Genomic DNA, 57,671 nt, shown 5'->3' with positions numbered 1-57,671 from the left:
AGGTAATGCTTACTGGGATTGCAAATTCCCCATTTCAGAAATAAGATGCCGGGCATATCGCAGGTCAAAAGTAAGCGCTCTATCAGCTTTAACTAAATAATTTATTTACAATAATCAAAATACAAAAATGAAAAATCAGTAATCTAATCCGACGACCGATTCCCAAAACGGAAAGCAGTCAAAACCAAAATCAACAAGCGCCCCTTTACAGTCATCACAATTAATGAAATTATTTGAGGATGAATTAAAAGACATCTACTGGGCCGAAAAAGCCTTGACAAAAGCAATACCTAAAATGATCAAAAATGCGACTGATCCCAGTTTAATTGACGCACTTACAAATCATCTTGCAGAAACAGAAAAACAAGTAATAAGATTAGTGGATATTTTTGAATCAATAGATAAGAAAGCTGTTGCTAAAAAATGTGAGGCCATGGAAGGGCTCATTAAAGAATCCGCAGAAATAATGGATTCATGTGAAGCAGGGGCCATGCGTGATGCTGGTATCATTTCGGCAGGGCAAAAAGTGGAGCACTATGAAATTGCGTCGTACGGAACACTCCGTCAATTTGCAGAAACGCTCGGACTAACCAAAGCCGTAACGCTTTTAGCCGCAACGCTTGAGGAAGAAAAAGCCGCTAATCAACAACTTTTCGATGTGATAATAACAGTTGTGAATATTGAAGACGCAATAATAGAAAAATAAAGCAAATTGTAGTTGCCGACAAATACAAGCAGACCTCCCTGATTGGCAATCATTCTATTTAATTGCACATAATCCAATGGCAAGATTATTTAGGAGTACTTTAAAATGACCAACACTTCTAAAATATACTACCGGTTGATTTGGTATTTTGGGTGACGCATATCACAATAATCATCACATGCATCCTGTAAGACCCGACAATGCATCAAAATGGTTTGAATGGGATATGAGGCTTCAAACAATGAAGCACCTTCAATTGATCGAGATCATTAAACATACTAAATACGACAAAACCCGCTCTTAGAGCGGGTTTTGTGTTACTTGTAGGGAAGACAGGGTTCGAACCTGCGACCCCCTGGTCCCAAACCAGGTGCGCTACCGGACTGCGCTACTTCCCTATCCGGTCTTTAAGTAGAAACAATAATGAAGCACATCAATGTTTATTTACTTGTAGCGGAGACGGGAGTTGAACCCGTGACCTCAGGGTTATGAATCCTGCGCTCTAACCATCTGAGCTACCCCGCCAATTGGGTGGCAAAGGTAATATGCTTTTTTTATTCCACCAAAATTCTTGGCAATATTTTTTTACGACAACATAGCTACAGCCTTATGCAGTCCCGCTACCAGGGCATCTACCTCTGCTTTGGTATTATAGAAAGAGAAGGATGCTCTTACCGTACCGGGTATACCGAATTTATCCATAATCGGCTGACAACAGTGGTGACCGGTACGTACCGCAATGCCCTGCTTATCCAGCAGCTCTCCTACATCAAAAGGATGCAGGTTGCCTATCAGGAAAGAGTGTGTGGCTGACTTTTCAGGGGCAGTGCCGATAAAACGCAGACCGGGAACCGTAAGCAATTGCGCTTCTGCATACTGCAGCAACTCATGCTCATACGCTGCAATCTTATCCAGCCCTATAGCCTGTACATACTGTAAGGCGGCATGCAGTCCTATAGCACCGGATACATTTGGGGTACCGGCCTCGAAACGGAAGGGAAGATCGGCATAAGTTGTTCCATCGAAACTTACGGTTTTGATCATGGAACCACCACCCTGGTAAGGAGGCATATCGCTCAGCCAGGCTGATTTACCATACAGGATACCGATACCGGTTGGTCCATATATTTTATGTCCGGAGAACACCAGGAAATCAATATCCAGCGCTTGCACATCAACTGGTACGTGTTGTATTGCCTGTGCGGCATCTACCATTACCGGAACATTTGCCGCATGGGCCTTTGCTACGATCTCGGCTATAGGATTGACGGTACCCAGGGTATTGCTCACCCAGGTTACGGCCAGTATCTTTGTTTTTTCTGTAAGTAAATGATCCAGCTCCGCCAGGGGCAGTGTACCGTTCTCATCCATACGCCATACTTTCAATACAGCACCTCTTTCTTCACAGGCCATTTGCCAGGGTACTATATTGGAGTGATGCTCCATTTCGGAAATGATGATCTCATCACCGGGCTGTATATATCGCTTCGCAAAAGAAAAAGCAACCAGGTTAATGCTGTCGGTAGTGCCTTTTGTGAAAATAATTTCTTCTTCTCTAGCTGCATTGATAAATTGCTGCACGCCTCTGCGCGCCGCCTCTTCTGCATCGGTAGCCTTCTGACTCAGGAAGTGCACCCCACGGTGTACATTACTGTTATAGCTGCTGTAGTAGGTGACCAGTGCATCGATCACTGCCTGCGGCTTCTGCGTGGTGGCTCCGTTATCAAGGTATACCAAAGGTTTTCCGTATACTGTTTCTGCCAGTATCGGGAAGTCTTTTCTTACTTTATCTATATCGAAATGTTGCATTATTGATTTGAAAATATATCCTGCAAAGGTATGTATATCTTGCGGACTTCACCGGCGATATACGTTAAGCATATTAAAATTAAACTGACTATCCGCATTTAGGTAACTATTTTATTCGTCCTTTTGTCCGGCAACAAAAGGACGAAAAATACCTTTGTTTTCATCAAGGCGATTGCAAAGCACCGCCATTTTATACCGTTGCGTGCATTGATCGTCTGAGCTTAACGTGTGATGCTTTCGGTGCTCAACGATCGCATCTCCACTCCAAAATGGCTATCGCTGTGATGAAAACAATAAGCGATCCGTACTGTACAGATTGCTCGAAAGGCCTTATAAATCCGGCGTTAAGAAAATCATTGGCTCGGTCGATAAAGTCGGAAACCACTGTCTGAGCGCAGCGAGTCTGGTTTGCGACCGGCCGACACATTGATTTTTAGCCAGGGATTTATACAGCCTTGATTTTTTGGCGCTACCTTTTGCATCAAGGCAAAAGGTAGCAAAAGATATAAATAGACTATTTAAATCATAATACTAGTTCTTGTTTCCTTTAAGCGGATACTCAGTAAAATCAAAACGGGCAACTGAATCAGCCGCCCGTATATTTATGAAGTTTGTATTTCCTGTTGCGGCGCATCTGCCGGAGGTATGTGCTGGTCATCGTTTTTATCGTAAGAACCATATTTTACAAACATACTCAGGTACACTACACGCGAGTATCGCATAATCCAGGGTTGTAGTAATAATACGATAACCACATCTACTCCTATAAACCAGAACAGGCTGTTGTCTCTGAAATCGATACCAATAAAGATCAGGAACCATACCAGGTTGAAAACGGTAAGGGCGATAGACAAGCCATAACTCACATAACCCGTTCCATAATAAAAACCAGGCTCGATCTCCATCTTTTGCCCGCATTCAGCGCAGCGCTCCGGCATATCCAACATCTTTTTAAAAGGAAAAACAGATTTATTGGAAAACATTTTTCCTTTTCTGCAATTAGGGCATTTCATGCCCGCAACTGCAGCCAGAAGAGAAGGTTCTTTAGCCATTGCACTGAAATTGTTTAGATTTGCAAAGTTAGACAATTTTAAAAGAACACATTGGCAGAAGATTTTATACCCTTTGAGGGCACGAAGACAGAACAATATGAATATGTGCTGGCACAGATTGAGGCCTTATGTATGGCGGAAAGCAATGCAATCGCCAATATGGCGAATATCTGTGCGGTATTGCGCGAACAGTTTCCCTGGTTCTGGATCGGGTTTTACCTGGTCGATACCGCAGCGAACAACCTGGTGCTGGGACCCTTCCAGGGACCACTGGCCTGTACCCGTATCCCTTTCGGCAAGGGCGTTTGCGGTACTGCCTGGAAGCGGAACGAAACCGTTGTGGTACCGGATGTAACCCAGTTTGAAGGACATATAGCTTGCAGCAGCCTGTCTCAGTCAGAGATTGTAGTGCCTTTGCGCCGCAATGGAGCGGTGTGGGCGATACTGGATATCGACAGTGAGCATCTCAATACTTTTGATGAGACCGACACTCAGTACCTGGGCCGTATCGCTGATATGATTATCTGATTTTTACAGTGCTTTTAATGTTGTGCCTTTCAGTGTATATTGTAAGGATACTGAAAGGTGCAGCAATACAATTTTTGCATTGGCATTGCGCTCTATATGATAGATGGCTTTGCTGATCGACTCATCCATGCTGCTGATCGTATCTGCACTGAAATTGCGGGTAGAGAGTCTTCTCACAAACTGTAGCTCGTCTTCTGGTAAAGGTGGCTGATAGCCGGGAATGAGTTGTATACGGAAAGCATGTGCCAGCAATTGCTGTGCAAACAAGAGAAAGTTTTTCTGTTGTACCTTACTGGTCTTATCCATCAGCTCTACCCATTTACCAATCAGCAGTCCGTTAAAGGTAAACACTCCATTGAACCATTGCTTTAATAATTCAAGCAGATCCTTTTCACTTTGTTGCAATACACCCAATCCCTGTGCGACATTACCCTCAGCAATCTGTGCTGCCTGGGCTGCATCCCGCTCCGAGATCCTGTAATGCTGCATAAGTATGGATTGTACCGCTTCTGCCCCTAAGGGCTGTAACCGCACCAGTTGCGTACGGGACAAAATCGTATCCAGTACACCGTCTGTACTTTCGGCCACCAGCAGGAATACTGTATTTGGAGGCGGCTCTTCGATCAGTTTCAATAATATATTACCTTCCTTACCCAGATACTCCGGACGCCAGATTACCTGTATCTTATAGGCACCCTCAGATGCTTTCAGGCTAAGGGTTTCGATCATCTGACGACATTCCTCTGCTGATATATTGCCCTTCTGGTTACTTGTAGCGCCCACAAACTGTAACCAGTCAAATACACTACCGTAGGGGTTTTCATGAACGAACTTCCGGAACTCGGAAATGTTATTTTTACTCATTGCTTTCTCTCCGGCCTTCATGGGAACGGAGGGGAATGTAAGGTGCAGATCAGGATGAACCAGGTTCTCTGTCTTCAGACAAGCCGGGCAAACGCCGCATGCGGTACCGTCTGCAGCTTTCTCTTCACACAAAAGATAACGGGCAAAAGCCAGGGCCAGGGCCAGACCGCCGGTACCTTCTTTTCCAAGAATCATGATCGCATGGGGCAGGTGCTCAGATTGGTAGTAATTGAGCAGTCCTTGCTTAGCTTTATCTTGTCCGTATATGGCATTCCATTGCATAATGCAAATATATAGGGACTATTTTAAAAGGAGATCAATTCCTTTTCTTTTACAATCGGCCGAAATGTGCTATTTTTGCTGCTTTCCGATAAAATACCGGAAAGGGCATAAAATTTATTTTGATATTATAAAAAATGCCTTTACCTTTGCAGTCCCTTAAAAGGCACCTGCCTAAGGCTGTAACTATTTGTAAAAAATTAAAGTAAAAATTATAATATGAAACGTACTTTCCAACCGTCTCGTCGTCGCCGTAAGAATGTGCATGGTTTCCGTAAACGCATGGAGACTGCAAATGGCCGTAAAGTATTAGCATCACGTCGTAAAAAAGGACGTAAAAAATTAACTGTTTCTGACGAAAGACGTTTAAAATAAGATCAGTTCTCATTTTGTTGATGGAAAGCTCTAATATTCAGCGCTTTACATTACCTTCAACGGAACGGTTAAAATTACGTAAACAGATTGAAACGCTTTTCCAGACCGGAGAAGCGTTTTCCGTTTATCCATTAAGGGTAATTTATTGCATCACTCCCCGGGAAACGGCTTCCGCTCCGTCTCTCGCGGGCTTTAGTGTGCCAAAAAAGAAGATGAAACTGGCTGTGCAGCGCAACCGGATCAAGCGATTGATACGGGAATCCTGGAGGGTGCAGAAACATGAGCTGACTCCGGCATTACTGCCCGATCAACAGATCCATCTTTTCTTTATCTTTACAGGTAAGGATATGCCTGTGCACGCAGATATTTATAAAAGTGTACAAAAGGCAATTGCCACACTTCGTAAAAAATGCGTTCAAACAAATGAGCATACCAGCTAAAATTGTACTGGGCATTATAAAAATGTACCAGAAACTACTCTCTCCCTGGCTTGGAGCTAATTGCCGCTATACCCCCACCTGTTCTCAATACGGGCTGGAGGCCGTTAAAAAATATGGCGCACTTAAAGGTGGCTGGATGGCTCTGAAACGAATAGGCCGCTGCCATCCCTGGGGCGGACATGGCTATGATCCTGTGCCATAACCTTATACCAATTTCCTGCCTTAATTTATTATTCCTTAAACAATTGGGTTATAGAAAACACCCTACATTTGCAGGGATGAATGAAATTTCCTTTTCCCTGATCCTGTTGTTCGGTGCGATCTTCGCCGGCTTCATCGGGGCACTGACCGGCCTTGGTGGCGGTATTGTGATTGTTCCCTTACTTACTTTAGGACTTGGTGTTCCCATGAAATATGCGGTAGCTGCTTCGCTGATCTCTGTGATCGGCACCTCCAGCGGCGCTGCCTCTGCTTATGTAAAAGAGGGCATTACCAACATGCGTATCGGTATGTTTCTGGAGATTGCAACCACACTGGGTGCGATCCTGGGTGCGGTACTGGTGATCCTGGTAGACCTGCCGGTGGATATTATCGGTATTATATTCGGTGCGGTGCTGATTGTTACTGCGGTTTTAAGTGCACAGAAAAAACCAGATCATCGGGAACCTTTCGTTCCGGGCTCTTATGCTGACAAACTGCAGCTATATGGTACCTTCCCTCATAACGGCAAGGAAGAATCGTATAGTTCCAGGAATGTTTTCGGAGGATTCTCTATCATGGCCCTGGCCGGATTTTTATCGGGTCTGCTGGGTGTAGGCGGTGGTGTATTTAAAGTGCTGGCTATGGATAATATCATGCGCCTGCCCTTTAAGGTATCTACTACTACCAGCAATTTTATGATCGGGGTGACTGCCGCAGCGAGCAGCATTATTTATTTTGCAGGAGGATATGTGGTACCCAGTATTGCGGCACCGGTTGTGATAGGGGTGATCCTGGGATCACTGATCGGCTCCAAAGTACTGATTCATATTAATGTGCAGCTGCTCAAACGCATATTTGCTATTGTCGTAGGTATACTGGCTGTATATATGATATACAATGGCTATGCAGGCAATTTCAGTCACCGTTCTCATTAAAGAAATCTTATGTCTCAGAATACAAAAAAAGATATTCAACAACTGGTTGGCAACACCTTACGTATTGGCGTATGGCTGTCATTCGGTATTACTGCAGTAGGATTGCTGATCTTCCTGGCAGGCAATAGTGGTGCACAATTTGAACCGGGAACGTTACCTGCAGCACCGGAAAACTTTTCGTTTTCTGCTTTGAAAAAAGGACTGTTCAGTGGAGATGCCCTGAGTATAATCGCATTGGGAGTGCTCATTCTACTGATCACCCCCGTATTGCGTGTAATATTTGCCTTGTACGGCTATTGGCTGGAGCGCAACAAACTGTACATGCTTATTTCTATAATTGTATTAGGCATTATCGCCAGCAGTTTATTTATTGGTGCTACGCATTAAACACGCCCTCAATATGTGTTTTTCTTAAGAAGTATTTTCCCAGAATATCAAATTCCAGGTTCACACGATCGCCGGGCTGCAGGTATTGAAAGCCTGTATGCTCATAGGTGTATGGGATAATAGCTACCTGAAACCCTGAATCCGTAACACTAAATGAGGTGAGGCTTACTCCATTGATACAGATTGACCCTTTTTCAATCATCAGGGCCGCAAAAGCTGCAGGAAACTCAAAGGTGAAGATATGACTACCCTCTCCATCTTCTTTGGCAGTACACACACCTGTAGCATCTACATGCCCCTGTACGAAATGGCCATCCAGTCTGTCGCCCAGGCGAAGGGCCAGTTCCAGGTTTACTTTACGTCCTGCTACCCAGTCTTTAAGATTTGTCTTCTGTAAGGTTTCATCAATTGCAGTAACCACATAACGGTCGCCATCAATCGACACTACCGTCAGGCATACTCCGTCATGCGCTACGGACTGATCTATAGCCAGCTGGCTGGTTAATGCTGATTGTACGGTAATATGTATATTGGTTCCTTCGGGCTGAATGGAAATGATTTCGCCCTGGTCTTTAATAATGCCGGTAAACATATGATCTGATAAAATTATTGTTTGACAGCCTTGCCTTTGTGGTAAAATACGCCGGCAGGCTTGTTTTCTGTAAGCAAAATATTCATTGAGGCGATCAGGGTATCGCTGGTACGTCTAAAGTATCCGCTTACGGTATCGGTACTGTTGCAGGAAATCTGACCTCCGTACACATTCGGAATCAGCGTATCGGTCACAGCCAGTGCATATTTATTGGCAGTTACCTTCAGCAAAGTACTGTTATCGCAGAAGCCTGATACTGTAAGCCGCATACGAAAAGTATCTGTAGTAAGGCTCGCAGGGGAGAACACCAGGTTGCGTACCTGTCGCTGCTGGAAGGCCATGTCCTTGTCAAATATAGAGTCTACCCACTCCCATGTTCCTTCAAAATACTCTGTTGCGTACTCGCAGACCGTACTGTCGGGTATACCCGGAAAGCCGCGGTTATAATTGGCCGCTATTGGATCATTACAGTAATGATTGGGAAGATCCACGTCCGGTTTCACCGGATCGGTATATTTCTCGCAGGCCATAAGCCATATGGCCGAAGCCCCGGCTATACCAAGCAATACTGTCTGTAATTTTATTATCCCTGCTTTCATGGTTTATATGCGGTTAAAGGTACATATTATCTGGGAAATGCCGCTCTCTCCTATTGGAAAACGCAATAGACCCATGCTTTATTTTTATAAAGGGTCTGTAAATCAAAAAAGACCGAACCGCCTGGTCCAGTCTTTTTTACATCAATAAAAACAATTTTTATCTCTTTTCGTCAGTTGCTACTAAATCCTGTACAAACTTTGCAACTGCTGCAATACGGTTAGGATTCAATACATAGTGAATGAATTTTCCATCACGCTCTGTCATTACAACATTTGCTCTGCGCAAAATCGCTAAATGTTGAGAAGCTACAGACTGCTCCAAACGCAGCTTAACATATATGTCTGTAACATTCATACGCTTATGCTCCTCCAATAACTTGATGATCTGTTGACGCAGTTTGTGATTGATTGCTCTCAAAGTCATTGCGGCGCTCTTCACGGCAATATAGTCCAACTTTGTCTGTTCTTCAGCGATTTCTTCTTTACGATTTACCGTTGGGGCAAGTAATTGTTCCATGTTGTATATTTAATTTAATTGAAGTCAATGTGCACTAATAGGTAGTGTTTTCTCTTTCACTTGCTGAAGTGTAGTTTTTTAAAATTGCTTGCAAATATATATCAATTAAATTAAAAATTAATATAAAATATTTGCTAAAATTTATGTAAAGAAAAACACAAAAACATAGTATTACAATATCTAAAATTACTAAAAGACTGAAACAAAATAAGTTAAGTATTTACAAATATTACTCTTTGAACCAAACCAGCTCCCAAAGTGGTCAAAAATTAGTCGAAAATTTCTTTTAATATGACTTCAAGTTCCGACAAAATCATTGCGGTTGCTCCCCAGACAATTGTCTCTTCCGGCAACATATATACCGGTGCTTTCCAGAAAAGCTGAGGATTGGTGTTGGAATACACCTTTGCCTCCGATTGCGCGTCAAAAATTTCGGAAAGTGCCGGTTCGAGTATCCTGGCGACTTCAAATGCAGAGCCTTCCAGTTCCGGCCGGCCTGTTGCAATAGCTACGACAGGATGTACTTCAAAATTGCTGACTCTTATATATAACGGAGACAGGCGCCCGATTATTTCAACCCTTGCACTGTCCAGGCTTACCTCCTCATAGGCCTCGCGCAGTGCGGTATCGTATATACTATTGTCAAATGTTTCCTTTTTGCCTCCCGGTAGCGCAATCTGCCCGCTATGGGCCCCTCCGTCATTGGTACGCTCGATCAGTACCAGGTGTACCTGTCCGCCCTCCGGGTACAACAGGATCAGCACCCCGCTCTGGCGGGCATCTGCTGCGGCCTCAACAGGATCTCCCTTACGGGATTCGGGCAGCATTCTTTGTTGTGCGGTAAAGCCGGGAAGGCTTACAGAAAGGCGTTCTCTGAGTCGGTGAACAAAATCGTTCCAGGATGAAAAAGTCATTGCTGCAAATATAAAAATTAGTCAAAATATATACCGGTAATTCCGGCAATTTAACGTTGCCCTTACTAAATAATGGATTACTTTTGCCTGATTAACAATTCACGTTTTTGACATGAAAAAAATAGCCATTACCTTAACCGCCATAAGCAGCTTCTGGCTTGCATCCTGTGGCGGAAATCAGGACGCACAAAATCATGATGACCATGGTACCCAAAGCCAGGAACAGGCTGGAAGTATGGTTGCCGACGACAAGCCGGTTACCAGCATTGACCTTGCGGCCGGAGATGATATGCGTTTCAGCCAAAAGGACTTTACTGTTCCGGTCGGACAACAGATCACGCTGACCCTGAAACATACTGGACAGTCAGACAAGAATATTATGGGCCATAATGTGGTGATCCTGAAACCGGGCTCTTCTACTTCTGATTTTGGTAATGCAGCGGTAAATGCAAAAGCAGAAGATTATGTTCCTAAAGAACTGGCGGACAAGGTAATTGCACACACGCAACTCATTGGTGGCGGCGAACAGACCGAAATTAAATTTACTATTACCGAACCGGGCGACTATCCTTTCTTATGTAGCTTTCCGGGACATTTCGGAATGATGAAAGGAACCATTACTGCAAAATAATCGCTGAACAATAACATAATTTATGATCAACAATTACCAGCATACTGTTGCTGAGCGCCTGATGCGCTATGTACAAGTGGAAACGCAAAGCAATCCGTTTTCTGAAACACAACCTTCCAGCGAAAATCAAAAAGACCTGAGCCGCATGCTGGTTACTGAACTGCATGAGCTGGGTATTACTGATGCGGAACTGGATGAGCACGGATATGTGTATGCAACCATCCCATCCAATATTGAACAGGACGTGCCAGTACTGTGCTTTTGCGCGCACGTCGATACTGCCCCTGACTGTAGCGGCACTAACGTAAAGCCTATCCTGCACCAGAAATGGGACGGATCGGATATCGTACTGCCGGATGATAACAGTATTGTAATCTCTACTAAAAAACACCCTTACCTGAGCGAAAGAATCGGGGACGATATTATTACCGCTTCTGGCCTTACCTTATTAGGTGCAGATGATAAAGCCGGTGTGGCCGTAATTATGGACCTGGCCGAATACCTGATGAAGCATCCTGAAGTAAAGCATGGCAAAATCCGTATACTGTTTACACCTGACGAGGAAATCGGTCGTGGTGTAAATGCTGTGGATATGAACAAACTGGGTGCAGACTTCGGTTACACATTGGATGGTGGCGAGCGCGGACACCTGGAGGGCGAAAGCTTCTCTGCTGACGGGGTTACGATTCGCATCCACGGTGTAAGTGCACACCCTGGTTATGCCAAAGGCAAGCTGGTTAATGCTCTGAAAGTTGCGGGTCAGTTTTTGGATGCCTTACCTAAAGATAGCTGGAGTCCTGAAATGACTGAAGGCAGTGAAGGCTTTGTGCACCCGATCCATATTTCCGGTGCCGCAGAGATCACTACCCTGCAATTCATCATCCGTGATCATAAAACGGAATTACTGCATGTATACGAAGAACGCCTGGAAAATATCCTGAAAGATGTTGTGGCTCAATGGCCTGGTGCCCGTTATGAGTTTACGGTTAAAGAGCAGTACCGCAATATGAAAGAAATCCTGGATACCAGACCGGAAGTAATGGATATTGCTGAGAAGGCATACCTGCAGGCTGGACTGAACCCTCAGCGCATCAGCATTCGCGGTGGTACCGATGGTTCCCGTCTGTCCTTCATGGGCTTACCTTGTCCGAATATCTTTACCGGAGAAATGGGCATTCACTCTAAAGAAGAGTACTGCAGTGTACAGGATATGGCTAAAGCGGTAGAAGTTTGTGTACACATCTCTACTATAGTAGCCGGTTAATTTTTTTATTTTTATTATTTAAAACATCATATCATGGGTATCTCGGATATCTTATTTCAAAGAAATAAAGACAAAGCGGAAGCTAACCTGAAAGAAGGAATGGACTTCCTGGAACAGAACAAAACGAAGGAAAATATTGTAGCACTGGAGAGTGGTCTGCAATATGAGATCCTGAAAGAGGGCGATGGTGCACAGCCAACTGCAGCTCAAAGCGTGACTTGTCACTACCACGGTACATTGCTGAATGGCAATATCTTTGACAGTTCGGTACAACGTGGCCAACCGGCTACATTCCCGCTGAACCGCGTAATCACCGGCTGGACAGAAGGTGTGCAACTGATGAAAGTGGGCAGCAAATTCCGCTTCTTCATTCCACCACATCTTGCATATGGTGACCGTCAGGTAGGTAGCGATATCGGTCCTAACTCTACCCTGATCTTCGAAGTGGAATTATTAGGTATTCAATAAGAGAATACATTTATTCACGGCTAAACATTCTGAATGATGAAAAGCCTGTTCTTATCTTCAATATTATTGCCTGTGGCTGCTGTCGCCCAACAAGACAGCAGCCTTCACCAGGCCGAGATCATCTCTGTACATGGGCAAACGACCGTTGTATCGCAGTTCAAACCTGCCTTTAAAGCTCCTTACTCCGGCACCAATAGCCTTAAAACGGATAAGGAAAGCGGCACCTCCCTTACTTCAACATTATACCTCGGCGCAAAGCTATGGCCACATGCCAGCCTGTATGTCAATCCTGAAATAGCAGGAGGGGCGGGGCTGAGTTCTGTACTGGGTCTGGGGGATGCCACTAATGGAGAGACCTTCCGGGTAGGAGACCCTTCTCCTAAAGTATACCTGGCACGCCTGTTTTTTCAGCAGCAGATTCCACTATCCGACAAAAGGGTATGGCAGGAAGCAGACCAGAATCAGCTTGCCGGATATGTACCGGAGCGGTACCTGTCTTTTACGGTCGGTAAGATCGGTGTGGCCGATTTCTTTGATGCCAATCCGTATAGCCACGACCCGCGCACGCAATTCCTGTGCTGGGGCCTGATGGATAATGCCGCCTGGGATTATGCAGCCAACACAAGAGGATATACACCGAGTGTGGTACTGGAATATGTAAGCCCGAAGAATGAGCTCCGCTATGGGTTCTCTTTATTGCCACAAACGGCCAACGGTAATGTGATGAACTGGAATGTGCGTAACTCCCACAGCCAGACACTGGAGTATACCCGTCATTATACCCTGGCTCATCATGAAGGTTCCGTCAGTGTGCTGGGATTCTATAATAATGCTGCTATGGGTAATTACCGGGAGAGCATTGATATGAATCCGGTAAACCCGGATATTATTGCCAGCCGTGGCCCTGTCCGCAATAAATTCGGCTTTGGCATTAATGCTGCCCAGGAGCTGAGTCCTTCATTAGGGTGCTTCGTCCGCGCAAGCTGGAATGACGGACATAATGAGACCTGGGCCTTTACCGAAGTCGATCATTCTATCAGCGGAGGGCTCTCTTTAGAGGGTAATTGCTGGCATCGGGATGATGATCATGCGGGTCTGGCATTTGTAACTTCAGGACTATCCAGAGACCATATTGATTACCTGAATGCCGGTGGCCTCGGTTTTATGCTGGGTGATGGTAAGTTACATTATGGCTGGGAGAAACTTACAGAAGTATACTACTCTGCCTCCCTGCTCAAGCATCATGTATATCTTTCCGGTGCATACCAGTTTATCATCAATCCGGGATACAATAAAGACCGTAACGGCCCAGTAAATGTGTTTTCTTTAAGAGTTCATACCTTAATTTAGCAGTAGCGTTACAAAGCAATTACTCACCTTTAAATTTATATGTTATGAAAAGCACAAGCAAAGCCATCAGGAATGCCATTGGACTGGACAGTAAGCACGCAGAGCAATTAGCCTCTGACCTGAATATCTTGCTGGCCAATTATTCTATTTTTTATCAGAATGTAAGAGGATTTCACTGGAATGTAAAAGGAGAAAAATTTTTCGAACTGCATATTAAGTTTGAGGAACTGTATAATGATCTGATCCTGAAAATCGATGAAATTGCAGAAAGAATCCTTACCCTGGGTTATGCCCCTGAGCATAATTACAGCAAATACATGAAGGTATCTGAGATCAAAGAAACCAGTGATGTGACAGATGGCATGAAATGTGTCTCTTTTATCCTGGATTCTTTCAAAACAACTATATCTCTGCAAAGAGACCTGTTAGATGCTTCTGCAGAAGCTAATGACGAAGGTACTAATGCCCTGATGAGCGACTATATCCGCGCGCAGGAAAAACTGGTATGGATGTATACTGCCTACCTGAACAGACCATAGATAAGTTTTTCTATACAATGAATAAGGGGCTGTATCTGTGATACAGCCCCTTATTCATTGTATAGAAACCCAATGCTTTAGGATATATATAAATGGAAGCCTATTTTTGCCCTAAATTATTTGCTTATCCATGCCGCTAACTACCCCTGATGCATTGAAGCAGCGTAAACAGCTGTTACTGGTCATGCTTGTGTTCTTTATTATATACGGGCTTATATCATTTGTCAATCATTATAATTTCAGAACGGCAGCATTAGACCTTGGCATGTTTAATCAGGCACTGTATGCATACAGTCATGGACATAGCGCACTCTATACTTTAGATCCGGGTGGAGAGACCTTTCCTTTTTTGTCTACTCACTTCTCTCCCATTACCCTGTTATATATACCGGTATATTACCTGGCAGGCTCCTATTCCTTCCTGCTGATACAGATCATCAGTGTATTATCCGGGGCGTATGGCATCTATAAGGTTGCACTGCACTTATCGGGCAGCCGCCATAAAGTGGCCATGCTCATACTGCTGCAGTTTCTTATCACATGGGGTATTTTCTCTGCACTAGCTTTCGATTTTCATAATAATGTAGTGGGTGCCATGTTTGTGCCCTGGATTATCTATTATTTTCTGCAAGGCAAAACGGCACGCTTACTGCTGGTAAGTATACTCTTCCTGATGACCCAGGAAACAATGGCCTTATGGTATCCTTTTATTACAACCGGCCTGCTCCTGAATTTCCGATCTTCCTGGACCAGGAGCCAACTAATACGTATATACATTCCCATGATCCTGGGTAGCATTATATATGCGCTGTTTATCATCCTGTATGTGATGCCTTCATTACAAGGCCATGAACATAATCTGCAATTTTCCCGCTATACGCATTTAGGCAGTACCGCTGCTGAGATCCTGCGTAATCTGCTTACACATCCTGTACAGAGCATAAAACTATTATTTACCAATCCTCTTGGCGATCCACTCTACGACAATATCAAAACGGAATTCTATATTGCGCTGCTGTTATCCGGAGGGGTATTTATCCTGCTCCGCCCTGCTTTCCTGATTATGCTGATCCCTGTTATTGCACAGAAGATGCTGTCCAATAATTTTGCATTCTGGGGCACCAATTTACAGTATTCAATAGAATATATCCCGGTGCTTTGTGCGGCAACCATTAGCTTTTTCAGTAGTAAAAAGGACCGTAAACCTACCATTCTCTACCTTTCGCTTGTATTGACGGCCGGCACAACGGTAAAACTGCTGGACAGCAGGATCTCCAAATGGTATTTTCCGGACCTGGTACGTATATACCAGCCTGCACATTATCGCCCTTATGTCAATAATCAAGAGGTATACCAGGCACTATCGCTGATTCCGGCAGATGTACCCGCCTCCAGCTCTACAAGCTTAGCCCCGCATATTGCCAACCGGTTGAAACTGTATCATTTCCCGGTGGTGAATGATGCTGCTTACATGGCCCTGCTCAAGCATGAGCATGATGCCTGGCCCATGAAAGATGCCTCTGCATACCTGGAGCTGATTGAGACCTTTAAGAAAGATCACGGCTGGATAATAGTCCGGGAAACTAAGGATATTGTTATCCTTAAAAGATCCACTTCTCAATAGTATATAAATAGTAAAGCGGCCCCTATACAGGAGCCGCTTTACTATTTATATATGCATTTAATTATCTATTTCTTTTCACTCTGGAAATCGTTACCAGTTCATATACTTTAGGACCGTAATCGCAGGTAGTCTTTGTACCTGTAAAGCTATATTTGATTTTCACCTGGAGTCCGTTGTGATGATAAGCAGATGGCAGATCTATCGGCTTCAATAAAGCACTGTCATTCAGTCTCAGCAAGTATCCGCAACCGGTAGAGGTGATATCGCCTGTGTCTACTACTACAGCTTCTACCATATCTTTATCCGGATTACAAGAAGCCAGTGCTAAACCTGAAATACCAAATGCTACAAGAATTCTTTTCATGTTACGATTACGTTTGAATGCCTAAAAGTAATACAATTCAACCCGAATACCAATACTTACTCTAAAAAAATTACTCTGTAAATTTATATCCTACACCACGCACAGAATGGAAGTGTTTAGGGTTACGGCTATCTTTCTCAAAATATTTCCGGAAATTGAGGATGAAGTTGTCAATAGTACGGGTAGTCGGGTACACATTATAGCCCCATACTGCCTGAAGAATATGCTCACGGCTCACTACCTCATTTTTGTGCTCAATAAGTAATTTCAGCAGTGCCACCTCTTTCTTGCTCAGCTCAATGTTCTTGCCGTCTTTATCTTTACCAACCTGGGCCGTAAAATCAATTTTGCATTTCCCGAAACTATAGGTATCCGGTATGTAGCTGCGCTCTTTCAGTTTTTTATTTTTACTGATCAGCTTTTCTACCCGGATCAATAGCTCTTCCAGGTCAAAAGGTTTGGTCATGTAATCATCACCGCCTTTCTTCAGCCCTTCGATACGGTCATTACTGGTATTACGTGCAGATAAAAATAAGATTGGTACATCATTATTCTGAATCCTGATGTTTTCACATACGGTAATCCCGTCCATTTCCGGCAGCATTATATCCAGTATAATCAGGTCAAAATATTCTTGCTTTACCGCTTTTATAGCAGCTGTTCCCGATACGGCTGTAGTCACTTCGTACTCTTCCAGTTCCAGGTTCAGTTTTAACGCTTCCCTTAAGCTCTCTTCATCTTCTACAATCAGTAATGATGCCTTCTTTTCTGCTTTCATACTATATATTATAATTTTACAAAAGTACAATTCGAAATGTAAGGGAATTGTAAAATATATATCGCGTTAAGCTGTACGCAAAGCCAGTGCTCTTTTGTATATAAACATGTAGCTGTACAACAGGCTGATCAGGAATGGCAGTATTTCAATAAGCGGCATCACCTGCAGGCCAATTGCATGAACCAACAAGGCGATCAATAACAAACCCACTACCAGTAAACCATAGGGCACGTGCCACTTGCGCGGACGAAATACGGTGAATGCTGCAATAAGATTAAGTGGAAAAGCCCACAGAAGATTGTAGTTATTACCACAGGAGTTATGATCTGTTCCAAACCACATAAACAGCAGGAAGCAACCCAATAGTCCGGAAATGAGTAACAGACCAAATGTCCACACAGCTTTCAGCACCCGTAAAGGTTTTACAAAAAATATGAGGAGTGTTACCAGCAGTACACCCATCATCACCCATAAAGGCTGGTTGGGGCCAACCTTCTGCTTATCTGCACCCTTATTCAAAGTCCTGATATCGGAGACAATAACCCGCTGATGGTAAGTAGATCTTTTCATACCGGCAAACAGCATATCCGGCAGGAACATCGCTTCCTCATCTGTCATCTCTTTATCGATACGGCTGGCCAGCAATATATTGATACCCAGGCGGGACCAGTGTGCTGTTTTAAGATAGTCATTCAGTATGGCACGAAAGGTTACTTTTTTCGCATTCAGTACAGGGCCAAAGTGGAAGCTGGTATCGAGGTTGCGCGGAAAAATATCCCTTATACGGGTCGCGCAATTGTCGTACAGGAAATCGTATTTATAGGAGCGCTTTTCCGGCTTCAGATTCTCTGTCAGGTACTGCAGTATCCTGTATTTATCTTCCATCGGAAGGTCCAGCAATTCCTCCATCACATTCCGGTTCTCTTCCTGGTAGATACTCATAAAACTATTGAAGTCTTCTTTTCCTACAAAGTATAGAAGCTTACCCCGGGTAAACTTGGTATAGAAATCAGGATCACTGAAATTGAACAGTCCATAATTATATACTTCATCCGTATGATGTACACTATCAATTACCCGTACACCCGAATGCCCGAACATACTGTAGAGTTCTGTACCCGTACCGGCAGTCAGCAGGCTGATCCGGATATGACTGGTATCCTGTTGCTGGCCCCAGCAACATACCGAACACAATGCAAGTAAAAATGTAGCTATAATACGCATATGATCTGTTTGAAATCTGTTTGCTGCAAACCTATAATAAAATAGTCAAAACACCGCTCATTTATATGATACCAAAACAGCATACTGTAAATCAATGACTTTCCATATTAACTATTTTTTATCATTATTGATACAACAAAACAAACCCAATTCGAGTTTATACTAATATCAATAGTTCTTGATAACTATCTCGATAGTTTGTTAAGAGTATTGTTTTTTTGTTTTTAGGTGAAATGCAACGCCCGTCTGTTTATACAGATGGGCGTTTGTTTTTATACAGAAACAAAAAGGGCTGCGTTGATGCAGCCCCTGGATATAGTATATTTTATATGGAAGTTAAGCCGTTAACTTCTCCTTGTGTTTTTTTATCTGACTTACTACAGAATCGAATGCAGATTCAAAAGACTCTTCGAATATCTTCGACTCATGTTTGGCGAACAACGAGGTTTTAGGAATATTGACTTTAATATGTACCACCTTATCGTTAATCTTTTCATTTACATGTTCGAGGATTAGCGTGACCTCTACATCAACGATACGATCGTGAAACGTTTTAAACTTTTCCACTTTCTTCTCAATGTGATCAATGAGTTTTGTGTCTGCGTCGAAATGGACAGTTTGAATTTGAACGTTCATAAGTAAAAAATTTAATTAGGTTAAAATAATTCAATTTAAAGAGTACCCAAACGGGCTCTTAGTCGTCTTTACTTGCTTTGGGATGTGCCTTTTGATAGATTTTCTTTAAATGTTCGATATTACTATGGGTATAGACTTGGGTGGCAGCCAAACTACTATGCCCTAAAAGTTCTTTAATTGCGCTGATTCCGGCTCCATTATTCATCAGCTGGGTAGCAAATGTGTGCCTCATCACGTGCGGACTACGTTTCGAAAGTGTAGTGATATCACTACCGATATACTCTTTTACCCTCCGGTAAACATAGTTATCGTATAGTGGCTTTCCTGAGTCTAAAGTTAATAAAAATTTGTTTTCAACAGAAGCTCTTTCTTTTTTTTCCTGCATATATTTTCGGATCAGATCTGCCAGCTGAGCACCTATAGGAATAGCACGCTCCTTACTTCTTTTTCCCATCACCACAATCTGTTTCCGATACAGATCTATATCCGCTTCCTGCAGGCCAATCAGCTCTGCACGGCGTATACCCGTCTGGTACAGCAACTCCATAATCAGCTGGTCCGTACGGCCCTTAAAGCTATCTTCAAACTCCGTTTCGGCAAACAATTTTTCACTTTGCTCCTGTTCCAGGAAAACCGGGATGCGCTTAGGTGCCTTGGGTGCCTTGATTTGCAACAGGGGATCCACGGCAACATGCTGCCGTTTCAGCAAAAACTTATACCAGGATTTAAGAGCAGAAATCTTACGCTGCATAGAGCGTTCTTTATGCGCATCTTTTTCTCTCAGTGATACCAGCCAGGAACGAATATGTATGGGTTTAACATCAGCAATATCGCCGATCTCGTATAGCTCCGTTAAATAAGTAGAAAATTGATCCAGATCACCCTTATACGCAATAAGCGTACGGTCAGAGACGCGTTTTTCAAAGCGCAGATATCGTTCAAATTGATCAATGAGTTGGGATAACATATCAGCCATCAGGGTTAGTTCTGCGATATAAAAATACACATTAAGCCATAATGTTTTCAGGCTTTGACTAATTTATAACAAAAAAACGGGCTAACTGAATCAGTTAGCCCGTTTAAGTGCCTTTTTCGAGAAAAGGGGAAATTATAATTCCACTTTTCCAGCAAGAATTTGCTGACGATATGCGGCTTTCAGTACTTCCTCTCTCTTTTGGATAGATGGTTTCGTGAAAGACTGGCGTCTGCGCAGTTGGTTCAACGTACGAGACTTCTCAAATTTCTTCTTATACTTTTTGAGCGCTTTGTCAATATTCTCGCAATCCTTAGAATCGATAATTAGCATGCTTTAATACCTCCTTTTGGTGAAAAATAGACGGCAAATATAGAACATTTTTCGGACAACAACACATTAAAACCATGTTTTATATAAAAAAAGTCCTCAATAAGACTATTGAGGACTTCTATAATAATGGTATAATGTCTTTACTACAGGATCAGCATTGCATCTCCGTAGCTGAAGAAATTGTATTTTTCTTTGATTGCAGTATGATAGGCTTCCATTGCCAGGTCATAACCACCAAATGCACAGGCCATAATCAGCAAACTGGTTTTAGGCAGGTGAAAGTTTGTGATCAGTGAATTTGCAATAGAGAACTCATGCGGCGGATGAATGAACAGGTTTGTCCAGCCTTCTTCCGGCTTCAGAAAACCCTGTGCGGTAACAGAGCTTTCCAGGGCGCGCATAGTAGTTGTACCTACAGCACAGATGCGTTTTTTCTGCTCCAGTGCTTTGTTTACAATACTACAGGCATACTCATCTACACGGAAATATTCTGCATCCATTTTATGTTTGCTCAGGTCTTCAACCTCAATTGGTCTGAAAGTACCTAAACCGGTATGCAGTGTAATTTCTGCAAATTTCACCCCTTCAATCTCCAGGCGTTTGATCAGCTCACGGCTGAAGTGCAGACCAGCAGTCGGCGCTGCTACAGCACCTTCATACTTGGCATATACCGTCTGGTAGCGCTCTTTATCTTCTTCCTCTGGCTTGCGCTTAAACAGTTTAGGCAGCGGGGTTTCGCCCATACTGTCCAGGACTTGTTTAAAAGCAGCATCATCACCGTCAAAAAGGAAACGGATTGTACGACCACGGGAAGTAGTATTATCAATTACTTCTGCTACCAATTCATCATTATCTCCGAAGTACAGTTTATTACCTACTCGGATTTTACGGGCCGGGTCAACGATTACATCCCATAAGCGGTTTGCTTTATGCAACTCTCTCAGCAGGAATACTTCAATCTTTGCGCCGGTTTTTTCTTTTTTTCCGTACAGACGTGCAGGGAACACTTTAGTGTTGTTCACCACCATCACATCTTTGTCCTCGAAATAATTTAAAACGTCTTTGAAAACTTTGTGTTCGATCTTGCCGGTATCGCGGTGAATCACCATCAGGCGGCTTTGATCTCTCTCTTTAGCAGGGTTTTGCGCGATCAGCTCGATCGGCATGTCAAATTTAAACTGTGATAGCTTCATATCTTACAGGATATGTGTGTGTTTTGAGGGTTATTTTAAAAATAAGTCTGCAAAGGTACTCTATTTTAGCAGTAAAGCCAAATATATACCAAAACACCTATATCACAAAAACTTACATCATTTTATTTTCGCCGGATGGCCAGGATAGCCAGGCTGCCAAATACTGCGGGCAACACCATATTGATTACCCATAAAAGATAAGAGCCTCCCAGTATAGCCAGGCTTGCTGTAGTCAGTCCTGTCTGTACAAACAGGAATATACCGGTATAGCCACGCACGCCCAGCTCCAGCATGGCAATAGAGGGCACAACAGCCAGGGTCCAGAACATAAGGCCCGACATCATAAAACCAGGTACCCAGGGCACTCCGGCACCCAGGATATTTACAAGTAATAAAAACTGAAGATTATATATGAGGAACCGCCCCAGTGCTAAACCAAGAATATACAAGAGGTCTTTTTTCTGGTAAGACTTCAATACACGAAGGGCCACATTCACCTTTCGGAGCGTGCGGTTACGGGTAGACCAGGAAGAGAGCCTGCCAACCTTAAGATACAGCACCAGGATCAGCACGGCAATAAATACGGCTGCAATCAGGGCAATTAAACTGGCCTTGTTCCCAAAGTGAATATTATAATAGATCAGCCCTATGATGCCAAAGCTCGCCGTAATACACATCTGCGCAATACTGCCGATCATACTGGCCAGAGCAGCCTTTAATTTATAGCGGTCAGGAACATGCATAATGCGACCGGCAAAGTCCCCAACCCTGTTGGGCGTAACCAGCGAAAAGGCCATTCCGGTAAGCATAGACAGGTAAGCCCTGTAAAAAGGAAGTGGGTTGATGCGTGATAAGAGCTTACGCCATTTTAATGCCTCCAGGGTCCAGTTGAGGGGGGCGAGCAGTAGTACCAGCAGGAACCATTTCAGCGTGCGTCCATTTAATTGTTCGCGCAGTGTTGCCCACTGTTTTGCAAGGTCTCCCCTAAGGGTCAGTTGCCTATATATAAGAAACAATAATAAAACAAGAAGCGCCGGTGTGAAAATATAACGGAGCCATATTTTTTTGGTAGTTTTGTTCATAAATTGGCAATGGCTTGGGGCTTCTTCAGCCATCTAAATCGTTTAAATCCACAAGTTTGGTCATTATAGGAATAGATCCCGGGACACTCGTAATGGGTTATGGTGTAATATCGGTTGACAAAAGTACAATTTCTCTGCTGGAAATGGGCGTATTGCACCTTTCCAAGCATAAAGATCATGGCGACCGGCTCAATTATATTTTTGAGCGGGTAAGTGCCCTTGTGCAAAGACACCAACCGATTGCCGTGGCACTGGAGGCTCCGTTTTACGGAAAAAATGTACAAAGTATGCTGAAACTGGGCAGGGCCCAGGGAGTAGCTATTGCAGCGGCTATGGCGCATGGTAGCCGTACGGTAGAATATGCTCCAAAAAAAATAAAGCAATCGGTAACCGGTAATGGCAATGCCTCTAAAGAACAGGTCTGGAAAATGCTGCAGCATATCCTGAAATTTGAGGCCAATCCTGATTATCTTGATGCAACAGATGCTGTAGCGGTAGCCCTATGCCATCATTACCAGTCCCGTGGCGGAGAGACCGTAGCCCGTATTACCGCTAAAAAGAAAGTCGTTAAAGGCTGGGCAGATTTTATTGCCAGTAACCCGGACCGAATAAAGGAAGTGAAAAAATGAAAAATTTAAGATTAATATTTATCCTGGCATCCCTCTGTACCGTGGGGATTGTAATTACTCAGGTATATTGGGTACGCAGGGCATATGTATTTGAGAACAAAAAATTTGACCTCAATGTAAATATTGCACTGAGAGATGTAGCAGTGAAAGTTTGGGAGTACAAGCAGTCGCAAGCCGCGATGTACAATGTTGTGACCCGAGTATCGTCAGATTATTATTTTGTAAAGATCAATGAACATATAGAGCAGGAGATTCTGGAGCATTTCCTGAAAGAGTCCTTTACGACCAATGATCTCTACACAGATTTTGTATACGGTCTGCATGATTGTATGAATAATGATATGGAGTACAAACGCTTCATTAACCTGAGTAACCGTACTGCCCGTCCAACAGATTTCGTGGACATTCCCAAAACAAAAATCGAGAACTACTACTTTGTGGTATACTTCCCTACCCGCAAAGACTACCTCGCGTCTCAGCTTACCTTCTGGATGATCTCCTCTGTCTTCCTCGTTGGTGTACTGCTGTTTATGGCCTATATCGTATATGTGATCCTGAACCAGAAGCGCCTGAGCCAAATGCAGAAAGACTTTGTGAAAAACATGACGCACGAGTTTAAAACACCGCTGGCGAGCATACAACTGGCATCATCTGTATTGAAGAAGCCTACCATTATTCAGAATCCGGGGCGCCTGCTCAATTATGCAACTATTATTGAGTCTGAAGCTAAAAGGCTTGAAATGCAGGTAGAACGTGTATTACAGATGTCGCTGGGACAGAAAAGAGAGCTGGAGCTCAATAAAAAGATGACCGATATACGTCCTATCATTACAGACGTGATCTCGATGTATCATACCAAACTGGAAAGCCGTCAAGGCATCGTACTCGCCGATCTGGGCGAGCAGCCTGTGATGCTGAATATTGATATAGAACATATGAGCATTGCTCTGAGTAACCTTATCGACAATGCAATCAAATACACACCGGAAGAGGTGAGCCCTAAGATATCTGTCATTCTGAAAGATCAGCCCAAACAGGTAAGCCTTACCATCTCTGATAATGGCATTGGTATTGACAAAAGTAATGTCCGGCACATCTTTGAGCGTTTCTATCGTGTATCTACAGGTAACGTGCATAATGTAAAAGGATTTGGTATCGGGCTTAACTATGTAAAAGCCATAATGGATTTGCATGAGGGCAAAATCATTTGTGAAAGTGAGCCTAACCATGGCTCATCTTTTACCATCATCCTTCCAAAACCGGAGGCTGAAAAATGAGAATCTTAGTACTGACCAACCGCATTCCCTATCCTTTAAACGACGGGGGTAATCTCGCGGTTAATAATATGCTGGAGGGTTTACTGCTGCAAGATGCAGAGGTAAGTCTGTTATCTATGAATACAACCCGCCACCGGGTTACGGAACAGCAATTCCCGGCATTATTCAACCAATTAAAACAGGTTGTTACTGTCGATGTTGATAATCGTATAAAGCCGGTCGCGGCACTGACGCATCTGCTTCGGGGCAAATCGTATAACATAGCCCGGTTTATCAATGCCGCATTTGCAGCTGCACTGACCAGGATACTGCAGGAGCAAACCTTTGATGTGGTATTGCTGGAAGGTTTATTTGTTACGCCCTATGTGCCCCTGATCCGTAAACACAGCAAGGCTGTAATTTGCTATCGCCAGCATAATGTAGAGTTTGAAATATGGGAACGACTGGCCCGGACAACGGGAAATCCGGCAAAGAAATGGTACTTGCATCAGCTGGCTGCGGCCTTGAAAAAATATGAATTAAAACATAAAAACGATTACGATCTCATCGCTGCTATTTCTCCTGTTGATGCGGCACATTATCGCCAGGCAGACTGTAGCATTCCTATTGTAACGGTGCCATTTGCCTTACCTGCTGCCCAGATCAGTAAAGATGAAGTAAACAATATCGCCCTGAGCCTTTATCATATCGGGGCAATGGACTGGCAACCGAACCAGGAAGGCATATTATGGTTCCTGGAGCATGTATGGCCTATTGTATTGCAGCAAGTACCCTTGGCACAACTACACCTTGCCGGCCGCAATATGCCCGAGTCCTTTACCACCGGCCACTGGCCTGGTGTTACTGTGGCGGGCGAAGTGGCTGATGCCAGGGCATTTGAACAAGATAAAAATATCCTGATCGTACCCATCCATTCCGGCGGCGGCATAAGGGTAAAAATACTCCAATCAATGGCCCGCGGCAAGGCCGTGATCACGACTTCTGTAGGACTGCAGGGTATCGAAGCAGCCACCGATGGCAAAGAAGTCCTCGTGGCGGACACTGCTCCGGCATTTGCAACACATTGCATTAGCCTTTTAAATAATATAAATATGGTGACTGAAATGGGCGAACAGGCATTTCAGCTCATCCGCAGGCACTATGAACTGGAGCATGTAAGTGCTTATTTTGTGCATACCCTGCGTCAGCACAAGCTTTCAGATACCCGATGACAGAAACACAAAACAATTCATTCAAAATTGACATTAAGATGTTATTTTTGTAGGTTACGGACCATAAAAACCTCCGTAAGACCAATGAACTTTACTTTTTTCGGACACGCGTGCTTTTCTGTGAATTTTGGTGATACTACTATCCTGTTTGATCCTTTTATCAGTCCTAATTCCCTGGCTAAAGAGGTGGATATGGCTGCGATAAAAGCAGATTACATTTTTGTATCACACGGTCATGGCGATCACGTTGCAGACCTGATCGCGCTGGCAAAGCAAACGCAGGCTACAGTAGTATCCAACTTCGAGATCATCGATTGGGTAACCAAGCAAGGCTACGAAAAAGTACATCCGATGAATTTCGGTACCAAAACATTTGATTTCGGTAAAGTTCATTTTGTACCCGCAGCACACAGCAGTGCCCTTCCAGATGGCAGCTATGGAGGTAACCCCGGCGGCTTCCTGATCAAAACCCGGGAAGGTAGCTTTTACTATACCGGAGATACCAGCCTTACTGCAGAATTTACCATGATTCCAAAATACGGCAGCCCTGATTTTGCGATTATGCCTATCGGAGGTAACTTCACTATGGATGTGGATGATGCTGTGATCGCCGCAGAAATGATCGGTTGTAAACAGATCGTGGGCGTACACTATGATACCTTCGGGTATATCGTGATCAACAAGGATGCGGCACAGGCTGCATTCCAGGCATCCGGAGCAACATTGCTCCTGCCAAAAATCGGAGAAACCATTACGGTCAAATAAGCCGGAAGACACAATAGAACAAGACTATTTAAAGAAATTGTACAACGTATGACTAAAGTATTAGCTATTGCCAATCAGAAAGGGGGAGTCGGCAAAACCACTACTGCCATTAATCTTGCGGCCAGCCTTGCGGTTTTGGAATACAAAACATTGCTTATTGACGCAGATCCACAGGCCAATAGCACTTCCGGCAACGGATTTGACCTGAGAAATATACAAGTCAGTTTATACGACTGTCTGGTGAATGAAATGCCGATCAGGCAGATCATGCTGGAAACAGAAACACCAAACCTGTATGTACTGCCTTCTCACCTGGACCTGGTGGGCGCCGAGATCGAACTGATTAATCACCCTAACAGGGAGCACATCCTGAAGCAGGCCATTGCGGAACTGCATCAGGAGTTTGACTTTATCATCATCGACTGTTCCCCGTCTTTAGGTCTGATTACCGTGAACGCACTTACTGCTGCTGATGCTGTAATCATTCCGGTACAGTGCGAGTTTTTCGCCCTGGAGGGTTTAGGCAAGCTCCTGAACACCATCAAGATCGTACAGACAAGATTAAACCCTGCACTGCAGATCGAAGGTATCTTAATGACGATGTATGATGGCCGTTTACGCCTGAGCAACCAGGTTGTAGAAGAGATTAAAAATCACTTCGAAGAACTGGTATTCAAAACAATTATTCACCGTAACACCAAACTGGGAGAAGCACCTAGCTTTGGTAAGCCGGTATTGATGTATGACACCGAAAGTACCGGTGCGATCAATTACCTGAACCTGGCCAAAGAGATTCTGCAAAAGAATAACCTGACCAAGATTAAAAATTCTGAAAGTAATATAAATGCATAATATGCCCCCAAGCAACAACAATAAGAAGCAGGCCTTAGGCAAAGGCATCAGGGCGCTGCTGAATAATATTGATGAAGAACTGAAGTCCAGCGATGCCGGATTGACAGATAATAGTGCAGTAAAGAGAACTCCCGTGAATATCGGCCGCATCCCGGTCGATCAGATCAAGGTCAATCCCAAGCAACCAAGATACGACTTCGATGAAGTTGCTTTGCGAGAGCTCTCAGAAAGTATAAAACTGCACGATATCATACAACCGGTAACGGTGGTAAAACTGGCCAATGGCGACTATCAGCTGATCTCCGGAGAACGCAGATGGAGAGCCTCCAAAATGGCCGGCCTTAAAGACATACCTGCATATATCCGCGAAGCGAATGATCAGGAACTGCTGGAAATGGCGCTGCTGGAAAACCTGCAAAGGGAAAACCTGAATGCCATTGAGATAGCACTCAGCTATAAGCGACTGATGGAAGAATGTACCCTGACACAGGAACAGGTAGCAGAACGCATGAAGAAAGAACGTAGTACGGTAGCCAACTACCTGCGTTTGCTGAAACTGCCTCCGGATATCCAGAAAGCAGTTCGGGACGGTTCGCTCAGTATGGGACATGCCCGCTCTATTATTGCATTGGAAAATGTAGATGAGCAGCTGTATGTCTATCGCGAAGCCATGACTAAAGGTCTTTCTGTACGCCAGGTAGAAGCCATGGTAAAAGCGATGCAGCAGGAACGTAAGCCTGCGGCTGCACCTAAGGACGGAAACAAATTACCTCCAGCCTATAAGCGCATCGAAGACAACATGGCCAGTCACTTTTCTGCCAAGGTACAGCTGGACCGTAAAAAGACCGGCAAGGGAAGCATCACTATTGAATTTTACAGTGATGAAGAACTGGAAAAGATCATGGAACTGATGGGAATTTAATTCCCCATAATAATTTCAAGGGAGGCCTGCAGAAAGTATATATTTTTTCCTTATCTTGCTTGCTATTCCCATATTTTTTTAGCATCTTGAGCAAAATTTAAACGTATGCCCATTAGATTCATGAAATCCAAAATTATTGCCGGACTGCTAGCATTCTCTGCACTGCAAGGCTGCCAGAAGGTAAGTAATATTGGCAAAGATAATGATACGGTTATCCTTACCCCTCATACAGTTATTGCATCTACAGATGAAGGCTGGCTGGTAAAGACTAATGACGGACGTACCTTCAACAGCATGTTTCCACCGGATGGCTATGCCGCCTCAATGGTTTCTGCTGCAGGTCCGAATGTGATTATGCTGAAATCCAGAATTTTCTATAGCGATAACAACGGAAAGAATTTTAATCCATCTACTTACTTAGACTTTAATCCGAAACCATGGCGCTACTGGGTGTTTGACTGCCCGGCTCATAAACGCACTTATATGGCTTCTAAAATCGGTAATGGCGTAGCTTATTCCGAGGATGGTGGTATTACCTGGAAAGAAGATAAGAAATGGCAGGCCAATACTTCTCCGAATGTAATGATCACCAGTTTTGCACAATTGCTGAACAATGCTGTATTTGCCTTCAATGACGATTACAACGTACTGTACCGCAGAGATAATGTTGACGACAACTGGAATGCGGTAGTAGTAGAAGGTGTATTCCCTTCAGCATCTGCTTACTTCCTGACCTCTAACAATACAGACCTCTTCATTGTAGATTACAATGGCTTTGGTGGTGCCTGGTACAGCCTTAACGAAGGAGTGAACTGGACTAAATTTGGCGTGGGTTCATTGCCTACAGCCGGCACTGAAAAATTTGTAGGTGCAGCTTCCGGTGCTTCCGGTACACTGGCTGTAGCAACAGAAAATGATGTGTACTTTGCCAGTACCTCGACTTCTTTTGTAAAAGCGAATACAGGTTTGGACATCGGCACGAAGATTTCCGGCATTACCGCAAAATACAATGTGTATAAGGACGGGAACAGAGTTAACTTCCTGTATATTGCTACCTCAAAAGGTGTTTACAGAAGTGATGACAACGGTTTCTCTTGGGATAAAGTTAGTTTCAACGAATATAATACGGCTTATACCGCTATATATTAATATTGCCCATAACGACGACGTACAAAGCGCTTACAGTGACCCTGTAAGCGCTTTGTATTTTCCCTGAATACAGAAACAATCTATAAAGTAAAAGCGCGTCATAAAATATGACGCGCTTTTACTTTAATTAAAGATATTATATCAGCTTAAAGGCTGCTTGATTTTTTCAATTGACCATCGCCGGTAACAACACCCATATTATTGGTGATCTCATTACCGAACTCATCCGTTTTCAGTAATGTAGCACCAGTCATCAGGTTGTAGAAGTCAATAGTAACCTGCTTGCGCATAATCGTCGCCTGCAGTGCAGAGGTGATCATATCTGCAGCTTCTTTCCAGCCCATATATTCCAGCATCATGCAACCACTCAGGATTACAGAAGATGGGTTCATAGAGTTAGTACCTGCAAATTTAGGTGCTGTACCATGTGTTGCTTCAAATACGGCATAACCGGTTTTGTAGTTAATATTCGCACCAGGAGCGATACCGATACCACCTACAGCAGCAGCCAGGGCATCAGAGATGTAGTCACCGTTCAGGTTCAGTGTAGCCACTACAGAGTAGTCACGCGGAGCCAGCAGGATTTGTTGCAGGAAGTTATCCGCAATTACATCTTTTACCAGCAGTTTGCCTTCTGCCAGTGCTTTACGCTGTATTTCGTTGGCAGCTTCTTCACCCTGATCTTTCTTCAGTTGATCCCACTCATCCCAGGTAAAGGTTCTGTCACCATACTCCTGGCGGGCAACTTCGTAACCCCATGTCTTGAATCCACCTTCAGTGAATTTCATGATATTACCTTTATGTACCAGTGTTACAGATGGCAGGTTATGCTCCAGTGCGTAATCAATTGCAGCACGTACCAGGCGTTTTGAACCTTCTTCTGAAACCGGCTTAACACCGTAAGAAGAAGAGCCCGGGAAACGCACTTTGCTTACACCCATTTCTTCCAGCAGGAATTTCTCAAATTTTGCAGCTTCAGGAGTACCCGCTTTCCATTCGATACCAGCATAGATATCCTCTGTATTTTCACGGAAGATAGTCATATCTACATACTCAGGATGCACTACAGGAGAAGGTACACCTTTGAACCATTGTACCGGGCGCAGACAAACATATAAATCTAATGTCTGACGCATAGCAACATTCAGAGAGCGGATACCGCCACCAATTGGTGTAGTCAGAGGGCCTTTAATAGATACGATATATTCCTTAGCTGTTTCCAGTGTTTCATCCGGCAACCAGTTACCTGTCTGGTTAAACGCTTTTTCTCCAGCCAGCATTTCTTTCCACTCGATCTTTCTCTTTCCATCATAAGCTTTCTCAACTGCAGCATCAAATACCTTCTGCGCTACGCTCCAAATTTCCGGCCCGATGCCGTCTCCTTCAATAAAAGGAATAATTGGATTGTCCGGTACCTGTAGTTTCCCATTGGAACCCATTGAAATTTTCTCTGCCATAATTGAAATTGATTTATGTGTTTAAAAAGATACGCGAATTTACAGAAACATGCTGAATTTTTAGTCATTCTGGTCATTTTTCCTATATATTATAGAGGGCCGGTCCGCAATGCGGACCGGCCCTCTATAATTATTATAATCGATTCACGAGGTGAGTCAAATATATTAGTGAATTAGCGTCTGTAACCACCGCCTCCACCGCCACGACTACCGCCGCCGCTGTTGAAGCCACCGCCACCGCGGGAACCACCACCACCGTTGTCGAAACTACGGCTAGGTGCAGGTGTATAATTGCGTGAAGGTTCTGGTCTGCTATTGCCTCTGTCATATTGTTGCGGAGGGTTCACATCATTACCTCTGTTATATCGTGGAGCCGGAGCGTTATTGTCACGCATACGTTGTACCCCACCATTAGTACCCGGATTTCTCATGTATCCGCTGTTATTTGATGGATTAACCCGTCCCGGATTTCCGTTATTATTACCAACATTGCCTGTTCCCGGAGCGCCTCTTCTTACGTATCCACCGCTATTTCCCGGATTTGGATTGCCTGCACCAGGTGCTGGGCGTACGCCGAAGCTTGAGCTGCGTGCAGATCCGAAACCGGTTCTGGTGCCCGTGTTAACACTGCGACCATAGCGTCCGCCATCTCCGTTCCAACCATTATTCCAGCCACCGCCGTAATAAGGATAACCCCATCCGGCACCATAGGCACTACCCCAATACGGGTAACCCCAGCCATAGCCTCCGCCATAACCCCAGTAACTGTTCCAGCCCCAGCCGGAACCCCAATACGGGTTATAGCCCAGACCCCAACTAAAAGAGAATCCCGGACGATACCAGAATGGATCTGAATAATATGGGTTTGCCCAATAAGGACTATACATAGGGCTCCAGTAATTGTAACCCATATACATGCTATTGAAACGACGGAAGCGTGTAGTGTATGAATCATCATCATAATCGATGTACCCGTCGTTCTCATCATATTCGCTGTAACGCTCACGACTGCCGTTGCCGTCGTTATATGACTCCTCCTGGGTAGCAGGACGATTGCTTGATGGTGCATACGCGTCATCATCATATTGAGCCATCAGTGCTCCACTGCTCAACATGATTGCTAATCCGGTAATTAAAAACTTTTTCATGGCTATAAAAAATTTATTGGTGAAGCGCGCAAAAGCCTCTTCAAAAATATCCAACTTACCTAGTTAGATGCCATTCAAAAATACTACATTTGCGCTAATTATTTTTATATATTATATAGACTTTAACTAATTTAAAAGGTTTAAAACAATGAGTAAAGAAATTACGGCGCGGGCAGAAGATTATTCGAAGTGGTATAATGATCTTATCATTAAAGGAGAATTAGCCGATTATTCTGCTGTCAGAGGCTGTATGGTCATCAAACCTTACGGCTTTGCCCTCTGGGAAAACATGAGAGATGTACTGGACAAAAGGTTCAAGGAAACCGGTCATGTGAATGCATACTTCCCATTGTTTGTCCCGAAAAGCCTTTTCGAAGCTGAAGAGAAAAATGCTGAAGGCTTTGCAAAGGAATGTGCCGTGGTAACCCACTACCGTTTAAAAACCGACCCCGATAATAAAGGAAAACTGATTGTAGACCCGGAAGCAAAACTGGAAGAAGAACTGGTTGTAAGACCGACTTCTGAAGCGATCATCTGGAATACTTATAAAAACTGGATTCAATCTTACCGTGATCTGCCTATCCTGATCAACCAATGGGCCAATGTTGTACGCTGGGAGATGCGCACACGCCTGTTCCTCCGTACTGCAGAATTCTTATGGCAGGAGGGGCATACTGCCCATGCCACCAAAGAAGAGGCACTGGAAGAAACAGTGAAAATGCTGAATGTTTATGCTGAATTCGTGGAGCATTATATGGCATTACCGGTAATCAAGGGTGTAAAATCGGCCAACGAACGCTTTGCCGGTGCAGAAGACACTTACTGTATAGAAGCAATGATGCAGGATGGTAAGGCATTACAGGCTGGTACATCTCACTTTCTGGGACAGAACTTTGCTAAAGCCTTTGATGTAAAATTCAGTGATAAGAGCAACAATCTGGATTATGTATGGGCAACCAGCTGGGGCGTTTCTACCCGACTGATCGGAGCACTGGTTATGGCACATAGTGATGATGAAGGACTGATCCTGCCTCCGCGTATTGCACCGCTACAAGTAGTCATCGTACCGATTTATAAAGGTGATGATCAGAAGGCAATGATCGATGAAAAAGTGGATGAGCTGATGAGACAACTGAAAGCGAAAGGCATCCGTGTGAAGTATGACGATAATGATCAGACAAGACCAGGATGGAAATTTGCGGAGTATGAGAAGAAAGGCGTTCCGGTACGCATCACTATGGGTGCCCGCGATCTGGAAAACAATATCGTTGAGGTAGCCCGACGTGATGAGCGAACAAAAGAAAACTACGATCTGGATGTCCTGGCAGATAAGCTGGAGACATTGCTGGAAGATATTCAACAGAACATGTTCCTGCGTGCTCAGAACTTCCGTGACAGCAATATCCGCAGAGTAGATACCTGGGAAGAATTCCTGAGTACGCTGGATAACCAATCCGGATTTATTTCGGCACACTGGGACGGCACACCGGAGACTGAAGAGCAGATCAAAGAACTGTCCAAAGCGACTATACGTTGTATTCCACTGGACAATCCGCAGGAAGAAGGTAAATGTATTCTTACCGGTAAGCCAAGTACACAAAGAGTATTATTTGCAAGAGCCTATTAATAGCTTCAACAATATATTCAAATCCTGCAAGCGTGCTTGCAGGATTTTTCATGTATACAATTTCTTAAATACCTGTTGGAATTACAGGAAAGATATTTAATCTTTGAACCTCAAATTTCAGATCACAATGAATAATATAAAAATGATTGCGGTGGCCTTAGCTACTTGTGTACTGGGTTCTATATATACTCCGGCCAATGCCCAGATCCAGATCGGGAGTAGCATGTCCAGTGCCGGGCCAGGAAAGATCAGCAAGGAGGAGATGGCGAAATTCAAGCAGAGCACTACTTATTTCATTTTACAGGAACGGGATTATCAGCAACTGGATGCTTTCCAGGAAGCGATTGCCAAGGTATGGACGGTTACGCCATTCAAAATTATCAGGCAGGATGAAATGCGCAGCCTGGATAAACGAAAATCAAGTTTCTTTTTTTTCGGTGGTTTTGTAACTATACGCAGAGGCCAGAGTACGACTACTTATCATACTCACCTGTCCTATGATCTTTATATGCTGGAGGCCAATAAAAAGGGCCATCTGGAACAGCAATTGTTTGGAAAGTTTATGCTGCACCTGGATAGTGAATCGTACCGACAAACAATGCGCTTTGCTACAAGCAATAAGACTTTCGGACAAAAGATAACGCCTTACATGTACAGCGAGGCGGAGATGCAGAACTGGAATCCGTTAATGATCAGCGGCTACCTGAAAGTAATCAACGATGGCCTGCAACAGGAGACATTACGTTCTGCATTCGAAGAGCATATCGATAAAAATGAATTAAAGAAATTACAAACAGAAACGTTATACATTCCGGACTATGTGAATACAAAATTCAATATGTTCACTATGGATGAAAAGGACACAGAAGAAGATACGGATGATCTGAAATCGGCTTATCCCTTCCCGGCTAAATATGTAAGCAGTGCAGAGCTTAGGAAGCTTGCAGAACAGCATCCGGAGGGGATCTGGTATCTGTCTTACATCAAAAGCAGTACCGATAAGTACGTGGGTATTTTCAACAGCAAGACGGGAGAGATGATCATGAATTTTTATGTTCCGGTCTCCTACAACTTTAAAATGAAAGATCTGAAACGCGTTGCCACTAAGGTAAAATCATAAAATAAGCCGGCCCTGAGGTCGGCTTATTTTATGATATCACATTTGAATGAGCCACCTGTTTTTACTTTATTTTCCTTATCTTGCTATAGATAACCAAAAACCATCACATGCCTTGTAGTATTGCAGCCTGGCAATGATTACAGGATTATAGCTGATGAAACATTCACCGATAAAACAAAGACTGAAATTTATGGAAGTAAAACACATCCAGAGAAATGATAAGGGTGCTTTTAAAGTATTTGACGGGGAGGCGGTAGCAGGAGTACTGGAATATGAAATTACCACAAGTGAGGTATTGACCGCCTTACATACAGAGGTTAATCCCGCATACGAGGGTAAGGGCTTGGGCGCTATGCTGTTTAATGCATTGATTGATTTCGTAAAGGAGAAAGAATTAAAAATACGCCCTTTATGTCCTTTCGTAAAGGCCAGATTAAACAAAGACACTTCCTTACACTATCTTATTGCTTCCTGATATTATGAATCATAAAACGGCAGTGATTACCGGTGCTACACAAGGCATTGGTAAAGCAATTGCACAGAAATTTTTAGCAGAGGGTTACGATATCGGCATTTGTGCCCGTAACCAGCAAGCACTAACCGCATTACAATCAACCTGGCATGAGCGATACCCTGAACGGCGTATTGTTATTTATGCGGCTGATTTCTACCGCCAGGAAGAGGTCAAATCTTTTGCTGCTCTTATGTTGCAGGAATTAATGCATGTAGATGTGCTGGTCAATAATGCCGGCATTTTTCTTCCGGGCACGGTGATTGATGAACAAGAAGAGCAATTGTCATATATGATGGAGGTAAATGTAATGAGTGCCTATCACCTGAGCAGAGCTATTGTCCCTTCAATGAAGGGGAAAGGTGCAGGTCATATCATCAATATCTGTTCTGTCGCCGGACTTCATTCCTATGCCGGAGGCTCCAGTTACAGTATTAGTAAGTATGCGATGCTAGGCCTTTCCGACAATCTGCGTGAAGCCTGTAAACCTTATGGTATTGGCGTTACCGCCATTTGTCCGGGACCAACCATAAGTCCCAGCTGGGATGGCAGCGGTGTGGATGAAGACAAACTTATGGATGCTGAAGATATTGCGGCCCTGACCTGGCAATGCACTCAATTAAGTTCAAAAGCTTGTGTGGAAAGAATTGTGGTGAATCCTGTAAGGGATATGTAAGACGAACAACAAAACCCATAAACTATAAAGGCTGCCAAATGGCAGCCTTTATAGTTTATTCGCAAACTAAATTCTAATATTCATGAAGCACATATGGCTTATTTGCTGTAAAGCTTACTGTCACTCCACTACCTTCCAACGGATACCCTAATCTTAAGTCCATACCCGTTGCACTCTTTAGCTTCAGTGTGCCCTCAATTGTCTCTTCTGAACCGAACTCAGAATCATCAGTTGAAACTGTCAAATTACTTAAAGTAGTAAATGCATTTAAGACCCCATTTAGATCTGCCGTTTTGTTGTCTGTTTTATACTCGACAACATAGTTAACTGCATTCGGCATGCCCTCTCTTGTTTCAACCTTTAAAACAGCAGGAGTTGGGATATAATAATAGCATTCAGTTGTATCAGTTCCTACAATTACAGTAGTATCAATAGTCGCGCTATTAATTTCAATATTCTGTCCTGCCTGAAGCTTAATATACTTTTTCGCTGTATTTGAAAAATCATAGCTGTCGCCATCATACTTCTTACATGATGCAACCAATAGCAATGACCCCAAACCAAGCAATGCGATGTTATGTATTTTTTTCATAAAAATTGTTGTTTATAGGTCAAACCATAATTGATCATAGTAATGGAATACCCCTTTTGGGGCATTTATATTTGGCAGAATTTCATTGTCTGTAGGCCATAATAACCTATAAATAAGATTTCCTGCCGGTGCACCAGGTGGCACTGTAAGTGAAGGTACTTCATTCCCTTTGGTACCAGACCTTCTCCATGTATTGAATGCCTCCAAAGGACGGTCCATAAGATCAATCCATTGTTGTAAGTGAATTTCCTTAACAGCAGTGGAAGCCGATAGGGTTTTTGAACCAGCAAAAGTACTAGCATCTACAGAAGATACACCGTACAGCAAACATGCTTCTTTTAATGCCTCCTGGTATTTGGCTTCTGCAGTAGCTAAGCCTCCCGGAATAAGATTACGTGCTGCGGCTTCTGCCTGCATGAATAATAATTCCTGATAGGTCATTAAATATTCTGGGGCATCTGCAGCATATAATTCCATACTAATTGTTGCGTTTGCATCGAAATCTCCTGGCAACTCTGTTCCTACACCAACAAAATCTGTCGCTGTAGCTCCTTTAGTGAAATAATGAGGGATACGCGGATCATTCTGTGCCAACATTGGATCTAACACCGTTTTATTAGCAAAAAAGAATGCATTTGACCCACCGGCATATTGATTAAGTATCTCAAATTTAAGATTGCGGTTACCTGTACTGGTACCAAACTTAAAGGTGAAGTTATCAGCGGCAGATTTCATCATTTCATCATTAGTCATCAAATCAGCTAATGCAGTTGCTTTAGATGGATCTTTATCTACCATTGTCATCAAAATTCTAAACTTTAATGAATTTGCGAGAGTAAGCCACTTAGTTGAATTACCAGCATAAAAGTAATCTTCATATACAATTGTGGTTTGCCCTGCATTTTCGTTTTTCAGATTTACAATAGCTTCATCTAATAATGCAAGTAAGCTATTTAATACAGCTTCCTGTCCATCAAAATGTGGGTATGAGATTTCTTTATTCCAAGCTTCGGAATATGGAACATCACCATACATCATTGTAGTTTCGTACATGGTCTCTGCCAAAAGAACCTGACATTGTCCCATCGCTCCATATCTTACCGGAGTAGACTGCTGTGCAAAGTCAATTGCTTGCTTTAGATTGGCAGCGCTATTCACGTAATTTGTTCTCCAGATATTACCAGTAGAATATGGACTTATATCATATACATCTCCAGCTCCCCAACCGGCGTTTCCTCCGGAGGCTACTGTTTGTGCCGCCAAGGCTATAGACACATATAAATCACCTCCTACTCTTGTATTCGACAAGTTAACTGCAGCTCCGCTAAACAACAACTCAGGTGTTGCTGCGGGCGACTCATTAGGATTTATATTCATTTTTTCAAATGACTTCTTACAAGAACCTAATGAGATTGCTCCTAATGCTAATATTATTATCTTCTTCATAAGTTTAGAATTTTACTTTTAAATTAATACCATAGGTCGCTGTAGCAGGGAAGCTGTTAAACTCCACTCCATCTCCTGCACTTCCTGCTCCAAAATAACTCATCTCTGGGTCTACATGCGGTACATAAGATTTAATCAACCATAAATTTCTTCCTTCAAACCCAATTTCAAGACCTTTTACGGCTTTCTTAAATGGTCTGATTTTTTCAGGGAAGGCATATGAAAGAGTAACTTCTCTTAATTTTACAAAAGATGCATCAAATACATTACCTTCTGTGTTAGAAGTAGAAGAATAAGTGTTCCAGAAATCCTGCATACTTTGTACTGGTGTAGCATTTGGAGAGTAGGTACCGTCACCGTTATCATTCACTCCTTTGTCTACAAAAGTAGCATCTCTATTTGCAACTGTTTCTGCGGCCATACCTGAAGATCTTAAAGCTGCTACTGTTCCAGAGTAGAATACTCCTCCTTGTCTGATATCAACTAAAAAACCTAAAGACACTCCCTTAAAGGAAAATTTATTGCTGATACCCAGCATAAAATCAGGATTGACCTTACCAATAAACTGATTTTGTACAACTTCTCTCAGCCCAGTGGTTTTATTGATTACAATTTCGCCCTCAGGAGAACGTTTCCATTTGGATCCATATATAGCGAAACTTCCACCAACCGGTGCTTTCACCTGTAAACCACTCCAGCCTGATTGCACTGCATACTCTTGCAAATAACCATCCAACTCATTAACAACTTGTTTGTTATGCGAGAAATTGGCCATGAAGTCCCATTGGAAAGCACTTTTACTATTGCTGAATGGACTTACTCTTAACATTGCTTCCAGCCCTTTATTTGTAATTGAACCGGCATTAATTTGCTTATTAAAGTATCCAGTTGATGCAGGAACTGTAATACGCATAATCTGATTTCTGGTTATAGTATTGTAATATGTCACATCTAAACCTATTACATTACCAAAGAATCTCAAATCAGTACCAATCTCATAGGAAGTAGCTATTTGAGGCTTTAAAGTCTCGTTAGGCAAAACAAGAGGAGCAGCAAAAGCGCCTCGTCCTAAGAATGGGAAATTACCAGGTAGAGAGAATTGTGTAAAGAACGAAGTCAATGGACTATATGTCAATAAGGTAGTATATGGATCAGTATCCGAACCTACTTTCGCCCAGCTTGCTCTTAATTTACCAAAGGACAATACTTTATTGGAATTCATTAGCTCACTGAATACAAAAGATCCAGAAACAGAAGGATAGAAGTATGAGTAGTTCCCGGTATATACTAAGGCTGAAGACCAGTCATTTCTACCTGTAACAGACAAGTATAAATAATCCTTATATGAAGCGCTCAACTCTCCGTATAAACCAATCAAGCGAGAACCTGCATAATCTCTGTCAGCAATAACAGTTTCTACATTTCCTGGTCTGAACACTCCATCTTTCACGTCCAGGAGGAAGTTAGAACCCGCAACCGTACTTTGATCAATTCTTCGATCTAGCAAGTTGGTTCCGACCATTCCTCTTAAATTCCAGTCTTTGTTTATCTGTTTTTGGGCTGTAACAATAAAGTCATTATTAAAACGCTTATTAAAGATGTCGGCAGTCAGATAGCTCCCTTTCATATCCCCGGCAGTACCTGCTCTTACATAGCCCAAACGGCTGTCGTTAAATGCATCGAAACCAAATGTATTACTTATGGTTAACCAATCTGTTGCTTTATACTCCAAATTAGCACTACCCATGAAGCGATTCACTTTATTTCCGTTAAGGTTTTTATTTAAAATCCAGAATGGATTATTTCCTGTTTTATCAGTTGTAAGGTTATTCTGTACTCCGGCTTCTGTCTGATAATTCGCCTTCAGATCATTTACATCTACAGTTACAGGAATAGCGTATATAGATGATGATAAAACATTTGGATTATTAGAACTTTGTGCCGGACGACCGTTAGAATTCGAATTAGTATAAGTTAAAGTGAAGCGGGAAGAAAACTTATCAGTAAACTTATGCCCAACATTTGCGCTCAAATTATACCGGTTTAATTCTTGATTCAATACAATGCCTTTACTATTTAAAGCTCCAAAACCAATTCTATAATCACTTTTATCATTTCCTCCAGAAACAGCTATGTCATTAATTGCTGTACTTCCAGTCTGGAAGAAGTTATCAATATTATCAGGATGTGCCTGTAATGTCACTGTCCTGCCTAAATAATCCGTCACAGGCGTATTCGCCATATCAGAGATTTTAGGACCCCAACCATTTGCAAATCTCAAATTGTAGACTCCATAGTTTCCTTGAGCATACTCCGATTGCAATTCAGGTTTGATCAGTATTTTCTCCACCCTATAAGATGAATTTACACTTACTGACAATGCCGCATTTTTCGACCCTCTCTTTGTAGTAATGATAATTGCACCATCTTTAGCTAAAGAGCCATATTGAGCTGTTGCTGCAGGTCCTTTTAATACGGACATTGTTTCAATATCATCAGGATTAATATCTCCAGCTCTATTTCCATAATCTACTCCAACTCCGGCACCACCACCGCTGCCGCCTTGTGCAGCATTACTAATAGGTACTCCGTCAATTACAAAGAGTGGCTGACTACTACCAGATAAAGAGGAGGCTCCCCTGATAATGATTTTAGAAGATCCGCCAACACCACCAGACTGACCATTTACACGAACACCGGCAACCTTACCGGCAAGCGCATCCACAACATTATTTGCTCTTGCATTCTCTAACTGCTCTTTGCTTACTTGCTGAGTCGAGTATCCTAAAGATTTTTCGCTTCTTTTAATACCAAGGGCCGTTACAACGACACCTGTAAGCTCTGTACTTTTTGAATTCTGGAATGAAACTGTAACAGACTTGCTTCCGTCTCCGGCGGCGACCTCCTGGGTGCCCAAGCCTAAAGAAGAGATAATGAGGGTGTTGCTCCCTTCCGGAACGCTAATGGTGAAGTTCCCGTTATCATCTGTAACGGTACCGGATTGCGTGCCTTTGATCACCACACTGGCTCCAAGCACTGCTTCTCCCGTTTCGTCCAGAACGCGCCCTTTAACGACGCGGCTTTGTGCGAAAGCAGCTACGCTAGTGGCCGCTACCAACGCGATGGGTAGTAGTAATTTTTTCATAAATATTTCTTTTATTGTCTAAACCAAACTTAAATAAAATTTAACACAATAGCAAAAAAATTACAAAAAAATTACATTAGTTACTTTACTAATTGATTATTAAATAGTAATAAAAAAACACTTAACACATATATTAATACACATATTTTACCATATGTTAAGATTATTTATCCATAAAAGAAAGGAAGGCGCAAAAAAAATAGCCCGGAGGCTATTTGAACTGTTGCATGGAAACTAATTTATAATATGTACCCTTCCGGTCCATTAATTCGTGGTGATTACCCCGTTCTACAATCGATCCTTTATCCATCACAATGATCTCATCGGCATTATATATTGTAGACAATCTGTGTGCAATAACAATGCTGGTTCGATTCTTCATTAGCTCATTGATTGCTTCCTGTACAACTTTTTCAGATTCTGTATCCAGGGCAGATGTGGCCTCATCGAGAATAAGAATCGGAGGGTTTTTTAATATTGCCCGGGCAATCGTAATACGCTGACGCTCTCCCCCACTAAGGCGAGAACCGCGCTCTCCTACTCCTGAAGCATAACCTCCTTCTTTCTGACTGATAAACTTATGTGCATTGGCTATCGTTGCCGCATGAATAATACTTTCTTCCTTGGCGCCACCGGTGCCTAATGTAATATTGTTATAGATTGTATCATTAAACAGGATCGGCTCCTGAGATACTACACCGATTTGTTTTCTGAGGTCGAAAATACGGCAGGCTCTGACATCGGTCCCGTCCACGGTAATGCTACCGGAAGTCACATCATGAAATCGCGGTATGAGATCTACCAATGTAGATTTTCCCGCTCCCGAAGCACCAACGAGTGCTACGGTTTTCCCTTTTTCTATCGTCAGGTTGATATCTTTAAGAATAGCCTTATCTCCGTAATAAAAATTTACATTTTTAAACTCGATCGCATGATTGAATCCCTTTACCGGAACAGGATCTGCCTGTTCTGTTATATTGTTTTCTGTAGACAGGAATGATTCTACCCGATCCAGTGCTGCGGCTCCTTTCTGCATATTATAAAATACACCGGACAGGTTTTTGAGCGGATTAATGATCTGGTAAAACAAACCTATATATACAATAAAGAAAGGACCTGTAAGGCTACTATTGCCACTAAAGATCAGGCGACCGCCAAACCAAAGTATAATGCAGACTACAATAATACCCAGGGTTTCGGACATCGGAGAACCCGCATCGCGGCGCATGGATATTTTGTTCTTGATCCGGAACAGATCGTTATTCAGTTTTGTAAAGCGGGAGCGCTGATGCGATTCTGCATTAAATGCTTTTACCACACGCATACCTACCAGGGTTTCGTCAATGGTCCCCAGCATATCGCCCAATTGCTCCTGCGCCATATTGGACGGACGTTTCAGTGATTTACCGACTCTCCCGATAATCAATCCGGCTACCGGCAGGAAAATAAACATGAACAAAGTAAGCGGAACGCTCATGGTAAACATGTAGGTCAGAACAGCTATGATCGTGATCGGCTCGCGGAATACGGTTTCAATAACCCCGATAATAGAGGCTTCTACCTCTACCACATCATTCGTCATTTTAGAGATCAGGTCACCTTTCTTCTCTTCTGTGAAATAGCCTATGGGTAATGACAGGGATTTGTTGAACATGTCTTCTCTCAGGCGGCGCAGCACATTATTCTTTAAGGGATTTAATATGCGCAGAGAGAGGTAAAGAAATGCATTTTTTAATACTGTCGCAATCACCACAAGCAACACAGAATAGGTGAGTGCGGTTAGCTTGCCTTCTGTAGCAATTACCTCATTAAAAAACTGAGTAATGACGGTAACGATATTGCCCTTGGTATTGGGCAAGGTTTGCGTTCCTGTAAATATTGTCTGCAACACCGGTGCGATCATGGTAAATGAAAACAGGGCAAATACAGTAGACAACAAGCTGCAGATGAAATACACCAGCAGCTTGCCTTTATCGTTACGAACGTAACGCCATAATTTAGGAATATTCTTCACTTGATCTTATTGTATGGTATAACTCATTTCTCCGCCCTTTTCATCTTTCAGCATAATTCCTGCCGATGCCAGCATATTGCGGATCTTGTCAGAAGCTTCAAAGTCTTTACGATTGCGTGCTTCCTTACGCATCTGAATAACGAGTTCCATTACCGCTTCCAGCTTCTCATCATTTGCCTGCTGCAGCGCCTGTAAGCCCATGATATCTTCCAGATATACTTTGAAAGCATTGCTCAGTAAACTGAAAGTTTCTGCGCTGATCGCATCTGCTGCAATGATACCACCTTTCATACTGTTGATCACGGGTGCCAGGTCAAATAAATTGGCCAGAACCTTTGCCGTATTCAGATCATCATTCATAAAGTCAGCACACTCTGCAACCGCCTGGCGTATCTTCTGATCCAGGGCTGCATCACCTGCTTCCTGTCCTGTCGGTGCCGTTAATGCATTTAAGGCTTCATATGCTTCCCATAAGCGTTTCAGTGCTTTTTCAGATGCCTGCAGGCTCTCATTAGAGAAGTCCAGCGTGCTGCGGTAATGCGATTGCAGAATATTGAAACGTATTACCATCGGGTGATATGCCTGCTCCAGTATAGGATGGTCGCCACTAAACAATTCTGTAAGTTTGATCACATTATTGTAGCTCTTGCCCATCTTCTTACCGTTGATGGTGATCATATTGTTATGCATCCAGTAGTTTACCGGTGCGCAACCATGTGCAATGGTAGACTGTGCTATTTCACTTTCATGATGCGGGAACTGCAGGTCCATACCACCGCCATGAATATCAAAACGCTCGCCCAGGTACTTACTGCTCATTGCGGAACACTCGATATGCCATCCGGGGAAACCTACGCCCCAAGGGCTTTTCCAGCGCATGATATGTTCTGGTGCTGCCTTCTTCCACAATGCAAAATCGGCTTTATCTCTTTTTTCATCCTGCCCATCCAGCTGACGGGTAGTCTCTAAAAGATCGTCCAGCACACGCCCGGAGAGCTTTCCATAGTCATGACCAGCAGCATATTTCTTTACATCAAAGTAAACCGATCCGTTTACTTCATATGCGTAGCCTTTGGCTATAATATCTTCGATCATTGAAATCTGCTCAATGATATGACCTGTAGCTGTTGGTTCGATTGATGGCTCCAGGCAATTGAAACGGTTCATAGCCCAGTGAAACAAGCTGGTGTATTTATGCACCAGTTCCATTGGCTCCAGCTTCTCCAACAAGGCTTTCTTACCTACTTTATCCTCTGCTTCTCTTCCTTCTTCTTCAAAGTGGCCTGCATCAGTGATATTACGTACATAACGTACTTTATATCCCAGATGTTGCAGGTAGCGGTTTACGACATCAAAAGTAACATACGGCCGGGCATGCCCCAGATGTGACTCACCGGAAACGGTAGGACCACATACATACAGACCTACATGGCCTGGGGTAATGGGTTCAAATTTTTCTTTCTGCCTGGTGTATGAATTGTAAATATATAATTCGGACATATGTTACGATTAAAAAATGTTATGCAAAAATAGGTTATTGTAAACGATTTTGCCTTAAGGTATCTATAAAAGAAAATGCTCAATTTTCATTGAGCATTTCCGGTATCTAAAAAGGTCTAATGAAAATTGTTATACGGCAAATGAAGTACCGCAACCACAGCTGCTGCTCGCATTAGGGTTGTTAAATACAAAACCACGCGCATTCAGGCCCTCAGAGAAATCAATCTCCATACCGGCCAGGTATAAACCATGTGCTTTTTTCATCACCGCACGTATGCCTTCTACTTCGAACAGGTCATCATCTGCTTCAACTTTATCAAAGCCCAGCACATAACTCAGACCAGAGCAGCCCCCACCTTTTACACCCACACGCAGATAGTGCGTAGCATCAAAATCAGGTGCATTCATCAGTCTTTTCAACTCCTTCATAGCGCCGATTGTAAAGGTAACCGGTGCCTGTACCATAGTTGTATCCATATCGTTTGTCAATAGTCTGGTTTAAAGTACAAAAATAATCAAATCGCTGTAATATAATAATGATAATATTGAAGGTGTTATAAATTGCCTTTATAAACGTAATAAGCATCACTATTTATATAGGCATCACTATTATTAACATGCCGGTTTGAAAAAATTTACCATAATTATTAATTTTTTTTAACTGATTTGGAAAAATACCATATATTTGCTCTAACAACAAACGAATTGTCTATAGAGCATACTTCTACATTTTAATTATCATCATGAAATCAGGCAGGCGGTAACGCTTATGTCAAAAGTGTAGAATTATGACTAAACAATTTAAAGTCTTCTCAGATCAGGAGCTGATACAGGCATTTCAGGATACCCAATCCGAACCTGCTATCGCCGAATTAATTAGCCGCTACAAGAAAAATATTTACACTACAATTGTACTTAAAGTTAAGGACAGGCATGTAGCTGAAGATTTATTTCAGGAAACGTTTATTAAAATCGTAAATACGATTCTGGCCGGCCGGTATGCTGACCAGGGTAAATTCCTGCCATGGGCAGTACGTATTGCGAATAACCTCTGTATCGACTATTTCCGTAAAAACAAATCAGCGTCTAAAGTTATATCCAAAGACAACTTTGAATGGTTTGAATACCTGAGTGTGGATTATAACAATGCCGAATCCCACATGGAATACAACCAGATGTCTAACCAGGTGCAACATCTGCTGGATCGCCTTCCCGAAGAGCAGAGAGATGTAATCCTGCTGAGAGTGTACGCAGACCTGAGCTTTAAAGAAATTGCCAACCTTACCAACGTAGGTATCAACACAGCACTTGGTCGTATGCGTTACGGATTATCCAACTTAAGAAAGATCATAGAAGAGCATAACCTGGCACTGCGCTAAGTATATGCTTATTATAGCTGCGCTGCATTTTTAAAATAATGCAGCGCAATTTTTTGTATTTTCGATCAGCTAAAAATAGTTACATGGCTGAACGTCGTCCGCACATACACCATATACTCAATACTTCTTCGAACCTGCTGGGTTTCTGCCTGCTGATTATTACTTCTCTTAAGATAAGCGGGAAGAGTGCCCAGACTGCAGTAGATGAAATATTGATGGGATCCCTAGTACTATTTATGACCAGCTGCCTGCTGTCTTTTCTGTCTATGCGTAGCCAGAAAGAAAAAAGTATTACACTGATGGAACATCTTGCTGAATATGCTTTTGTGACTGGCCTCATCTCATTGTTTGTAGTAGTCCTGATCATTGCTTTTACCAAAGAGATTTTCCTTTCCTGATATTATAATATCATAACTGAGAGAGGGCGTGCATCAGCACGCCCTCTCTCAGTTATATAAACAATCTTATTTTTCTTCTTTCAGTACTCTGATGTCAGCCATCATTTGTTTTACAGACTCTTTCTTTGTTCCGTCATAAGGAGATACCTGGCTGCCATCTTTACTTTGATGCGCCCTTACTCTACCCTGCTTATCTACGATCACAAAATTTTCGGTATGAATAAAGTCTGATTCAATATCGGTCTGTGAAGAATCGGCAGCGGTAACCAGGTAGCTGTATCGTGCCTGGTCATACAATGCTTTTTTATCGCCGGTCAGGAACATCCATTTTTTGCTGTCTGCATTATAGCGTCTGGCATATTCTTTCATGGCGCCTACTGTATCCCGCTTAGGATCTACGGTATGGGAAAGGATGATCACATCATCATCATTCTTGAAGGTGTTATACACCTCTGCCATGTTTTCGTTCATCATGGGGCATATGCCTTTACAGGTAGTAAAGAAATATTCTACAACCAATATTTTGCCTTTTACATCGGCCAGAGTAATGGTGTCACCATCCTGGTTCAGGAAGGAGAAGTCTCTTACGGCATGTATATCACCTCCCAGGTAAGCCAGGCTGGCGGGCTTTTTGCGGTCCTGAGACACACGGAAGTAATAGAATGCGAATACGGCCCAAAGGGCAATAAAGAATGTAATAAGCGCAATGGTTATTTTTCTTTTACCGGTCATGATTATGGAATTGAATAAACGCTGCAAAGATACTGGCTTTAAGGCAGATAAACCGTTCTTTTCCGTTAAAAAACAAGCGACCGTACTGAATAGTACGGTCGCCGGAAAATTATATGTCTGTATTGCTACAAGAGATTATTTTAATTCTTCAACTGAAGTTTTCGGAGCAGCTGCTAAAGTTGCTTCGCTGGCTTCACTTGCATATTTTTCGAAGTTGTTTACGAACAATGCAGCTAATTCTGTAGCTTTCTTGTCGTACTCTTCTTCGCTTGCCCATGTATAACGCGGGTTCAGGATTTCTGAAGGTACACCAGGACATTCGTTAGGCATAGCAACACCAAAAGTGCGGTGCTGTGTATACGCAACATCATTCAGCTCACCCTTCAGGGCTGCAGTGATCATCGCTCTGGTATATTTCAGGTTCATACGCTTACCAACACCGTAAGGGCCTCCGCTCCAACCGGTATTGATCAGCCATACATTTACATCAGGATGCTTTTCTAATTTATCCCCCAGCAATTCTGCATATCTAACCGGATGTAAAGGCAGGAATACGCGTCCGAAACAAGCAGAGAAAGTAGTCTGCGGTTCTGTTACGCCTACTTCTGTACCGGCAACTTTTGCAGTATAGCCACTTACGAAGTGATACATAGCCTGCTCTTTGGTTAATTTAGAGATCGGCGGTAAGATACCGAATGCATCACAGGTAAGGAAGAAGATATTTTTAGGGTCGCCACCGAAAGATGGTTCTTTAGCGTTGTCGATATGATAGATAGGGTATGCAACACGTGTATTTTCAGTGATGCTGCCATCTGCATAATTTACTTCATTGGTTCCTTCGAAGAATTTGATGTTTTCCACCAGGGCACCAGGACGAACAGCATTATAGATCTGCGGCTCTTTTTCTGCGCTCAGGTCGATTGCTTTTGCATAACAACCACCTTCAAAGTTGAATACTGAACCATCTGCCCAACCATGCTCATCGTCACCGATCAGCGGACGGTTAGGATCTGCGCTCAAGGTAGTTTTACCGGTACCGCTTAATCCGAAGAATAATGCTACATCACCTTCTGCACCTTCATTTGCAGAACAGTGCATAGATAATACATTATGTTCTTGTGGTAACAGGTAGTTCAATACACCGAAGATACCTTTTTTCATTTCACCGGTATAAGCCGAGCCACCGATCAGGATCACTTTACGGGTAAAGTTTACGATCGTGAAATTGCTCTGACGGGTACCGTCTACAGCAGGATCAGCTTCAAAACCTGGTGCCTGGATAATGTGCCAGTCCGGGGTAAAACTCATAACTTCTTCTTCTGTAGGACGCAGGAACAGGTCATTACAGAACAGATTAGCCCAAGGTGTTTCATTAACGATGCGAACGTTAAGTCTGTAAGTAGGGTCTGCACATGCATATGCATCGCGGGCCCATACTTGCTTACCACCCAGATAAGCTACTACTTTATCATATAATCTGTCAAATACTTCAGAACTGATCGGAATATTTACATCACCCCAGTCAACAGTATTTTCGGTAATTGCATCTTTTACAGTGAATTTATCTTTAGGAGAACGACCAGTAAATTTACCGGTATTTACACACAGTGCTCCTGTATTATTCAATACACCTTGTTTCAGGTCAACGGTCTGCTGAGCCAGCAACTCCGAAGATAAGTTCCAATTTACCACAGCAGCATTTACTCCGATGTCGCTTAAATTAGCAGCAGGATTTTTAATACCGTTTTCTATCATTGTCTAATAGTTTTTTATAAAGATTTTAGAGGGCAAAGGTACTAAATTTAATATACCAAAAGCCATTACCAGCCCATATTTAGAATTCAATCACAAATATATAGTCACAGCCTCAACACTTTATGTGCTGAGGCTGCATATGTTATTGATTATCACTAATAATCGCCAATTGTACCGGTTGTAACCAGCTCTGTCAGAGCGATATCCAGTTGTGCATCACTAGGGGCAATACCATGCCATTCGTGAGAGCCCATCATAAAGCTTACACCTGCACCCATTTCTGTTTTCAGGAGAATACAAACCGGCTTACCTTTTCCGGTATGTGCTTTTGCTTCTTCCAGACCAGTTAATACAGCCTGCATATCATTACCTTGCTCGATCGTCAGCACGGTCCAGTCAAAAGACTCGAATTTCGCTTTCAGATCACCCAGGCTCATTACGTTTTTAGTAGCCCCATCGATCTGCTGACCGTTGTAATCTACTGCTACGATCATGTTATCCAGTTTGTGGTGTGCGGCAAACATAATTGCTTCCCAGTTCTGGCCTTCCTGCAGCTCACCATCGCCGGTCAGTGCATATACCAGATGCTGGTCATTGTTCATTTTCTTGGCAGTAGCCATACCTGAAGCTACGCTTAAGCCCTGTCCCAGAGATCCGCTGGCAATACGTACACCCGGCAGGTGTTCGTGTGTTGCAGGGTGACCCTGTAAACGGGAATCTATTTTGCGGAAAGTGGCTAATTCAGATACAGGGAAGTATCCGCTGCGGGCCAGAACGCTGTAAAATACAGGAGAGATGTGACCATTAGACAAGAAGAATACATCTTCGTTTTTACCTTCCATATGGAACGCTGGATCATGCTGCATTACTTTGAAATACAAGGCAACCAGATAATCGGTACATCCTAAAGATCCTCCGGGGTGACCACTTTGTACCCCATGCACCATTCTTACGATATCACGGCGTACCTGGGTCGCCATGGCTTTTAATTCCTGCAGTTCCATAATTTATTATAGATATATATTTTTTTGCAAAAATAGCATTATTCAGGGCTACATTCCAAAAATAAAAAGGAGCTTTTCCCTTTTACATCAATATAACATATTCACCTCTTGCTAATTCGTATATTTACCTGAGCATAATTTATTAATGGTCTGGTGAACCAGGCGACAGGCTGGCTAAAGGAAGGTATTTGTACGCTTTAATCTGATCCATATCCTGCTGCTCACAAGCCTTATCCGGGGTTCATTCAGCTATTTAAAATATTGGCTAAAACTTAAAACTGAGCGTTATGGTAAAAGTGACTATTGCTGCATTACTACTGTCAGGTACAGTAAGTATGCTTTACTCCTGCACTAAAAAAGAATCGGGTGTCTGTTACTGCAGTTATTACAGTGGAGACAGAACGCACTATGATCTGCGCAACCTGAACGGACAACAGCAGATTGACTCCTGCAACAGGCTAAATGAACTCGCCAGCAATTTTGCCGGCAGTTGTAAACTCAAAAAATGATCATTAACTACTCTAAAAAAGAAAGTGGCAGATTCAATGAATCTGCCACTTTCTTTTTACCCCATTTTAAATATACTTTGCAGTCTGACTGCGTTTTACTTTTTTGATGCCTTCCGGAGTACCTGCATACAGCAGTTCGCCACCTCCAGCACCGCCTTCGGGCCCAATATCAATAATCCAGTCGGCATGCTTGATCACATCTGTATTATGCTCAATGACAATTACACTATGGCCATGCTCAATCAGTGCATAAAATGATTTAAGCAATTTGCTGATATCGTGAAAATGCAGACCAGTTGTAGGTTCATCAAATATGAACAGTAACTTTTCTTTATGTCCGCCTTTGCCCAGGAAGGAGGCCAGCTTTACCCGCTGTGCTTCTCCACCGGAAAGGGTATTACTGGATTGTCCCAGTTTTACGTAACCCAATCCTACATCTGACAATGGCTGTAATGCTTCTTTTATTTTCTTTTCTTCGCTGAAGAATTCAATGGCATCATCCACACCCATATCCAGGATATCGGAAATGTTCTTTCCTTTATACCTTACCTCAAGCACCTCGTCTTTAAATCTTTTGCCTTTACAGCTTTCACACTGCAAGTATACATCTGCCAGGAACTGCATTTCTACCACTACAACTCCATCGCCTTTACAGGTATCACAGCGGCCACCATCTACATTAAATGAAAAATGCTTCGGCTCAAGCCCTTGCATTTTCGCAGATTGTTGTGCTGCAAACAGGCTACGGATATCATCATAGGCTTTGATATAGGTAACCGGATTGCTACGCGAAGATTTCCCGATTGGGTTCTGATCTACCAGCTCTACATGTTTGATTGCTTTTAGGTCACCTTCTAAAACGTCGTGTAAACCGACAGATAAGGCTGACTCTCCGAAATGCTTTTGCAATGCAGGATACAGCGTTTGCTTTACCAGGGTTGTCTTTCCGCTACCCGATACACCGGTCACCACACAAAGTACATTAAGCGGAAAATCTACATCAATATTTTTAAGATTATGCTGACGACAACCTTTCAGGCTGAGCCATTCCTTTGGCACTCTTTGCTTGCGTTCCCGTCCCTGTAGCTTCAGGAAATCATCTACTTTCAATGCGCCTGAAAGGTATTGTCCGGTAAGGCTTTCTTTATTAGCTGTGATCTCCTCATAATTTCCAGTAGCTACGACTTCTCCTCCCAGATGTGCTGCCAGAGGTCCCATATCTATAATATGGTCGGCCTCTTCCATCATCATCTCATCATGCTCTACTACTACTACGGTATTATTCAGGTTACGCAGGTTCTTCAATACTTTTATTAAACGATCTGTATCTCTGGGATGCAATCCGATACTGGGTTCATCCAGGATATATAAACTGTCGGTAAGATTGCTTCCGAGAAATTTGGTCAGCTGTATACGCTGACTTTCTCCTCCGGAAAGGGTATTGGCCTGGCGATTAAGGGTCAGGTAGCTAAGTCCTACATCCATAAGTGTATCCAGGCGCTGGTGTATCTCTGTAAGGATACGGGTGGCCACCTGTTGCTCATATTCGGTCAGTGCTACCTCACGGAACCATTGTTGTAAATTACCAATCGGCATTGAGGATAATTGTGCAATATCTGTTCCCTGAATCTTCACGTACAATGCATCTGGCCTCAGTCTGGAGCCTTTACATGCCGGACAAACCGTGCGGCCGCGATAGCGTGCCTGTAATACACGATACTGTACTTTATACAGGTTTTCCTCTACCATCCCGAAAAACTCATCTATCCAGCGCTGCAGCACGTCCATCTGTTTTTCGGTAAGATCGGCGATTGCCTTATGTATCGGGAATCCGTTCTTCGTTTCGGCGCGAATAAACGCTTGTTTCCATTCGCCCAATTTTTCTCCTCTCCAGCAAGCGACCCCATCTTCATACACACTTAATCTCTTATCAGGAATTACCAGGTCCATACTGATGCCCAGTACCTGACCAAAGCCTTCACATTTAGGACAGGCCCCGTAAGGGTTATTATAGGAGAAGAAATTTGGGGTGGGCGATTCGAATGTCATGCCATCAGCCTCAAACCGGTTACTGAATGATTTGATGGCCGCACCATCCAATTCCAATATACACATTCCGTGGCCTTCATATATTGCCGTCTGCAAACTGTCTGCAATACGGTGCAGGTCATCTTCGTCAAATTCCTTTACCACAATACGGTCAATCAATATATACCACAATCCATCACCGGGGATGATTATATCTCCATCTTCCTGCTCCAGCAATTCTTCTATACGCAAAACCTGATGCTGCTCATCTGTTCTTTGCAGAATTCTTGTAAATCCTTTCTGCATTAACACATTCAACTCCGCTGCTACGGTACGATCTTCTGCCTGTACAAAAGGAACAATGATCTGCACTTTAGTTTTTAAGGGTAATGCTTTAATAAAATCGAGGATATCACTTACCTCGTCTTTTTTCACTTCCAGCCCGGATATAGGGGAGAAGGTACGGCCGATGCGGGCATAGAACAACCTCAGGTAGTCCTGCAACTCGGTCATGGAGCCAACAGTAGAGCGGGGTGTACGTGTTGTCACCTTTTGTTCAATAGCAATAGCAGGGCATATGCCTTCGATCATGTCAACGTCCGGCTTATCCATACGCATCAGGAATTGGCGCGCATAGGAGCTCAGACTTTCTGCATAGCGCCTCTGACCTTCTGCAAAAAGGGTATCCATAGTCAGACTTGACTTTCCACTACCGGAAACACCTGTAACCACAACAAGTTTATTGCGTGGAATAGATACACTAACATTCTTTAAATTGTGCATTTTGGCACCCTTGATAAGGATGTCTGATTGTACCTGATCAGCAGTTTGCTTTACTGCCTTTTTCACCTTTGCCATAGATGCAAAACTAGGGTAAATCAAGACATGAACTGATGCCTGAAATGCAAAAGTTATAATAAGCTTGATTAAATAGAAAGGAAGCGGCAGTATACCGCTTCCTTTCTATTTAATCAAGGAAATGGTCAATTCTTTTGAATTCTGATCCACTTTCCTAAACATTTCTTCATATTTTTTATATAGGTCTGCTGTATAAATACCTTTAAGCTGCTCGAAGGCAATTTCAACGGTAAGTACTGTTCCGTCCAGATTTGCTTTATAAGTATATTCAGCAAAAGGATATTTTAACTGAACCGCTGAGGGCAGGGCCTCTAGTTTCATTCCTTCGGGAATACTAATCTTATAATGATAGATATGTTTAAAATCCTCTTTTAGTACAATCGGCTCTGTACGTGCGCCTGCTGAAAGCAGGCTGGTCATTGGGTTTCCTATCACCGGTATAGAGATTAATAGCCTCTTGCTGGTTTCATCAATGAGGTTGCCCACTTCCATATCCAGCTTCTCCGTTATTCTGGGACATAAAGGATCTGCATTAGAAAAGGTGTATGCATCATTTATGACCTCCATATTTTGGTAAGGCACCAATAAACGAACTCTTTCCCACGTCTTTGATGCCGGTGTAGTAAGAAGATAATGAGACAAGTCATCCTGCTTTAATCCACTATACACGGACTCCCATACTACATGCTGCATATCCTTTGCCGCATCCAGCTGAATGCTGATATTGCGTTCGATAAAATTACGTTCTTTGTTATAAGAAGGTGTCTTAACCATTCGTCCTCCGTCCTTTGTAAGTAACAAGGCATAGCGATCTTGTGTAAAACTGCCCAGGTATCCTGCCGGTAATGTACCAGAGGTACATTCCAGCCACATACTGTCATTCTTCAGTGGAACGCAAAGTATCATATGATTAAATACATTGACGGGAAATTCAAGATCAACACTTTGGGTATTATTACTGCCTGCAGCAATGATTACAAGGTTTGATGGTATACCGACTGCTTTCAGCATCGCTTTCATGTAATTAGACAAACCCTTACAATCTCCGTAACCTGACTTTGCCAGGCTTACCGCATCAAATGTCTGCCATCCGGAAAGTCCGTATTCATTGGCTACATATCTTGTATTCTGCTGCAAATATTTATACAGTGTAGCTATTTTTCCTTTTGCTTCTGTTATGGTATCTGTCATTGCATGTAACTTTTCTACAAAAGTTGGAGGCAATGAGTCCTTGTCCTGATTAATATTGTAAATAAATGCACCGAATTGTTCCCAGGTATCTGACTTTCCCTGGTAATTATTCAAAGATACATTTCCCGTTGCAAAACTAATTGTAGGCAAGTAATTCCCATCAGGAACAGAGTAAGGCTGATAGGTAAATGCCGGTATTCCCTCTACGATCCACTTGCATTGCATCATGGATACCAGCTTAGACTCAGTATTGTAACTATATACGTCCTGTTTTCCCTCTTTACGTACATTTGCCGGCAGCTTATATCCTTTATATTTAAAGTTTACGTCTTTAAGATAATTTACAGTTATGCTTGCTTTTTCTACAGCAACCTTCTCATCCGGTTGCGGATTCCAGGAAGGCAGGAAGAAGTTAGTCTTGTATTTAATAGTATATTCAAATACTACCGTATACGGGTATTGCTTATGTTCAAAATCGTGCAACTTGATGCGGCTATCATCATTAAATGTATAGCTGGAACCGAAAGTAGACCGATCAATTAAATCTTTTCCGGAAACAGACTTGATCAATACACCCTCCCCATCATATAGCTTGGCAGAAATGTCATAAATATTACTAAAGACATCATAATGCTGACGAAATATGGCAAAGGAGTTCCCATTTTCATTCAGGACTGTAATGGCCCTCTTTCTAATACTGGTAAAGCCAGTCTGTGAAATTTCCAATATTGTACTATCCATTCGGATAACTGCATTAGCACCCATTAGCAATTGCTGCGGAATACCCGATACAGGGTATTGGCTTACTTTTGCGTGGCTATGTTGTATTATGATTAATAAAAGTATTAATAAAGTATAAACTTTCTTCATGATCAGGACTTAAGCTTCAGTATAATTTTTTGATTTTGCTGCTTAATAATAGCACTGTAGAATTCACTCAAGGTTCCAACTTCCTTGGCATCTAGTAATAAAATCTTGTTGTCAAACTGACATTGTATCATAGCCGCATTCCGGACGGTATCAATACTCACACTGCTCGTATAACGCATTAGCCCTGCCGGATCAAGTGCAATATTTTTACCCACTGGGTAATCATCAAACATATACTTATCACTCAACTGAATATATACCTTGTATTTTTCCTGAGAGATGTAATCATACTCTACAGGATATTTACGGTCTTTGATATTGCGTATTGGATTTTCAGAAAATATTTTCTTGAAATAAGGGTCCAGGATTACCATGTCTACAGCATCCCCCAGATCTACTGTACCATACAATACCACTCTTATATTTTTGTCTACCTCATTGATGTTTTCGAAATTAACCTCTGTAATTTTCAAGCCAGACATATGCTTCTCTCCTTCATCCAGACCTCGGTCCATGAAATGCTGTTTTATTGTTGTACTATCCGATTTCCACGCTTTGCGAAAATCCATACCGGTATACACCCCCATTTCTCTAATCATTTTAAACCTGTACGTGTTACCTGCTTCTTTATTCGCATTTAGATAAACAATTGTATTGGAGATATTTCTTGCAAGGGATGCATCCAGTTCAATAACTCCCCCTTCTTTACTCACGATTCTGGAGTAGCCATTATAATAGCTTAACGGCAAGTAGCCAAAAGGTAAATCCTTCTCCGCAGCATTTAATTGATAACTGACGCCATTAATTTCTACCCTTGTAATAAGGTTAGTAATATCAGAAGGATTAGGTAATATCTCACTTAATTTATCACTGTACTTATTGGACAGTAATATCATATCACTCTTGAGTCCGGCATTACGCAACATTGCACATAAAAGTTTATTTATTCCAGCTTGATCACCCTGCTTTGCTTCAAATACTTTACGTATATCGTCTCCATAGCTTCTATTTTGAATGTTCTTTTGTACATAGTAAAATATAGCTTTGGCTTTATCAAGCTCTTCCGGAATATCTTTCACAATAGTTTTTACGGTCTCATCCAGAAAGCCAGATTTGTCAAATGCCTGAACCAGGATTTTGTCATACCAAACTTCTTTAATATGCTTTTCCCAGCTCTCAGCAATAGGGTACTGCATTCCTGGTCCTACAACCCCATTATAATTTAGTTTAACCCTTTCTACAAACTGCACTTCCGGTCCCATCAAATCTTCCTTTTTAAAAGCCGGTACATTCTTCCGAACCCAGGAACGTTGTATGATATGAGGACTGAATGCATGAGGCCCTTCAGCATATAATGCCAATGCTGATGAGGCATCCATTTTCTTCATATTGGTAAAGCTTTTGAACTCTACACTCGTATGTATCATAGGGGTAAACATAAGCATCTCACTACGATTAAAATTGAAGCGTGAATACAGAACTGGTTCATCTCGCTGAAAGTTCCAACTAGATGGCATTGAACCATTCTTCACTTCATAACTATAAGTTACTACAGAACCGTCCTTAATACCAGGCATACTTACCTTAACGATGTCTAATCCATCTGTATAGTCCTCCATAATAATCTCAGACTTTTCTACCTTATTCTCTATAATATGTCCATCCTCAAGATTATAAGTAATACCTTTAAGTTTTTTTACCACACCATATGATTTCTTAGGGATGATAATATCGACCAGATTCCCAATATTCTTCGCATTATAAATCTTAAACGCAATTTCATAATGATACATATCAACACCATTAGTGCCATCAGTAGTACCGATCTCGTATAAGATCACAGCCGAAGCATTCTGATCAATTGGAGGTATAGTAGATCTAAGATAAGACATTAAAGAATCGCGGTTTTCCGCTACTTTAAAATTCTGACTGTAAGAACGAGATGCCATCATAATGAGGCATAAGAAGAGAAGTTTACTTTTCATTTGCTACAAATTGCGGCAAATGTATAGTAATTGTATAAAAAATAGAAATATGATATTTCAATATATACAACTAGAAAATACTGCATTAATTATCTAATGAGTTTCTATTCTAGCTATATAATAAGAGTTATACGATGCGGTTATATAGGGTATATGGTAGTATATAGTATATACATAAAAAAGAGACACCCTTCAGTTATGAAGGGTGTCTTAAATAAATATGGCAGCTACCTACTTTCCCGGAATACACCAGTATCATCGGCC

The 57,671-nt window shown here is 42.7% G+C and carries 56 protein-coding genes and 2 tRNA genes; 27 read left to right on the top strand and 31 right to left on the bottom strand.

Annotated elements, in window-relative coordinates; all coding sequences use genetic code 11:
* Positions 1 to 223: 223 nt before the first annotated feature.
* Positions 224 to 706: a ferritin-like domain-containing protein gene (locus EMP01_RS13990; RefSeq protein WP_129022183.1), complete on the top strand. Its 483-nt coding sequence runs from the start codon at positions 224 to 226 to the stop codon at positions 704 to 706.
* A 324-nt stretch (positions 707 to 1,030) separates the two neighbouring features.
* On the opposite strand, the gene EMP01_RS13985 is transcribed toward EMP01_RS13990, so the two are convergent.
* The 4 genes from EMP01_RS13985 to EMP01_RS13970 form a co-directional block, all read right to left on the bottom strand.
* Positions 1,031 to 1,104: transfer RNA gene (locus EMP01_RS13985), tRNA-Pro, on the bottom strand.
* A 53-nt stretch (positions 1,105 to 1,157) separates the two neighbouring features.
* A tRNA-Met gene (locus EMP01_RS13980) sits at positions 1,158 to 1,231 on the bottom strand.
* A 60-nt stretch (positions 1,232 to 1,291) separates the two neighbouring features.
* On the bottom strand, positions 1,292 to 2,515 hold the full coding sequence (locus EMP01_RS13975) for an aminotransferase class V-fold PLP-dependent enzyme (RefSeq protein WP_129022182.1): 1,224 nt from the start codon (positions 2,513 to 2,515) through the stop codon (positions 1,292 to 1,294).
* Between the two features lie 602 nt (positions 2,516 to 3,117).
* Positions 3,118 to 3,567 carry a DUF983 domain-containing protein gene (locus EMP01_RS13970; protein ID WP_129022181.1) on the bottom strand — a complete coding sequence of 150 codons (450 nt, stop codon included), beginning with the start codon at positions 3,565 to 3,567 and terminating at the stop codon, positions 3,118 to 3,120.
* 51 nt (positions 3,568 to 3,618) lie between these two features.
* Here EMP01_RS13970 and EMP01_RS13965 point away from each other — a divergent pair, with 51 nt between their 5' ends.
* Positions 3,619 to 4,095, top strand: a complete 477-nt coding sequence (locus tag EMP01_RS13965; protein WP_129022180.1) for a GAF domain-containing protein — start codon at positions 3,619 to 3,621, stop codon at positions 4,093 to 4,095.
* A 3-nt stretch (positions 4,096 to 4,098) separates the two neighbouring features.
* Here the strand turns inward: EMP01_RS13965 and EMP01_RS13960 are convergent, their stop codons facing one another.
* Entirely contained in the window at positions 4,099 to 5,241 is a 1,143-nt protein-coding gene (locus EMP01_RS13960) for a DNA polymerase III subunit (RefSeq protein ID WP_129022179.1), read from the bottom strand.
* A gap of 216 nt (positions 5,242 to 5,457) precedes the next feature.
* On the opposite strand from EMP01_RS13960, the gene rpmH reads away from it, so the two are divergent.
* The 5 genes from rpmH (at position 5,458) to EMP01_RS13935 (ending at position 7,576) form a co-directional block, all read left to right on the top strand.
* The gene (gene rpmH, locus EMP01_RS13955; RefSeq protein ID WP_129022178.1) at positions 5,458 to 5,613 is read left to right on the top strand and encodes a 50S ribosomal protein L34; all 156 of its coding nucleotides are present in this window, start codon (positions 5,458 to 5,460) and stop codon (positions 5,611 to 5,613) included.
* A 20-nt stretch (positions 5,614 to 5,633) separates the two neighbouring features.
* The gene (gene rnpA, locus EMP01_RS13950) at positions 5,634 to 6,053 is read left to right on the top strand and encodes a ribonuclease P protein component (RefSeq protein WP_129022177.1); all 420 of its coding nucleotides are present in this window, start codon (positions 5,634 to 5,636) and stop codon (positions 6,051 to 6,053) included.
* A complete protein-coding gene (gene yidD / locus EMP01_RS13945) occupies positions 6,037 to 6,255 on the top strand; it encodes a membrane protein insertion efficiency factor YidD (RefSeq protein ID WP_129022176.1) in 219 nt (72 codons plus the stop codon). The genes rnpA and yidD overlap by 17 nt, the downstream gene beginning before the upstream one ends.
* Positions 6,256 to 6,331: 76 nt before the next feature.
* Positions 6,332 to 7,189, top strand: coding sequence for a sulfite exporter TauE/SafE family protein (locus EMP01_RS13940; protein ID WP_129022175.1), 858 nt, complete (start codon positions 6,332 to 6,334; stop codon positions 7,187 to 7,189).
* A gap of 9 nt (positions 7,190 to 7,198) precedes the next feature.
* Positions 7,199 to 7,576: a DUF1634 domain-containing protein gene (locus tag EMP01_RS13935; protein WP_129022174.1), complete on the top strand. Its 378-nt coding sequence runs from the start codon at positions 7,199 to 7,201 to the stop codon at positions 7,574 to 7,576.
* Here the strand turns inward: EMP01_RS13935 and EMP01_RS13930 are convergent.
* The 4 genes from EMP01_RS13930 to EMP01_RS13915 form a co-directional block, all read right to left on the bottom strand.
* Positions 7,566 to 8,168: a riboflavin synthase gene (locus EMP01_RS13930; RefSeq protein ID WP_129022173.1), complete on the bottom strand. Its 603-nt coding sequence runs from the start codon at positions 8,166 to 8,168 to the stop codon at positions 7,566 to 7,568. The genes EMP01_RS13935 and EMP01_RS13930 overlap by 11 nt on opposite strands.
* A gap of 14 nt (positions 8,169 to 8,182) precedes the next feature.
* The gene (locus tag EMP01_RS13925) at positions 8,183 to 8,767 is read right to left on the bottom strand and encodes a hypothetical protein (protein WP_129022172.1); all 585 of its coding nucleotides are present in this window, start codon (positions 8,765 to 8,767) and stop codon (positions 8,183 to 8,185) included.
* 157 nt (positions 8,768 to 8,924) lie between these two features.
* The gene (locus EMP01_RS13920; protein ID WP_129022171.1) at positions 8,925 to 9,284 is read right to left on the bottom strand and encodes an ArsR/SmtB family transcription factor; all 360 of its coding nucleotides are present in this window, start codon (positions 9,282 to 9,284) and stop codon (positions 8,925 to 8,927) included.
* 269 nt (positions 9,285 to 9,553) lie between these two features.
* The gene (locus EMP01_RS13915) at positions 9,554 to 10,198 is read right to left on the bottom strand and encodes an NUDIX hydrolase (protein WP_129022170.1); all 645 of its coding nucleotides are present in this window, start codon (positions 10,196 to 10,198) and stop codon (positions 9,554 to 9,556) included.
* 112 nt (positions 10,199 to 10,310) lie between these two features.
* Here EMP01_RS13915 and azu point away from each other — a divergent pair, with 112 nt between their 5' ends.
* From azu to EMP01_RS13885, 6 genes are all read left to right on the top strand, one after another.
* Complete coding sequence (gene azu / locus EMP01_RS13910) at positions 10,311 to 10,829, top strand: azurin (protein WP_129022169.1); 519 nt, start codon at positions 10,311 to 10,313, stop codon at positions 10,827 to 10,829.
* Positions 10,830 to 10,851: 22 nt separating this feature from the next.
* Positions 10,852 to 12,093, top strand: a complete 1,242-nt coding sequence (pepT, locus tag EMP01_RS13905) for a peptidase T (RefSeq protein ID WP_129022168.1) — start codon at positions 10,852 to 10,854, stop codon at positions 12,091 to 12,093.
* Between the two features lie 33 nt (positions 12,094 to 12,126).
* Entirely contained in the window at positions 12,127 to 12,561 is a 435-nt protein-coding gene (locus tag EMP01_RS13900) for an FKBP-type peptidyl-prolyl cis-trans isomerase (protein ID WP_129022167.1), read from the top strand.
* A gap of 33 nt (positions 12,562 to 12,594) precedes the next feature.
* A complete protein-coding gene (locus EMP01_RS13895) occupies positions 12,595 to 13,911 on the top strand; it encodes a carbohydrate porin (RefSeq protein ID WP_129022166.1) in 1,317 nt (438 codons plus the stop codon).
* A gap of 44 nt (positions 13,912 to 13,955) precedes the next feature.
* Positions 13,956 to 14,450 carry a Dps family protein gene (locus EMP01_RS13890; protein ID WP_129022165.1) on the top strand — a complete coding sequence of 165 codons (495 nt, stop codon included), beginning with the start codon at positions 13,956 to 13,958 and terminating at the stop codon, positions 14,448 to 14,450.
* 130 nt (positions 14,451 to 14,580) lie between these two features.
* Complete coding sequence (locus EMP01_RS13885) at positions 14,581 to 16,074, top strand: DUF2079 domain-containing protein (RefSeq protein ID WP_129022164.1); 1,494 nt, start codon at positions 14,581 to 14,583, stop codon at positions 16,072 to 16,074.
* 61 nt (positions 16,075 to 16,135) lie between these two features.
* Here EMP01_RS13885 and EMP01_RS13880 read toward each other — a convergent pair whose 3' ends face one another.
* The 8 genes from EMP01_RS13880 to EMP01_RS13845 all read right to left on the bottom strand — a co-directional run bounded on the left by EMP01_RS13880 (position 16,136) and on the right by EMP01_RS13845 (position 22,657).
* Positions 16,136 to 16,438 (bottom strand): hypothetical protein, encoded by a 303-nt coding sequence (locus EMP01_RS13880; RefSeq protein WP_129022163.1) that lies wholly within the window; start codon positions 16,436 to 16,438, stop codon positions 16,136 to 16,138.
* Positions 16,439 to 16,508: 70 nt separating this feature from the next.
* On the bottom strand, positions 16,509 to 17,216 hold the full coding sequence (locus EMP01_RS13875; RefSeq protein ID WP_129022162.1) for a response regulator transcription factor: 708 nt from the start codon (positions 17,214 to 17,216) through the stop codon (positions 16,509 to 16,511).
* Between the two features lie 66 nt (positions 17,217 to 17,282).
* Positions 17,283 to 18,440, bottom strand: a complete 1,158-nt coding sequence (locus EMP01_RS13870) for a lipoprotein N-acyltransferase Lnb domain-containing protein (protein ID WP_129022161.1) — start codon at positions 18,438 to 18,440, stop codon at positions 17,283 to 17,285.
* Positions 18,441 to 18,776: 336 nt separating this feature from the next.
* Positions 18,777 to 19,076, bottom strand: a complete 300-nt coding sequence (hpf, locus tag EMP01_RS13865; RefSeq protein ID WP_129022160.1) for a ribosome hibernation-promoting factor, HPF/YfiA family — start codon at positions 19,074 to 19,076, stop codon at positions 18,777 to 18,779.
* A gap of 58 nt (positions 19,077 to 19,134) precedes the next feature.
* Positions 19,135 to 20,082, bottom strand: coding sequence for a tyrosine-type recombinase/integrase (locus EMP01_RS13860; protein ID WP_237559548.1), 948 nt, complete (start codon positions 20,080 to 20,082; stop codon positions 19,135 to 19,137).
* A 102-nt stretch (positions 20,083 to 20,184) separates the two neighbouring features.
* The gene (gene rpsU, locus EMP01_RS13855) at positions 20,185 to 20,382 is read right to left on the bottom strand and encodes a 30S ribosomal protein S21 (protein ID WP_129022159.1); all 198 of its coding nucleotides are present in this window, start codon (positions 20,380 to 20,382) and stop codon (positions 20,185 to 20,187) included.
* Positions 20,383 to 20,525: 143 nt separating this feature from the next.
* On the bottom strand, positions 20,526 to 21,575 hold the full coding sequence (gene queA, locus EMP01_RS13850; protein WP_129022158.1) for a tRNA preQ1(34) S-adenosylmethionine ribosyltransferase-isomerase QueA: 1,050 nt from the start codon (positions 21,573 to 21,575) through the stop codon (positions 20,526 to 20,528).
* A 122-nt stretch (positions 21,576 to 21,697) separates the two neighbouring features.
* Positions 21,698 to 22,657, bottom strand: a complete 960-nt coding sequence (locus EMP01_RS13845) for a lysylphosphatidylglycerol synthase domain-containing protein (RefSeq protein WP_161971341.1) — start codon at positions 22,655 to 22,657, stop codon at positions 21,698 to 21,700.
* A gap of 56 nt (positions 22,658 to 22,713) precedes the next feature.
* Between EMP01_RS13845 and ruvC the strand changes: the two genes are divergently transcribed.
* The 7 genes from ruvC (at position 22,714) to EMP01_RS13810 (ending at position 29,462) form a co-directional block, all read left to right on the top strand.
* Complete coding sequence (ruvC, locus tag EMP01_RS13840) at positions 22,714 to 23,286, top strand: crossover junction endodeoxyribonuclease RuvC (protein WP_237559547.1); 573 nt, start codon at positions 22,714 to 22,716, stop codon at positions 23,284 to 23,286.
* Positions 23,283 to 24,563, top strand: coding sequence for a sensor histidine kinase (locus EMP01_RS13835; protein WP_129022156.1), 1,281 nt, complete (start codon positions 23,283 to 23,285; stop codon positions 24,561 to 24,563). Before ruvC ends, EMP01_RS13835 begins: the two co-directional genes overlap by 4 nt.
* Entirely contained in the window at positions 24,560 to 25,774 is a 1,215-nt protein-coding gene (locus tag EMP01_RS13830; RefSeq protein ID WP_129022155.1) for a glycosyltransferase family 4 protein, read from the top strand. Before EMP01_RS13835 ends, EMP01_RS13830 begins: the two co-directional genes overlap by 4 nt.
* A gap of 84 nt (positions 25,775 to 25,858) precedes the next feature.
* Positions 25,859 to 26,539: a metal-dependent hydrolase gene (locus tag EMP01_RS13825; protein ID WP_129022154.1), complete on the top strand. Its 681-nt coding sequence runs from the start codon at positions 25,859 to 25,861 to the stop codon at positions 26,537 to 26,539.
* A 48-nt stretch (positions 26,540 to 26,587) separates the two neighbouring features.
* Positions 26,588 to 27,391 (top strand): ParA family protein, encoded by an 804-nt coding sequence (locus tag EMP01_RS13820; RefSeq protein ID WP_129022153.1) that lies wholly within the window; start codon positions 26,588 to 26,590, stop codon positions 27,389 to 27,391.
* Position 27,392: 1 nt separating this feature from the next.
* Entirely contained in the window at positions 27,393 to 28,313 is a 921-nt protein-coding gene (locus EMP01_RS13815) for a ParB/RepB/Spo0J family partition protein (RefSeq protein ID WP_129022152.1), read from the top strand.
* Positions 28,314 to 28,418: 105 nt separating this feature from the next.
* On the top strand, positions 28,419 to 29,462 hold the full coding sequence (locus EMP01_RS13810; protein WP_129022151.1) for a beta propeller repeat protein: 1,044 nt from the start codon (positions 28,419 to 28,421) through the stop codon (positions 29,460 to 29,462).
* 146 nt (positions 29,463 to 29,608) lie between these two features.
* On the opposite strand, the gene icd is transcribed toward EMP01_RS13810, so the two are convergent.
* Positions 29,609 to 30,919 carry an NADP-dependent isocitrate dehydrogenase gene (gene icd, locus EMP01_RS13805; RefSeq protein WP_129022150.1) on the bottom strand — a complete coding sequence of 437 codons (1,311 nt, stop codon included), beginning with the start codon at positions 30,917 to 30,919 and terminating at the stop codon, positions 29,609 to 29,611.
* Positions 30,920 to 31,092: 173 nt separating this feature from the next.
* Complete coding sequence (locus tag EMP01_RS13800; protein ID WP_129022149.1) at positions 31,093 to 32,067, bottom strand: hypothetical protein; 975 nt, start codon at positions 32,065 to 32,067, stop codon at positions 31,093 to 31,095.
* A 148-nt stretch (positions 32,068 to 32,215) separates the two neighbouring features.
* Here EMP01_RS13800 and proS point away from each other — a divergent pair, with 148 nt between their 5' ends.
* From proS to EMP01_RS13780, 4 genes are all read left to right on the top strand, one after another.
* The gene (gene proS, locus EMP01_RS13795) at positions 32,216 to 33,694 is read left to right on the top strand and encodes a proline--tRNA ligase (protein WP_129022148.1); all 1,479 of its coding nucleotides are present in this window, start codon (positions 32,216 to 32,218) and stop codon (positions 33,692 to 33,694) included.
* Positions 33,695 to 33,821: 127 nt separating this feature from the next.
* Positions 33,822 to 34,814 (top strand): hypothetical protein, encoded by a 993-nt coding sequence (locus tag EMP01_RS13790; RefSeq protein WP_129022147.1) that lies wholly within the window; start codon positions 33,822 to 33,824, stop codon positions 34,812 to 34,814.
* Between the two features lie 190 nt (positions 34,815 to 35,004).
* On the top strand, positions 35,005 to 35,289 hold the full coding sequence (locus EMP01_RS13785) for a GNAT family N-acetyltransferase (protein WP_161971340.1): 285 nt from the start codon (positions 35,005 to 35,007) through the stop codon (positions 35,287 to 35,289).
* A gap of 4 nt (positions 35,290 to 35,293) precedes the next feature.
* On the top strand, positions 35,294 to 36,001 hold the full coding sequence (locus EMP01_RS13780; RefSeq protein WP_129022145.1) for an SDR family oxidoreductase: 708 nt from the start codon (positions 35,294 to 35,296) through the stop codon (positions 35,999 to 36,001).
* Between the two features lie 73 nt (positions 36,002 to 36,074).
* Here the strand turns inward: EMP01_RS13780 and EMP01_RS13775 are convergent, their stop codons facing one another.
* From EMP01_RS13775 to EMP01_RS13750, 6 genes are all read right to left on the bottom strand, one after another.
* Positions 36,075 to 36,593 carry a hypothetical protein gene (locus EMP01_RS13775; protein ID WP_129022144.1) on the bottom strand — a complete coding sequence of 173 codons (519 nt, stop codon included), beginning with the start codon at positions 36,591 to 36,593 and terminating at the stop codon, positions 36,075 to 36,077.
* Positions 36,594 to 36,605: 12 nt separating this feature from the next.
* A complete protein-coding gene (locus EMP01_RS13770; protein ID WP_129022143.1) occupies positions 36,606 to 38,039 on the bottom strand; it encodes a SusD/RagB family nutrient-binding outer membrane lipoprotein in 1,434 nt (477 codons plus the stop codon).
* A gap of 4 nt (positions 38,040 to 38,043) precedes the next feature.
* Entirely contained in the window at positions 38,044 to 41,184 is a 3,141-nt protein-coding gene (locus tag EMP01_RS13765; protein ID WP_129022142.1) for a SusC/RagA family TonB-linked outer membrane protein, read from the bottom strand.
* Between the two features lie 211 nt (positions 41,185 to 41,395).
* Positions 41,396 to 43,198, bottom strand: a complete 1,803-nt coding sequence (locus tag EMP01_RS13760) for an ABC transporter ATP-binding protein (protein WP_129022141.1) — start codon at positions 43,196 to 43,198, stop codon at positions 41,396 to 41,398.
* 6 nt (positions 43,199 to 43,204) lie between these two features.
* Positions 43,205 to 44,698: a cysteine--tRNA ligase gene (gene cysS / locus EMP01_RS13755; protein ID WP_129022140.1), complete on the bottom strand. Its 1,494-nt coding sequence runs from the start codon at positions 44,696 to 44,698 to the stop codon at positions 43,205 to 43,207.
* Positions 44,699 to 44,827: 129 nt separating this feature from the next.
* Positions 44,828 to 45,175 (bottom strand): HesB/IscA family protein, encoded by a 348-nt coding sequence (locus EMP01_RS13750; protein ID WP_129022410.1) that lies wholly within the window; start codon positions 45,173 to 45,175, stop codon positions 44,828 to 44,830.
* A gap of 311 nt (positions 45,176 to 45,486) precedes the next feature.
* On the opposite strand from EMP01_RS13750, the gene EMP01_RS13745 reads away from it, so the two are divergent.
* Together EMP01_RS13745 and EMP01_RS13740 are read left to right on the top strand one after the other, a co-directional pair.
* The gene (locus EMP01_RS13745) at positions 45,487 to 46,077 is read left to right on the top strand and encodes an RNA polymerase sigma factor (RefSeq protein WP_129022139.1); all 591 of its coding nucleotides are present in this window, start codon (positions 45,487 to 45,489) and stop codon (positions 46,075 to 46,077) included.
* Between the two features lie 83 nt (positions 46,078 to 46,160).
* On the top strand, positions 46,161 to 46,475 hold the full coding sequence (locus tag EMP01_RS13740; protein ID WP_129022138.1) for a hypothetical protein: 315 nt from the start codon (positions 46,161 to 46,163) through the stop codon (positions 46,473 to 46,475).
* A 66-nt stretch (positions 46,476 to 46,541) separates the two neighbouring features.
* Here the strand turns inward: EMP01_RS13740 and EMP01_RS13735 are convergent, their stop codons facing one another.
* The 3 genes from EMP01_RS13735 to EMP01_RS13725 all read right to left on the bottom strand — a co-directional run bounded on the left by EMP01_RS13735 (position 46,542) and on the right by EMP01_RS13725 (position 49,966).
* Positions 46,542 to 47,207 (bottom strand): SCO family protein, encoded by a 666-nt coding sequence (locus EMP01_RS13735; protein ID WP_129022137.1) that lies wholly within the window; start codon positions 47,205 to 47,207, stop codon positions 46,542 to 46,544.
* A gap of 135 nt (positions 47,208 to 47,342) precedes the next feature.
* Positions 47,343 to 48,962 (bottom strand): phosphoenolpyruvate carboxykinase (ATP), encoded by a 1,620-nt coding sequence (gene pckA / locus EMP01_RS13730; RefSeq protein WP_129022136.1) that lies wholly within the window; start codon positions 48,960 to 48,962, stop codon positions 47,343 to 47,345.
* A 155-nt stretch (positions 48,963 to 49,117) separates the two neighbouring features.
* Positions 49,118 to 49,966, bottom strand: a complete 849-nt coding sequence (locus tag EMP01_RS13725) for a transketolase (protein WP_129022135.1) — start codon at positions 49,964 to 49,966, stop codon at positions 49,118 to 49,120.
* A gap of 287 nt (positions 49,967 to 50,253) precedes the next feature.
* Here EMP01_RS13725 and EMP01_RS13720 point away from each other — a divergent pair, with 287 nt between their 5' ends.
* Positions 50,254 to 50,475, top strand: a complete 222-nt coding sequence (locus EMP01_RS13720; RefSeq protein ID WP_129022134.1) for a hypothetical protein — start codon at positions 50,254 to 50,256, stop codon at positions 50,473 to 50,475.
* Between the two features lie 66 nt (positions 50,476 to 50,541).
* On the opposite strand, the gene uvrA is transcribed toward EMP01_RS13720, so the two are convergent.
* The 3 genes from uvrA to EMP01_RS13705 all read right to left on the bottom strand — a co-directional run bounded on the left by uvrA (position 50,542) and on the right by EMP01_RS13705 (position 57,407).
* On the bottom strand, positions 50,542 to 53,361 hold the full coding sequence (uvrA, locus tag EMP01_RS13715; RefSeq protein ID WP_129022133.1) for an excinuclease ABC subunit UvrA: 2,820 nt from the start codon (positions 53,359 to 53,361) through the stop codon (positions 50,542 to 50,544).
* Positions 53,362 to 53,466: 105 nt separating this feature from the next.
* On the bottom strand, positions 53,467 to 55,422 hold the full coding sequence (locus EMP01_RS13710) for a DUF3857 domain-containing protein (RefSeq protein ID WP_129022132.1): 1,956 nt from the start codon (positions 55,420 to 55,422) through the stop codon (positions 53,467 to 53,469).
* Positions 55,423 to 55,424: 2 nt separating this feature from the next.
* Positions 55,425 to 57,407, bottom strand: coding sequence for a DUF3857 domain-containing protein (locus tag EMP01_RS13705; protein WP_129022131.1), 1,983 nt, complete (start codon positions 57,405 to 57,407; stop codon positions 55,425 to 55,427).
* Between the last annotated feature and the right edge of the window lie 264 nt (positions 57,408 to 57,671).

It is taken from the genome of Edaphocola flava (assembly GCF_004118155.1).
GTDB classification, from domain to species: domain Bacteria; phylum Bacteroidota; class Bacteroidia; order Chitinophagales; family Chitinophagaceae; genus Edaphocola; species Edaphocola flava.
Note: the sequence above shows the minus strand (reverse complement) of the source record. Positions and strands in the feature narration are given on the sequence as shown.

Excerpts from the sequence above, each read along its gene's own strand:
- EMP01_RS13990 (WP_129022183.1), top strand. The coding sequence starts at position 224 with ATGAAATTATTTGAGGATGAATTAAAAGACATCTACTGGGCCGAAAAA.
- EMP01_RS13975 (WP_129022182.1), bottom strand. The coding sequence starts at position 2,515 with ATGCAACATTTCGATATAGATAAAGTAAGAAAAGACTTCCCGATACTG.
- EMP01_RS13970 (WP_129022181.1), bottom strand. The coding sequence starts at position 3,567 with ATGGCTAAAGAACCTTCTCTTCTGGCTGCAGTTGCGGGCATGAAATGC.
- EMP01_RS13960 (WP_129022179.1), bottom strand. The coding sequence starts at position 5,241 with ATGCAATGGAATGCCATATACGGACAAGATAAAGCTAAGCAAGGACTG.
- rpmH (WP_129022178.1), top strand. The coding sequence starts at position 5,458 with ATGAAACGTACTTTCCAACCGTCTCGTCGTCGCCGTAAGAATGTGCAT.
- rnpA (WP_129022177.1), top strand. The coding sequence starts at position 5,634 with ATGGAAAGCTCTAATATTCAGCGCTTTACATTACCTTCAACGGAACGG.
- yidD (WP_129022176.1), top strand. The coding sequence starts at position 6,037 with ATGAGCATACCAGCTAAAATTGTACTGGGCATTATAAAAATGTACCAG.
- EMP01_RS13940 (WP_129022175.1), top strand. The coding sequence starts at position 6,332 with ATGAATGAAATTTCCTTTTCCCTGATCCTGTTGTTCGGTGCGATCTTC.
- EMP01_RS13935 (WP_129022174.1), top strand. The coding sequence starts at position 7,199 with ATGTCTCAGAATACAAAAAAAGATATTCAACAACTGGTTGGCAACACC.
- EMP01_RS13930 (WP_129022173.1), bottom strand. The coding sequence starts at position 8,168 with ATGTTTACCGGCATTATTAAAGACCAGGGCGAAATCATTTCCATTCAG.
- EMP01_RS13925 (WP_129022172.1), bottom strand. The coding sequence starts at position 8,767 with ATGAAAGCAGGGATAATAAAATTACAGACAGTATTGCTTGGTATAGCC.
- EMP01_RS13920 (WP_129022171.1), bottom strand. The coding sequence starts at position 9,284 with ATGGAACAATTACTTGCCCCAACGGTAAATCGTAAAGAAGAAATCGCT.
- EMP01_RS13915 (WP_129022170.1), bottom strand. The coding sequence starts at position 10,198 with ATGACTTTTTCATCCTGGAACGATTTTGTTCACCGACTCAGAGAACGC.
- azu (WP_129022169.1), top strand. The coding sequence starts at position 10,311 with ATGAAAAAAATAGCCATTACCTTAACCGCCATAAGCAGCTTCTGGCTT.
- pepT (WP_129022168.1), top strand. The coding sequence starts at position 10,852 with ATGATCAACAATTACCAGCATACTGTTGCTGAGCGCCTGATGCGCTAT.
- EMP01_RS13900 (WP_129022167.1), top strand. The coding sequence starts at position 12,127 with ATGGGTATCTCGGATATCTTATTTCAAAGAAATAAAGACAAAGCGGAA.
- EMP01_RS13895 (WP_129022166.1), top strand. The coding sequence starts at position 12,595 with ATGATGAAAAGCCTGTTCTTATCTTCAATATTATTGCCTGTGGCTGCT.
- EMP01_RS13890 (WP_129022165.1), top strand. The coding sequence starts at position 13,956 with ATGAAAAGCACAAGCAAAGCCATCAGGAATGCCATTGGACTGGACAGT.
- EMP01_RS13885 (WP_129022164.1), top strand. The coding sequence starts at position 14,581 with ATGCCGCTAACTACCCCTGATGCATTGAAGCAGCGTAAACAGCTGTTA.
- EMP01_RS13880 (WP_129022163.1), bottom strand. The coding sequence starts at position 16,438 with ATGAAAAGAATTCTTGTAGCATTTGGTATTTCAGGTTTAGCACTGGCT.
- EMP01_RS13875 (WP_129022162.1), bottom strand. The coding sequence starts at position 17,216 with ATGAAAGCAGAAAAGAAGGCATCATTACTGATTGTAGAAGATGAAGAG.
- EMP01_RS13870 (WP_129022161.1), bottom strand. The coding sequence starts at position 18,440 with ATGCGTATTATAGCTACATTTTTACTTGCATTGTGTTCGGTATGTTGC.
- hpf (WP_129022160.1), bottom strand. The coding sequence starts at position 19,076 with ATGAACGTTCAAATTCAAACTGTCCATTTCGACGCAGACACAAAACTC.
- rpsU (WP_129022159.1), bottom strand. The coding sequence starts at position 20,382 with ATGCTAATTATCGATTCTAAGGATTGCGAGAATATTGACAAAGCGCTC.
- queA (WP_129022158.1), bottom strand. The coding sequence starts at position 21,575 with ATGAAGCTATCACAGTTTAAATTTGACATGCCGATCGAGCTGATCGCG.
- EMP01_RS13845 (WP_161971341.1), bottom strand. The coding sequence starts at position 22,657 with ATGAACAAAACTACCAAAAAAATATGGCTCCGTTATATTTTCACACCG.
- EMP01_RS13835 (WP_129022156.1), top strand. The coding sequence starts at position 23,283 with ATGAAAAATTTAAGATTAATATTTATCCTGGCATCCCTCTGTACCGTG.
- EMP01_RS13830 (WP_129022155.1), top strand. The coding sequence starts at position 24,560 with ATGAGAATCTTAGTACTGACCAACCGCATTCCCTATCCTTTAAACGAC.
- EMP01_RS13825 (WP_129022154.1), top strand. The coding sequence starts at position 25,859 with ATGAACTTTACTTTTTTCGGACACGCGTGCTTTTCTGTGAATTTTGGT.
- EMP01_RS13820 (WP_129022153.1), top strand. The coding sequence starts at position 26,588 with ATGACTAAAGTATTAGCTATTGCCAATCAGAAAGGGGGAGTCGGCAAA.
- EMP01_RS13815 (WP_129022152.1), top strand. The coding sequence starts at position 27,393 with ATGCCCCCAAGCAACAACAATAAGAAGCAGGCCTTAGGCAAAGGCATC.
- EMP01_RS13810 (WP_129022151.1), top strand. The coding sequence starts at position 28,419 with ATGCCCATTAGATTCATGAAATCCAAAATTATTGCCGGACTGCTAGCA.
- icd (WP_129022150.1), bottom strand. The coding sequence starts at position 30,919 with ATGGCAGAGAAAATTTCAATGGGTTCCAATGGGAAACTACAGGTACCG.
- EMP01_RS13800 (WP_129022149.1), bottom strand. The coding sequence starts at position 32,067 with ATGAAAAAGTTTTTAATTACCGGATTAGCAATCATGTTGAGCAGTGGA.
- proS (WP_129022148.1), top strand. The coding sequence starts at position 32,216 with ATGAGTAAAGAAATTACGGCGCGGGCAGAAGATTATTCGAAGTGGTAT.
- EMP01_RS13790 (WP_129022147.1), top strand. The coding sequence starts at position 33,822 with ATGAATAATATAAAAATGATTGCGGTGGCCTTAGCTACTTGTGTACTG.
- EMP01_RS13785 (WP_161971340.1), top strand. The coding sequence starts at position 35,005 with ATGGAAGTAAAACACATCCAGAGAAATGATAAGGGTGCTTTTAAAGTA.
- EMP01_RS13780 (WP_129022145.1), top strand. The coding sequence starts at position 35,294 with ATGAATCATAAAACGGCAGTGATTACCGGTGCTACACAAGGCATTGGT.
- EMP01_RS13775 (WP_129022144.1), bottom strand. The coding sequence starts at position 36,593 with ATGAAAAAAATACATAACATCGCATTGCTTGGTTTGGGGTCATTGCTA.
- EMP01_RS13770 (WP_129022143.1), bottom strand. The coding sequence starts at position 38,039 with ATGAAGAAGATAATAATATTAGCATTAGGAGCAATCTCATTAGGTTCT.
- EMP01_RS13765 (WP_129022142.1), bottom strand. The coding sequence starts at position 41,184 with ATGAAAAAATTACTACTACCCATCGCGTTGGTAGCGGCCACTAGCGTA.
- cysS (WP_129022140.1), bottom strand. The coding sequence starts at position 44,698 with ATGTCCGAATTATATATTTACAATTCATACACCAGGCAGAAAGAAAAA.
- EMP01_RS13750 (WP_129022410.1), bottom strand. The coding sequence starts at position 45,175 with ATGGATACAACTATGGTACAGGCACCGGTTACCTTTACAATCGGCGCT.
- EMP01_RS13745 (WP_129022139.1), top strand. The coding sequence starts at position 45,487 with ATGACTAAACAATTTAAAGTCTTCTCAGATCAGGAGCTGATACAGGCA.
- EMP01_RS13740 (WP_129022138.1), top strand. The coding sequence starts at position 46,161 with ATGGCTGAACGTCGTCCGCACATACACCATATACTCAATACTTCTTCG.
- EMP01_RS13735 (WP_129022137.1), bottom strand. The coding sequence starts at position 47,207 with ATGACCGGTAAAAGAAAAATAACCATTGCGCTTATTACATTCTTTATT.
- pckA (WP_129022136.1), bottom strand. The coding sequence starts at position 48,962 with ATGATAGAAAACGGTATTAAAAATCCTGCTGCTAATTTAAGCGACATC.
- EMP01_RS13725 (WP_129022135.1), bottom strand. The coding sequence starts at position 49,966 with ATGGAACTGCAGGAATTAAAAGCCATGGCGACCCAGGTACGCCGTGAT.
- EMP01_RS13720 (WP_129022134.1), top strand. The coding sequence starts at position 50,254 with ATGGTAAAAGTGACTATTGCTGCATTACTACTGTCAGGTACAGTAAGT.
- uvrA (WP_129022133.1), bottom strand. The coding sequence starts at position 53,361 with ATGGCAAAGGTGAAAAAGGCAGTAAAGCAAACTGCTGATCAGGTACAA.
- EMP01_RS13710 (WP_129022132.1), bottom strand. The coding sequence starts at position 55,422 with ATGAAGAAAGTTTATACTTTATTAATACTTTTATTAATCATAATACAA.
- EMP01_RS13705 (WP_129022131.1), bottom strand. The coding sequence starts at position 57,407 with ATGAAAAGTAAACTTCTCTTCTTATGCCTCATTATGATGGCATCTCGT.